The organism is Marinactinospora rubrisoli (genome assembly GCF_042664915.1).
GTDB classification, from domain to species: Bacteria; Actinomycetota; Actinomycetes; order Streptosporangiales; family Streptosporangiaceae; genus Marinitenerispora; species Marinitenerispora rubrisoli.
In genome coordinates this window covers 1-49,059 of sequence record NZ_JBHTBH010000020.1, presented here as the reverse complement: position 1 = coordinate 49,059, position 49,059 = coordinate 1, and the positions used below count along the sequence as shown (strand labels likewise).

The window sequence follows — 49,059 nt, the reverse complement described above, 5'->3', positions numbered from 1 at the left end:
GGGTCGAGCCTCGCTTCGCTCGGTGGCAGGCCGGTGGTCGGCGCGCTTGCGCGGGGCGTGGGACGACAGCACCGGGATGGCACAGCGGCCCCGCTCATGAGGTGAGCGACCTCAAACGACCACCGCAAGCACTCCAACATCCGCCAACACCAAAACGCGCCGTGGTAGTTTTTAGCCGTAATCGTGGAGTGACTTCGGGTCGGGATCCACAACGCCCGCCGATGGCCGGCGGCCGGCCGGGAGCAAGGAACGCCGGGAGCCCCAAGGGCCTCCCGGCGGTAAGAACGGAGCAGAGCCAGCCCCCGCCCGCGCCGCCTGACCGGCATCCCGCGCCACGGCTCCCGACGCTGCGTCAGACATCCCCGGAAGGACACCGGGCAGCCCACCAGCCGGCCGCCCGGACGAGCACAAGGAGAGCGACCCCGTGAACCCGGACCGCGTTGCCCGCTGGGCCGCCCTGATCGGCGACACCGAGCTGGCCGCCCACCCCGACGACCCGGCCGCGCACCGCCGCGCCGTCATCGCGTGGCTGGAGAAGACCGGCCTTTCCCCGGACCTGGTCAACGACCCCAACCTGCCCGACGACCCCGTCACCCGCGCGCAGTGGGCCGCACACCGAGACGTCACGCCGGAACGGGTCAGCCAATGGCAGCGCGACGGCACGATCCCGCCCCCCGCCATCCGGCACGCCCCCGCCCGCGCCGGCGCGGGCCCGCGCGGCAACTTCCACATCCACTCCCTGGCCGTACTGGAGGCCAGCCCCGCCGCCATCCGGCCCGGCCCCACCCCACCCGACCCCGGCGTGTTCTCCCCCGGAGAACGCGTTGGCGTCTCCGAATTCGCCCGCCGCACCGGCCGGGACCGCTCCACCATCGCCCACGCCCTACGCACCCACGCCGACCGCGCGCCGCAACGCGACGACCGCAAGCACTACGACGCCCGCGAGCTGGCCGCGTTCGTCGCGGGCCTGCCGGGCCGCCGCGGACCCGGACGACGCAAGCGCGAGGCCGACGAGTAGTCCCACACCCCCCGAACTTCACCCAGGTCGGGGGTGCCCCCCCACCCAATAATGTGGTAGTATTTATTTGTAAGGAGGGCGCGGACGGACACCGCCCACCCCAACCGAAAGGATCCACGTGATCGAAAATCGCCAGGGCACAATGCTGGCCTTCGCCACCCGGATGGACGAGGCCAGGTGGTGCCTCTCCACCACCGAAATGGCCGCCCAGCTGGCCGGCGCGCTCTTCAAGCGCGCCGACTCTCTCCACATCGACCCCGATGTGCTGGTGATGGAGGCGGAGGGCTACTGGCAGCACATGAGCCAGCAGCGCTCCAATGAGGACAAAGACCGCGACTCCTTCATCCACCTGCGGCCCACCGTGGACGAGGAGCGCTGGCAGGCGCTAGACGACCTGCTGACGAACAAGACCCCCCAAGAGGGGGAGGTCACGTTTCCGTTGGCGGACTTTCTCGCCGACGTCATGTACTACTCCGAACTCGTCACCGGAGACGAACATGAACTCATCGAGGAAGGACGGAGCTTGGCGGGCCTGAGCAAATGACCGGCACCACCACCCCCGACCTCGCCACATACGACGTCGTCGTCGTGAACTCCTCGGCCGGCAAGGACTCGCAGGCGATGCTCGACTACGTCGCCGAACTCGCCCGAGCCGCCGACGTGATGGACCGGGTGACCGTGGTCCACAACGACCTCGGCGAGACCGACAGTGGTCTGTCGGTGGAATGGCCCGGGACCGCGGATCTCGCCCGAAAGCAGGCCGAGCACTACGGGTTCCCGCTGGTCGTCACCCGCCGCGAGAAGGGCGGTTTGTTCCAGCAGCTCCGCGAGGAGCGCAAGCGGTTCCCGTCCAGTGCGGCGCGCTGGTGCACCTCGGACCAGAAGACGTCGCAGGGCATGCGGGCTGTCACCGGACTGTGCGCCGCCTGGAGGGCTGAGCGCGGTCTGCGTCCAGCTGAGGGGCGTCCGGTGGAGGTGCTGTACTGCCTCGGCATCCGAGCCGAGGAGTCGACCGCCCGAAGCCTCAAGCCCGCCCTCGAGCCGGGCGCACCCGGATCGAGCGGGCGGCGTCGGATCACGCGGTGGATGCCGATCCATGCCTGGAGTGAGGAGGACGTCTGGGCGCGGATCCGCGAGTCGGGCGTCCCGTACCACCCGGCCTACGACGCCGGGATGACGCGACTGTCGTGCTCGCTGTGCGTGCTCGCCAGCCGCGACGACCTGGTGCGGGCCTGCCGGCTGCGTCCCGACCTGGCCCGCGAGTACGCGGACTTGGAGGTCGAGATCGGCCACCGGTTCCGTGCCGACATCAGCATCGCCGACCTGGTCAAGCAGACGACCACCGCCTGACCCGCAACCGAAGGTCCGCCCCCAACCGAACTGGGGGCGGACCCCTCAAGGAAACCACAAACAACTTCCGGAGAAACCGTGATCAGCAAGGTCCCACCCGCAGCTGTCGCCGCCGTCCTCCAGACCCTGTGCGACCTGTACCCCGACACCGACCCGCACCGCCACACCGGCGACTACGCAGCCCTCCAGGCCGACGCCGAAACCATCGCGGCCGCCGTGACGGCCGCACTACTCCACACTCACGCCAGCACGAACTAGACCATGAGCCGATCCCGGGACTCGGCACGGCGCTGCTGGACCACCTCGCGTGGTACCCGCAGCCCTGGCTGCGGAAGCGTGTCGGGCCCTGCCGGCCGACCGGCACGAGGCGGTGGCCGCCGTGGTGCGGAACCTGATCGGCAACTGACGATGACGCGGGGACGGCCCGCGCGGCGCGGGGTATGGCTACCGCGAGCGCCGCACGGGCCGTCCCCGGCACTGTAGCGGCCCCCAGCCCCCGTACAGACGCGAACGAGGAACCCTCGATGGAGACCCCCCGGCCGCCGGTCGCGGCGGCGCTGCGCGAAGCGATGGACGCGGCCGGGGTGGGCGTGCGCGAGCTGGCGCGGCGGGTGCACTGCGACCACGCCTACGTCTCGCGGGTCCTGCACGCCCGCCAGCAGCCCAGCGTCGACTTCCTGCGGATGGTCGACGCCGAGCTGGGCACCGATCTCGCCCCTGCTCCCCCGCAGCATGAGGGACGCGGCGACGGGGGCGGGGTGCGCGCCGAGACCGAGCACCTGCACGCCACGATCGCGCACCTGGTGGAGCTGGACGGCCGCTACGGCGGCGGCCCCATCGCTGAGACGGCCGTGCACGTCTGGCGGGCCGCGCAGTCCCGGCTGGACGCCACCGCCGTGGACGGCCCCGACGGCCGCGCCTACCTCGCCGCCGTCGCCGAACTCGCCGAGCTGGCCGGGTGGTTGTTGTTCGACGCCGACCGCGCGGACGAAGCGCGGCGCGCCACGCTGGAGGCGCACATGCTGGCCCGCCACGCCCGCGACACCTCCATGCAGCGGTTCGCCCTGACGAATCTGTCCATGCAGGACTTGGAGGTGGGGCGGGCGGGGGAGTCGCTGCGGATCGCGGATGAGCTGCTGGAGGAGCTGCACCTGCCGCCGCGGGTGGCGCTGCTGGCGCGCATCCGGCGCGGCCGGGCGCTGGCCGGCGCCGGAGACGAGGCGCGGGCGCTGGCCGACCTCGGCCGGGCGCGCGCCGACCTCGGTGACTCCATCACCACCTCGGATCCGGCCTGGACGTGGTGGGTGGACGACAACGAGGTCGCGGGCCACCAGGCGGAGGCGCTGCTGGTGCTCGGCGACGCCGACGGCGCGTTGGAGCGGCTGCAGCAGTGCGTCCGCACGGTGGGCACCCAGCGCGGCGAGGCGTTCTACCGGGTGCAGCTCGTGCGCGCGTTCGCGGGCGCGCGGGCGTGGCGGGAGTGTGAGGAGGCGCTGCTGGAGGTGCCGCCGCTGCTCGCCCAGGTCGCATCGGGGCGCATCCGCCGCCGGCTCCGCGACGCGCTGCGGCAGATCCGCCGGGACCGCGAGGCGCCCGGCTGGGTGCGTGACATCGCCGCCGACGTGGGTGGTGACCTGGGGATTGTCACCGGTCACCACTACCGGTCACCAGGAGCGACGTCGTAGCGTCACCGCATGGCTACCGCACACGCCGAAGTCTCAGACCTGCGGTTTTCGCCGCCGCCGCGCGCGGCCGGCCGTCTGCGCCGCTACGCTCCCGCGCCGCGCCCGGCCGAGACCGGCGCTCCCCGGATCCCCGACTACGCCGCTTGCGACATTACGGTGCACGCCGACGACATCGCGGCCCTGGACGCCGCGCTGGACGGCTACCAGCCCCCGGCCAGCGTCCGCGTCCGTACCCGCGGAGAAGGCGCGGCCGGGTGAGCGCCGGGACCGTCACCGTTGTCGAGGGCCAGGAGCTGGCCGAGCCCGGCGCGCTGGCGGTGACCGCCGTCCGTGAACCGGGCGACCGGCTGGTGGTCGAGGTGCGGTTCGGGGCCGGGGTGGTGGTCCGGCTGCCGCTCGGTGACCGGGAGTCGGTCGACGTCGCCCAGCGGATCGAGGCGGCGGGACAGCGGGCCGTGGACCTGCTCCGCCACCCGGACAAAGCGGCGGCGGTGGCGGCGTGCCGCCGGGCAGCCGACGAGCGCCAGGCCGACGAGGACCCGTCCCCGCCGGCTTGAGTGACTCCCGCCGCGCCATGTGGGGTGGGAGCAGTCCTGGTGATGCCGCTCCCACCCTGGGCTACTCCCCCGCTACCCGGCAGGCCGTGAGCGCCGCGCCGAGCAGCGGGCGGTGCGCCTCGTACAGCTCCCCGACCGGCGCCAGGTCCCGCGCGAGCTGGTCGAGGTCTCGGAGCGGCCACCAGCGGGCGTCGGCGGCGTCATCGCCCGCGGTCGCGGGCACGACGTCGCCCAGCCGGTACAGGGCGGCCGTCGTCGCCACCCACGCGTGATCGGTCGCGCGCCAGTCGTCCACGTAGCGCTGGTCGAGGATCACCGGTGCGACTGCGGTCAGGTCTACCCCGGTCTCCTCGTACAGCTCGCGGACGAGGGCGGCTGGCGCGGTCTCGCCGGGGTCGACCATCCCACCCGGCACCGCCCACTGCTGGACGTCGCGCCGCCGGATGAGCAGCACCCGCCGCGCATCGCCGGTCCCGGCCACCACGATCGGGTCGGCGGCCGCGTTCTCGCCCCATGAGCCGAGGTTGCGGCCGCTCCTACCGGTGCGGCCGGTGGGGTTGAGCGGCCAGCCGTCGGCGTCCAGGGCATAGGGCACCAGCGCGGAGCGCAGGCGCTCCGCCCAGTTCGGGACGTCCTGTGGGGTGGCGTAGGGCTGTGCCCAGCCGTCGGCGACGCTGGCGGGCAGCCCGGCCGGGCGCAGCTCCGGCGGGGTGATGTCCACCGGGGCGTAGCCGGGCCAGGGGATCTCCCACGAGCGCCGCTCGGCGGGGACGGGGGTGCCGGGGTGGTCGACGGGGGCGTAGGTGGTCGTGGTCATGCTGCTGCTCCCTCGGGTGTGGTGCCGGGCCTGTGGGGCCGCGCGGTCCCCCCGACCGCCCGCACACGGCGGGCGGCGGAGGCACCGACCGCGGATCAGGAGGCGTTGACCCGCTCCCGCTCGCGGCGGCGGGCGGCCCGCGAGGCGGCGTTGGCGACGGCCAGGAGCACGGCCGCGACGCCGGCGCCCAGGAGCGCGGCCGGCAGCGGCGCCGCCATGATGAGCGCCGACGGGATCATCCACGCCGTGTGCCACGCCTGGTCCATGTGCGCAGACCCGCCGAACCGGTCGTAGAAGCCGAGCTTCGCGGTCCACCGCTCGGTCGCCAGCACCAAGCCGCGCAGCGTTGCCCGCCGGTCCGCCCAGTAGTGCGAGACCGCGTTCACGCCGAGCCCGAGGGCCGCCGGGATCAGGGCGACGTCGGTCCCCGTCGCCACCGCGACCGCGGCGAGCATGAGTGCCTGGGCGACGGTCAGCGAGGCGACGTGCCGGGCGCAGGCCACACGCCCCTGGTGGGAGCATTCGCCCTTCGTCACGGCCTGGTGGTCGGACTGGAGCCAGTAGTCGCCAACGTGGTGACCGCCCCACAGGGCCAACGTGACGAGGGGGACGAGCGTCGGGTCGGCGTGCATCATGGGGGTAGCCCTTCGTTCTTCGAGGTTCGGGGGGTAGCGGGGGGCCGCCGAGCCGTGGAAAGTGAGGCGGCCCCCCGCGCTTTCTCGTCGGGGTGGTCAGCGGGTCCAGGGCAGCGCGAGGCTGTCACCGGCTTTACGCGGCACGATGTGGACGTGGAGGTGGTCGACGGTCTGTCCAGCGGCCGTGCCGACGTTCACGATCAGGTTGACGTCGTCGCCGGTCTCCCCGATCAGCTCCGCCGCACGGTAGACGGTGGCGGCGGTGACCTCCGGCCGCTCCGCCGCGTCCCGCACGTGGGTGCGCGGGATCACCAGCCAGTGCCCCGGCGTCACCGGGCCGAGCGGGACGATCGCGAGCGCGTCCGGCCACTCCTGGATGACCGTCGCGGGTTCGGCGGGGTCGCCCGCAGCGATCCGGCAAAACACGCACCCGACGGCGCTCACCGGTGCACCACGTCCTTGCCCAGGTCGCGGTGTACCAGCTCCACCTCGATGCCGCGGGCGCGCACCCGCTGCTGCAGCTCCGCACCTACGACCGCGGCGCGGTGTCGGCCTCCCGCGCACCCGACGGCGAGCCGTACCGGGGCGGTGACCGGCCCGGCGAGGTAGGCGGCCGTGGCCGCCTCCAGAGCGTCGACCAGTGCGGCGATGCCGGGGGTGGCCATCACCCGCTCGCGCACCTCGACGTCGTGTGCGGTGAGGTAGCGCATGCGGGGGTCGCGGTGCGGGTCACGGAAGTGGCGGCGGAGGTCGGCGACCAGGTGGGCGTCGGCGGGCGGGGTGTCGTGCAGGTAGCCGAACGTGGTGATCTCGACCTGGACCTGGGCCATGATGAGTTCCTTCCTTCGTGTGCTTCGGGGGTTGGGGCCGGGGGGCCGCCGCGCTTTGGTCGGTGAGGCGGCCCCCCGGCGTGGTGGCTGGCCGGACTACTTGTTGTGGAAGATCTGCTTGCCGCTGCCGAGGTGCACCGCACCGCTGAGGTGCTTGATGTGGGTGGTGGACGAGACCGCGATCACGCGGCCGTCGTCGTCGTAGGTGGTCGTGGTGACGGTCTCAGATCCATCAGCGTTGGTCGTGGTGGTCTTCTCGGTGTGGGCCATGAGGCGCTGCTCCTTCGCGTTCAGGCACGTTGTCCTGGTTGCATGGACGACGCTAGGCGGGGTGAGGCAGCTTGTCAAGGGAAACGCGACAACGTAGGGTTGTCTCATGATGGACAACCTTCTGACCAGCAAGGACATCGCGGGGCTGATCGGGGTGAAACTCGAGACCGTGCACCGCTACCGGGTGCGGGGCGACCTCCCCGAGCCGGACGGCCGCATGGGGAACTCGCCGGTGTGGCGGAAAGAGACCATCGACGCGTGGATCGCGAGCCGGCGCGGCCACGGCTGGCGCAAGGGCCAGACCGCCGGGGAGTAACCCCACGTCGATCCCGCTCCCGGTCGGCCGGGGCGGCCCGAGTCTCAGACAGGGCAGCCCCGGCTATCGGTGAGCACGTCGACGTCGGCGCGGACCGGCACACCTGATACGCCCACTACAGCCCGGAACCTCTATCTTTACGTTGTAAAGACATTCAGTTGCTGGCGTCAGGAGCGGTCGGCAGTCCGCGCTCACGGCGACTCCGAAGCCGGGCATCCTCCAGTGACTGGCGAACCAGCGCCAGGACGTCGGCCCGGTTGGGGGACTCCCCACCACCGCCCGCGGCCGCCGCCTTCGCGGCGGCGAACGCCGCCGCTTCTTCCTCGATCGCGGCCTGCTCCTCGGGGGTGAGCTGGTCGCCGCGGACCTCCTGGCCGTCGGTGTCGGTCCAGGTGTCACTCTCGGCGTCGTAGGCCCACTCCACCAGCGTCCCGTCCTCGATCCAGCGCAGCCGCTCCTCCACCACGCACTCGGCGCACCGGCCCGACCGCGTGCGGTCGCACTCCGGGTGCGTCTCGCACAGCGGCGGCCGAGCCGCCGGCACCGGCAGCAGCCGCCCGCCGAACTCGGGCTGGGCGACTTGGGCGAACCCCTCCGGATCGGCCAAGCGCGTCGCCAGGGCCCACTGCTTGCGGACGTTGTGCAGGCCACGCGAGGTGATCTCGCGGAGCCGCTGAGGCGTGATCCCCCGGTCGAGGGCGGACTGCGCGAGAGCCACCAGACGCCCCCTGTCGCCCTGAGGATCGGCCAGAGGGGCGGCGTGTGCCGTGTCGGCCAGCAGGCCGTCCACGATCATCTCGGCGACCGAGGACGGTGTCTGAGGCGGCACGGGCGGCGCGTCAGCGCCACCGGGCGCAGTGGCCGGCGGGTTCACCGCTGACGTCGAGTCCCATTCGTCCGTTCCGTCCGTCTCGTCAACGTGCGGTGACTCCTCCTGTGGTTGAGCACCTACGGACGGACGGAGATCCGGGTCAACTCGCCTGGGGTCACTAAGAGGAGGGTTAGGTGTTTCTGAAACACCGGGCGTGGTGTTTGAGAAACACCGGGCGTGGTGTTTGAGAAACACCGGGCTCTTCGAAGTGGTGTCCGCGCCATCGCTGGGCGGGGTCTCTGAGACATCGGGGCCGGTGTCTGAGAGACCCGGGTCACCGGCCGCCGCTGCGTCCTGAGCTGCGTGGAGCGATGGCTGCTGCTCCGCCCACTCGGCGTCGGACTGGCGCACGTCCTTGCGGCGCCGCTGGGGGGCGGACTTGCCCTTGTCGGACCGCTTCTTGCGCTCTCCGACCATCTCGGTGATGTCGGGGCGCGACTCTGCGGTGAGCGGGGGCCGACCCTTGTCGGAGCGCATTCGCTGCACGCGCTCCAGGTCCTCGGCCGAGTAAGCCGAGAGCGGGATCAGCAGCTCCAGGACCGCTGGCGGCTTGTCGCGGGAGTAGGAGACCCCGCCCTCATCGAGGATGCGGAATCGCTCATCCCCCTTGATGTTGCGGAGGACGCCGCCTGCCGCCAGGGTGTCGATGGCCTTCACGATCGCGCTCTTACTCACATCGCGAGCGTTGGCTGCGATGGTTTCGTAGCGCTGCCAGCAGTAGCAGCCGTCAGGGTCGACCGCCGTCGCGATCGCCTCAGCGACGACGTGCAGGACCGGGGTGGCCAGCGGCACGTCCCGGACCCACATGTAGGGCGAGAACTGGATGCCGTAGCGGTGGCGCGTACCAGCGCGCGGGGTCACGAGGTCACCTTTCCAGGCGACACGATCCCGGCCCACCGACCAAGCGCACCCATTGGGTACGATGGTCGCAAGCGATGGAGCGGTGGCCAGCCAGTGATCATGTCAGCCGCTTCGTTCGGCCGGGAGCTGCAACTCCCGGCCTTTTTCTTTTGGAGCCATCCTGCCGCATCACCGCGTGTCACCGCGTCATCGGCATGGCCACTTGTAATCGCAGAGCTACGGCGCCCAGTCGATGACCGCCGCGTCATCAGCCCGCTTGTAGCGCGGCCACCGGACAGCACGCGGATCCTGGGCCTCCAGGCGTCGCGTCTCCGTGATCAGGGCGCCGGGGCCGCGGGAAGCGATCAGGTCTAGAAGGTCGGGCCAGGACAGCGCGTCGAACGTGTCGACCAGTCGTGTCGCGCCGTCGGTCAGCAGGGCCACACGCCGCACGGAGGCGATCGGCCACGTGCGCGTGACGGCATGGTCAGCGACGTCGGGGTCAGCTTGGACGACCCAGTAGCCGCCGGCCCGGTTGCGAAGCTGCTGCTGGACGCGGACCAGATCGGCGACGCGTCGGTCTCGCTCCGGGCCGGCCGGGGCGGCCAGTGCGGCCTGACTCTCAGACCGGGCCGCATCGTCCACCCGGCTATCGCTGAGCACGTCCACCATGTTCTCCGTGGTCGCGACGACCACGGAGGAGTCCGCCACGACGAGCGCCTGGAGGTCGCCGCCGCACCGCCGTGCCATCGCGACCGTGGTCGATGGGGTGGCCGGGTGTGACAGGTCGCACGTGTCCTCATGCAGGGCAGCCACCTCACGGATGGCCGCAGCCAGAGCTTGCCGGAGGGTGACCTCCGGCTGTGAGGCATGAGTGAGCAGTCGTGGCCCGAGTTGGCGGACGAACCACGGAGTTCCGTGGCGGCAGGAGGTGCCCTCGGGGGCTGACAGGCCGTCAAGTACGACGACGGCGGTGTCGGTGGCGCCCGCCCAGTCCTCCATCGGCCGTGCCGGGTTTCCGGGAGCGGTGGCCATGGCGATCACGCGGCAGCTCCGCGGCGGTAGAGGGGGGTCACTCGCTCGCTGCTGGTGATCTGGAGAGGGTCGGTGGTGTATGTACAGCGGATCAACGTGGAGAACCGGCGGCGCCCTACTTCTCTGTAGAGGTCCGAGAGGTTGTGGGCCAGCCAGTGCGTGACTCCCGTGGCGCCCACGGCGTGAATACCGGCCAGGTAGACGAACGTGCCGCGCCCGTCCGGGCGCGGCAGTCGACCGAGGTAGGCGTAGTCCGCGCGCTCGCCGGTGTCCATCGGGGAGCGGTACGCGATCCCGGTGACCTGGTCCTGCAAGTACCACCCGGATTCGTCGCGATCGAACTTGATGTGCTGGTCGCTGGCGAGGATCTGCCCGATCATTGGCGACAGCCGAGGCCCGCAGATGACCACCAGGTTGTCGCGGTTGAGGTCGATCAGCCCCGGAGACGCCACGGTTTCGTATGACGCCTCCAGCTTCAGCTCGCGCGCGAGTCCCGAAAGGATGTCGAAAGCGGCCAGATCCTCCGTGGCCACGGCTGGCCCGGCTGGCCCGTGGTCTTTGGCCGCTTCCCGCTTCTCCCCGACCGCGATCGTGATCTTCGACGTGCCGAGGAAAGCCCGCTCCGGCGGCGGAGACGCCTTTATGAGCTTGCCGACCATCTGTCGGCTGATGTCCAGGTGCCGCCCGATCTCGGTCTGTTTCATGCCCAGAGCGATCAGCTCTTCGACACCTTCACGGCGGGCGCGCAGTAGCTCGGTGGTCACCTCTTGGAGATCAGTCACCACCTTGTGGGCGCGTTTCGACCGCTCTAGTGGGTCGCTGATCTCGGCAATCTCCTTAGCGAGGTCAGCGAACCGCTGCGTGAGTTCCATGGGTTCAGAGCCTTCCATTCCTAATGTCAACCCCCGTTGCACTGTACATGTGCAACGGGGGTTGCGAAACCCCCTGGGTCTGTCGTACTGTCGTCTCGCACACCGCAACCGGGGTTGCACTTCGATAGTAGCCACCGGTTGCTGAGTACCCGGTGTGAACTGCGCTTCCACCTTGCCGGTGGGGCGGCGCAGTAGCGCTGCTGGTCCCGCGTGCTTGACAACTCAACAGCGTGAGAACAAAAAGCCGCAGCTCAGCCCCCCTGTCGGGGGGTGAACGGGCGACGTCCCCTGCCAGTGTGGCCGGGGCTGCCGAGGGTGCCACCTCGGCCGGGGTCGCGCCGATGACTGCGCCACGAATACGTGACTCTCCGCGTCCGTGTGACGCCGGTGCGCATCCACCCCTCGGGGTGGTGCGTGGCCGGGGCTGCACGGCCCCCGAGCACCACCTGGTGCCCGGACAGCAGGAGGCCCCGCCCGGGGCGCATCCCGGGCGGGGCCGATCGGGTCCCCAACAGAGAGGAGACGACCCGATGATGAGCATTCTCTCTCGACCGACGGTCGAGGCGACGGAGGGCGTCCGGTTCCTGGACGACCTGGTCAGGGGCACTGACCCGGGCCTGTGGGTGTACGGCCCCCTGCCTGGTGAGGACCTGGAGGCCACCGTGACGCGGCGGGAGATCGCCCGCGGGCTGGCCGAGCTGGTCGCGGCCCGCTGGTCGACGGCCCGGCCGGCGGGCGCCCGGTGATGGAGACGCCCCTAGCGCTGGTGCTCGGAGCCCTGACGGGCTCCGTGCTCACCGCGCTGCTGCTGGGACACCTCACCGCCGCGCTGGCGGTGCTGCTGGTCGTCGGCACCGCCGCCTACGCCTGGTGGGGGCCGTGATGGTCGCCCCGTGGCCGTGGTGCGGCGAGTCCAAGCGGCTGGACCGCATGACCGACGAGGAGAGGGACGCGGCGAGAGATCGGATCCTCGCCGACCGCGAGGCGCGCGAGCAGGCGCGCCGCGAGAAGCACCAGGACGGAGACGAGAAATGACCCCTACTGAGGTGCTCGGTTACGGCGCCATCACCGTGATAACGCTGCTGGCCATCGGGCTGTGGCTGTTGTGCTGGCGGTGGTCGTGATGAGGAGAGACCTGGAGCACCTGGCCCGCGGCCGCGGCCGCACGGCCGCTACCGACCGGCAGGCGACCCGCGCACGGCTGGTCGCCGTCGACGAGGAGAACCGCGCGCTGCGCGCCGCCCTGGTCGCCGTGCAGCGCGAGCGCGACGCGGCTCTGGCCGAGCTGGCGGGCCTGCGTGAGCTGGTGGACTCGCTGCCCCGTGAGGGGTGGCGGGCGTGATGGAGCTGATCGCGGCGGCCCTGCCCGGCAGGGCCGCCGCTCGTGAGGAGCTGCTGGAAATCGAATCGGCCGGCCGCGTGCGGGCCGAGGAAGAGCTGGCCCGGGTGCGCGCGGTGCTGGAGGCCGTGGACCGTGAACGGCGCCGGCAGGCCGCCGAGCTGGATGCGGTCCGCGACGTCCTGGCCGAGGCCCGGGAGGAGAACCGCCGCCAGGCCGCGGGACGCGCCCGGGCCGAGGCCGAGCGCGACGCGCTGGCAGCCCGGCTGGACGCGGTGGTGACGGCGTGGACCGGCACCGCCCAAGAAGTGGCCGACCAGGCCAGGCGCGCCCACGGCGCGTCGTGGGCGTGTGTCGCCCTGCTGTACCGGCTCCACACGCTCGGCTGGGCACTGGCCCGCGCCGAGGCCGACCCCGCCACGGACAAGGACGAGCGCCGCCGCTACGCGGCGCTGCGCGCCGAGATCAGCGCGCGCATGAGCACCGCCCTGGCCAACCACCCCACCAGCGAGGAGCTGCTGGCGCCGCTGACCCGGCTGGCCGAACTGGACCCCGCCGACGACATCGCCACAACGAGAGAGGACAAGCAGTGAAGACCCTCAGGAAGAAGGAGGAGGCACCTCCGGCGGCGCCCGACGACGACCGTCAGGCCCGGGCCGACAGCGCCCTGGACGACTCCGCCCCGCCGGAGGCCCCCGAGGCGCCGGCGCAGCCGGAGCCCCGCACGGAGCGGTGGTGGTCCTGGTTGACCCCCTTCCGGCTCACGATCGGCGCGGCGGCAGTGCCCTCTGCGGTGGCACTGCCGTGGGCAGCCACAGCAGTGGCGGACACCGTTCCCGCCCACCCCGCGGTCGCGGTGACCGTCGGGGTTGTGTTCGACGTGATGCTGATCGGCACGGTCGTGCTGGCGTGGCTGGCTCCTGCGGTGCGCCGCGAGGCGCAGATCCTGGGCTGGGCGGTGGCCGCGCTGGCCTCCGCCGCGATCGCCCTTCACACCGGCGCCTCGACGGCGCTGCTGTTCGCTACGACGCCGCTGCTGTCCAAGGGGCTGTGGCACCTGGTGGTCCGCATGCGCGCCGCCGACGAGCAGGCCGAGCAGGAAGCGGCCGAGCGAGCGGAGAAGTCCCGCCGGGAGCAGGCCGCGCAGGACGCCGACGCGGCCAAGGCGGCGGCTGAGGAAGCGAAGCAGGCCGCGCAGGAGAAGGCGGCGGCCGCCCAGGCGGAGGCCGACGCCGACAACTCCGCCCTCACCGTCGAGCAGCGCCGCGAGATCGCCGATGTGTGGCGTGACGCGGCGTTCGCGCAGGCCATGGCCGAGGCCAAGGCGACGAAGGAGGAGGCACAGATTCTGGCCGCCAACCGGGTGGCGATGGCCAAGGACAGTGCGGAGGCGGAGCGGCTGCGGCTGCGCTACGAGCTGGCCGCCAAGGTCGGTGGGCGCCTGCCGATCCAGATGCTCGCGCAGATGATGCCGGGGCTGGCCGAGGTGACCGAGGTGCCCACCCGCAAGGACAGCGCCGCGGCCGCGCAGATCGAGGCCGGCAAGAAGACGCCGGACCCGGTGAGGGAGCGGGACCGGCGGATCGCGGCGACGGCCCAGCGCGGCCTCGACGCGATCGAGGACTGGCTGGACAGGCCCGACGACGAGGACGGCGACGGCGGAGGAGAGGGGGGTGACACCCCCCCTGTCACCCCCCCTGTCACCCCGTCCGGCCAGGCGATCCGCCCCGACACCGGGGAGGGTGACACGCTGCCCGCCGCCCCGGGTGACAGCGAGGGTGACACCCCGCCGGACTCCGAGGAGATCGGCCGCCTCAACGAGGCAAAGGTGCTCGCCGCGATCCAGAAGTACGGCCCCGCAGTCAGCACGAACCAGCTCGCCAGGCTGGTCGGGCTGTCGCGGACGACCGTGACCAAGCACCGCAGCGCGCTGGCCGAGGCCGGACATCTGGTGTACGCGCCCAAGCAGAACGCCTAACCACCAGGGGCGCCCGCTATAGCGGGCGCCCCGCCCCCACCGTCCGGTGGGTGACCAGACCGCCCCGCACACCCGGCGGGGCGGCCCGTTCACCACTCCGGACCCGCCCGCCCGAGGCGAGCGCCCCTCGGGGATCGGCCGAGCGCCGGTGACGCGCGGCACCCATGCCCGCGAGCCGGACGCCGGCCCCCCGAGACCGACGCCCAGGCGAGAAGGTCCACCCGATCCGATTCGAGGAGGCGCTATGTCCGCTCGCCCGGACCTGAACGGGTCCGGCACCATCCCCACCTACCGCTACGGCTGGGCTCCACCGACCCTGGCCACGCGCCGCCAGCTCCGCGCGCTCGGGTTGAGGCCCGGCGGGCAGGACCCGGTCGCGCAGCTCCTGTGGCGGCGCGGCCGCCGCCGAGCCGACCTGTACGAGATCGCCAAGGCCGCGAAGGTGCGGCCGATGACGCCCCGCCGGTGGCGCGCGGTCGCCCGCGCGCTGCTGGCCCGCCACACCTGCCGCACCTGCGGCGAGGTGTTCGAGCACTGCCTGCCGCGATCGACGGGCTGGACGTGCCCGCCGTGCGCGGAGCGCATCCCGGCCGACCCCGAGTGGGAGGTGGCTGCGTGATCCGGCACATCCCCGCCGTGCGGCGCACCGTTGAAGAGACCGCGCAGGGCGAGGCGTGGGTGCACCGGGCCGTCTGCCCGTGCGGGCACGCCGGCCCCGGCCGGTGGACCCAGCGGGAGGCCGAGGCTGACGCCCGTGCCCACCGCGACGAGGCCCGCGCGACCCCGACCGACGCCGGGCTGGTCCAGCCCGCTCTGTTCTGACTGACCTGTACGGGGGCGGCCCGCATCCGCCAAGAGGTGGCCGCCCCCGCTCCCCGAGAGGAGATCCCAGCATGCACCACCCCGACCCGACGCCGCTGCCGCCCGGCCGGCACCGGCGCGACCAGGCCCAGCGCGCGCTGGCCCGCACCATCCCCCCGGCCACCGCCCCGCGCGCGGCCGCCTGACCAGCAAGGACGCAACTCAAGATGTTTGGTTTCTTCGCGATCTGCAGCTTCGGTGCGGCGTACTGGCTGGACAAGAAGCTCAAGATGAAGTTCTGGGGCGGCATGATCCCCTTGGTGGTGGGTCTCGCCGGGTCCATGCTGCTCTACCGGTCCGCGCTGTCCCAGACCATGGTCGGCTGGGCAAATTCGGTGGTCGAGCCGATGGCCAACCAGTTCGGCTCCATGATCGGTGAGCCGCTGCCGATGGCCGCGGTCTACGGCGTGCTGTGCATCGGCGGCGCCGCAGTCACCGTCATGGACCTGCTCAAGGATCACCGTTACAACCCGCTGGCCATCACGGCCCTCATCGTGACTCCGGTCGCGGCGCACGGGTCGGCCGGAGGGTTCCTGCCAGCCGTGATCGACGCCGTGCACATGTTCGGCGCGGGCATTGTCGCCACCTTCGTCGGTGGCGCGATCGGCGGCGGATGAGCACCCGGAGGGGGGCCGCCCCGTGGCGGCCCCCCTCCCGTTCCCACGTGATCGTGATGGAGAGGAGCAGCGATGGCACGTCAGACCAAGAGGCGGCACTTGAGCGTGGTGCCCGCCCCCGGCGCCGAGGACGCGCCGCACACCCCCACCGGCATGACGGAGCCGAAGCGCGCCCAGGCGCCGCTGGAGCCCACCGCCGTCTACGCCAGCGAGGCCGCCACGACCCGCACGGCCGCAGGCGCCGCTGAGCGAGCCCGCCACGTGCTGGCCACCGGCCACACCTACGCCGTGCTGGCGTGGCTGCACTACTGGAACGTGGCCATGGGCTACGTCATGGACCCCGACCTACGCACTGAGATGGTCGACCAGGCCGAGCGCGACCTGGACCACAAGCGCGTCGCCGCCGCGAAGCGCGCGCGCCGCGCCCTGAGCCCGGAGGACAAAAGGGCTGCTCAGCGGGAGATCCAGCGGCTGGAGCGCCGCTGCGTCTCCGAACTCGAAGTCGACGCCCGCACACTCGGCGCCCGGTCCGGGCGGCTGCTGCGCAAGCTCGCGCTGCCGGCCGCCGTCGTCGTCGGCCCGGTGCTCATGGCCGCCAACGGGATGTGGATCGGGGTGCTGATCTGGCCGGCGGCGTGGGGATGGCTGGCCGTGCAGGGCCGCGCCCACGCCATCGCCGAGGGCACCACGACCGCCACCGAACTGCCCCCCACGGCCGTGGCCGACGCGCCCCGCCCGCCCGCCGTGACCGGCGCCCCCGCGAACCCCGCCACGGCGGCCGGGGCCGCGCAGGCCACCCGGGTGCTCGGGGCGACGCCGGAGGAGAACGTGATCCTGGAGCGGCTGGCGGACTGGACGGCCCAGGCCAAGAGCCGCGGGCTGGCCGGGCTCACCCCGGGTGCGCCCACCCTGGACGAGGCCGGGCTGTGCGTGGTGCTCACCCTGGACGGCAAATGGGACCCGGGCCGGGTCCGGGGCGCGGTCGGGCAGATCCGCGCCGCTTTGGCCGTCCCGGCCGAGGCGGGCGTGCAGATCACCCCCGGCGCCCGGGGGGACGAGGCCGTGCTGCGGATCCGCACCCGCACTCCCGCCCTGGACACCTCCTGGTACGAGGGCCGCGAGGGTATCGGGATCGTGCCAGAGACCGGCCGCATCGCGGAGGTGTCCCCCTACGGCCACCGCCTGGTGGCCGGCACAACCGGGGCCGGGAAGTCCACGGCGATGCGGCCGTGGATGGCCCGCGTCGCCATGAACCCCCTGGCGGCGTTGGTGTTCATCGACCCCAAAGGCCAGGAGTGTCCGCTGTGGGAGCACTGCGCCCGCACCGTCAAAGGGGTGGGCGCGGCCGGTCAGCAGCGGGTCTACCTGGCCATCTCCGAGGTGGCGCTGGAGCTGGAGTGGCGCCAGGAGCACGCCGGCGGCACCGACTGGACGCCCACCGAGGAGCACCCCGAGCTGGTGCTCGTCGTGGACGAGGGCGCCTCGATCGTCCGCATGTCCAAGACCAAGTCGTACAAGGACGTGCTGGACAAGCTGGAGTACATCGCCGCTCAGGGGCGCGCGGGCCGGATATGGCTGCACTGGGCCACCCAGTACCCGACCAAGAGCGAGGGGATCCCCGCGCTGGTCACGGAGAACATCACCACCCGTCTGTCCCTGCGCACCGAATCGCCCACGGCGGACCGGGTGGTTTTCGGGGAGAACGCCACCGCCACCGGGTGGACCCCCTCAGAGCTGGAGATCCCCGGCTGGGCGATGATCCGCACCGGCCCCAAGGACGCCCCCCCGGACCACACCCGGCTGTGGCACATGACCGACGAGCAGGTGCGGGCACTGCCCGCGCGGGCAGCCTGGCACCACGCAGGCGCGCCCTCTGAGGCGGGCGAGGACCTGGACGACGGGGAGATGCCCGAGGTGCTGGCCGCCGCCCTGGAGCTGTCGGAGGGACAGCCCGGGGTGCGCGGGCACGACATCGCCGGCCACCTCGGCTGGGACCTGATCGACGTCCAAACCGAGCTGCTGGCGCTCGAAGTCCGCGCGGGCCGCTACTCCGACGACGGGCGTCAGGTCCGCGGCTACCCGAGGGAAGACCTCGAAGCCGCCGCTGCCAACTACGGAATGTGACTAGGCGGGGTGTCTAGTGGGGGCGTCTACCAGCGCCGACCCTAGACACCCCGCTAGACACCCGGGAACCCCCGCCGATCTTGGGATTCCGGCGAATAGACACCCTAGACACCCTCGCGAGCCCCACCCCCAACAGGGGGAGTTTTCCCAGCTCGCGGAGGTGACTGCGGTGGGGGCGTCTAGACAGACACCCCCACCGTTGCGAACACGAAGCGTAATTAGCGAATGGAGAAACCATGCTGTTGCCCCGCGTCACCGAGCAGGCCGTCACCGAACTTCTGAACAAGCACTTCGGTACCCGCCCGGACCTGGTGGAGGCGATCACCGCGGACCCCGCCTTCGGGGACTTGGTCGACTGGCTGAACCGCGAGTACGACAGCGATCTGGTGGACATCTCTGATGCCCTGTGGGGCGTCGCCACCGAAATGGACGCTGGCCTGGCCGACTGGGTGGCGACCCGCGCCGACCAGCCCGCGGTCTGGCTGATCTCCCGCACCCGATCCTGACCGGCCGGCGCCTCTGCCGCCCCACACCCCGGCGTGCGGGGCGGTGGGGGGACCGCCCGGTCCACACCGACCCCAGAAGGGACCCACATGACGGAACTGCCGCTAGACGCCCCATCCATCGACCCCGAGACCGGCTACCCCCGCCGGATCGACCAGGAGTCCACCGCCGACTGGGTCTATGAGGAGGGGCGACTGCCCAGTGCGTCGGCCGCATCCTCCAGGTCGCCGGATACGTGATCGGCGACGACGTCGGCGACCACCCCGAGGGCGCGATCATCGCCGGGATCGGCCGCCGCCTCACCACTCCGGAGAAGTTCGAGGAGGTCGCCTGGATGAGCGCGGAGAAGCTGCACGCCGCGCAGATGCAGTGGCGCGCCGAGTGGGCGCGCGGATTCCAATCCTGGTTGCGGTACTCGGCGCCGGCTGACCGTCGCGACCCGACAGCGGTCGTGGACGGCCGCTGGCCGCTCATCCCCCCGGCCGACGACCCCGCGCCAACCTCCATGTGAGACCCGCCGCCCCGGTTCAGCGGGGCGGCAGCGAAACCCCGGCCCGCCGACCGGCGGCCCGGAGACACGACGAGCCCCGACCGATGCTGTCCAGGCTGGCGGTCGGGGCTCTTCCCAGAAAAGGGCGAGCCCATGCTACGCATGCTGACCGCTATCCGTCGCGCCGTGCAGGCCCAGGAGAGGTGTACGTACTGCACTAGCCCGGCCCTGACCTACGTCCCTGGCGTGGGCGGCATCCCCACGCCAGTGTGTGGCTACCACGCCACCAACCGCCCGTAGCCGCGACCTTGCCCCTGCCCCCGGCCGAAGCCGGGGGCTTCTTTCGTTTAGGAGCCCGGCGACCGCTTTGGGGAGTACCGAGCCTCTAGTGCTACTGAAACAAGTTCGCTTCGAGACGAAGCTCCGAACTTCTCCACTAGTTCGTCAAGCACAGCGATCTCTCGCTGTGTTGCTTGGAAGCTCCAGAGCTTCCGTGTCTGGCCGCGAGTAGCTCGCGGATGCCGCCTCCGAGCAGGGAACAGCGAGTCCTTCGGACGTCGGGGACCGCTCCGCCTCTGAACGAGAAGTTTCTCCAACTGGCCACGTCGATGGACGTGGTCGATCGCATCGAGAGCGATGTCGACGTTGAGCTTTCCCTTCTTACGCCGCATCTGGGTGATGGCCCGAGCGGTCTCGGGGAGGAGGTAGATGCCGACGGAGAACGCGTCATCCTCCGCGGCTCCTTCACTCACCTCCCAGTCGTCATCGAAGCCGTCTTCGAAAGACGGCACAGGGTCGGGATCGTGGAGCGGAGCAGTCGGCTGCACTACTCCAGGACTTGGCTCTGAGGGCTCGGCGCGTTTAGGGAGCTTGTGAAAGCCTTCCTTGGCTTCTTGGGCACCTGAGGTGCCGAACATGTTCGAGAGATCTTCGGCCATTTACTACCTCGCTGTCTCTTCGGCGGCGGTGATGATGTCGATCATCTCCACGCACACGTTGCTGTAGTCAGAGGAGACATTGGTCGCCGTCGACGGAACCCGTTTGATGTCTTTTCCATCTGCCCTGTCCTTGAGCGCCTTCCACCATGCGGGCTGCTCTGCGGCTAGGGCCTCCAGTTCATGTGCCAGCTTTCCGTCATTTCGGGCTTCTTGAGCGAGCGCCTCTGAATAACCAATGAAGGCCCGAAACGCCGGGGAGTTACCCCCGAACGCTCGTTCGATCTTCCGGTACGCTTTGGCGTGGATTGCCTTGGCGCCCCGGCCTGTGGCGAAGAGCACCGCGCCCATCAGGCGGAGGTGTGGGTTGACCTGGCGTGCCTCGACAAACCGTTGCGCGACACGTTCCATGCCGCCGATGCTGGCGGCATCGGTCCTGGTAGGAATCATCAGCCACCTGGATGTCGCGAGCGCCAGGTCCAGCATGGTCAAGTTCTCGGGTGGGGTGTCGATAAAAATCAGATCGAACTCCCCTGCGATAGGCAATAGTGCATTCCTCAAGGCGAGGTTGGCTTTCGCGCCTTGAGTTGACTTGTTGCTGATGATATTGAATGGCAGATTTGCCAAGTGATTGCCGCCCGGAATAATGTACAGATTTTCCCGGCCGGGAACCTTCCTTGGTGCCAGGGCGTCTCCGAACATCACCGCCTTGGCGAGGTTGGCTCCCTGGTCGTTGATGTCGCTGTCTTTGCACCCAAGGTCATAAACCGCGTTTCCCTGATTGTTCAGGTCAACTATAAGGACCTTGAAGCCATTGAATGAGAATTGGGCTGCGCAGTTGGTCGTGCACGAGGTCTTGCCGACGCCCCCCTTGTCGTTGGCCCAACATATGATTCGGGCTACCCCTTGATGCGTTCGATCCGTCTCCGGAGCGGCAGTCATCACAGCGCTTCCGCCTTCCTGCCCGCGTACGAGCGTGGTTGCCTGCGCGGCATCCTGCCACACCTCGGCCCTACGATCGACGTCCACATGCTCTCCTTCCCGGAACATCGACGGGGTTGCAAATCTGCGTCTCCACCTGCCCCCGCCAACGTTCGATCGGTCCATCATGTGGTCCTTCCTTCGGTCCCTCTAATGCTTTAGAACGTGTTCTACTTCTTCGCCGAGGTGGAAGGAGGTCCCTGCTCCGGTCTCTGGAAGAAGGTTTTCGTCGCCTTGACGACACCTATTTGGCTCTGAGGTGCATCCTGGTGGGCGCACCCCCCGTTCGCTTCCCCTTACTCTCGCCAACGGCCGTCCGCGCCTCAGCGGCCACCTGAGAGCTTCGATCCTCTGATGCCCTTGTGGGTTTGATGCTCAGGTGGGATCGCTCGCCGACGCGCCACGTGCCGCAAGGCCGCTTGACTTACGCTGACGGCTGCGGTGAGGGCGAGTCGGCAACCCCTCGGCGAAGTCGTGAACACGGTCGGCCAGCGTCACTCAACTCGCCATATCATCCCGTATGGCGAGTTGAAAACCGGCACATCTCGGCGGGCGTCGGGGATCGCTGGCATCATCACGACGATCACCAACGAGCGGAGGTCCCCCGGTGCCTGCTCCCCGGCCACGTCTGCTGCCCGCCGAACCGCCGCTCCTGCCCCCCGACTCGTCGGCGCGGGACGCGCCCGGAAAAGCGAAGTCGGTGTGGGGCGGGATGTGGTGGCGACTCGGAACCGCACTGCTGGGGCTGGGCGTGCTGGCGCTCCTGGTGCTGATCGACGCGGTGGTGCCGGAGCAGAATGCACTGCGGCCCGACGGGGTGGGGCTGTGCCTGGTGGTCGTCGGCGCCGGAATGGTACTCCTGGTCGAGCACCTCCGGGAGATCTCGCGTCGCCTGAGCGACCACGCGCGGGGAGAGCCGCTGCGGCTGCGGCCGTAGTCAGCCGCCCCGGGGCCGCCACCGTCCAACAGTCGATGCTTCCGTCCCTTGTGGTCATGGCGGGTTTTCGATGTCAAGGCCGTGGGGGACGTCCCAGCCCGGGGGTGGTGGCTAGGATCGGGGCCATGCCGACCCCCGCCCGCCGTCCACGTGTTGCTGGCGGTGCGCGGTGAGCGCTGGCGAGATCGTCCCGGCCGCTGCCGGGGCGCCGGTGTGGCAGCCGGGCGTGGACCTGGCGGCGCTGGAGACCGCCGAGGCGATGCGCGCAGCCGCGGACGCGATCATCGCAGCCTCCACCCGCCCCAATACCGCCGCCGCGTTCGCCCAGGACTGGCGGCACTGGACGCGGTTCTGCGTCCTGACCGGCGCGGACCCGCTGGAGGTGTCCGCCGACGCGTTGGTCGTTTTCGCCGGGTGGCTCGCGCGTGAACCCGGCGACGGCCGCTATGCCGCGCCCGCCACGATCGAGCGGCGGATCACCGGCGTGCTGCACCACTGGCGTCACGCGGGCCGGACCGTCCCGGCCCGTACCAGCGTGCGGGCCCGTCAGGAGGTACGCCGCTACGCCCAGCGGCTCGCCGAGCAAGGGATCCCGGTCGGCCGCGGCCAGGCCCCGTTCCTGACGGTCGCGCAGCTGCGCGCGATCTGCTCGGCGTGCCCGCCGGGCGCGACGGGGGCCCGCGACCGCGCCCTGGTGCTCATCGGTTTCGGGATCGCCGCCCGCCGTAGCGAGCTGGCCGGCCTGGACGCCGATGACATCGCACTCGCCCGGGACGAGGCCGGCGAACTCCTTGGCCTGCGGGTGAGAGTGCGCACGTCGAAGACCGGGCAGGGGCGGCAGGTCGCGATCGCGCGCGGGTCCTCGGCGCTGACCTGTCCGGCCCGGGCGTGGCAGGACTGGCAGCGCATCGGCCAGGTCGACGCTGGGCCCGCGTTCCGCCGCGTCACCCGCCACGACGCCGTTCAGCGCGCCGGGTTGTCCCCGGCGTCGGCGGGGGAGGTCGTGCGCCGGGCCGGGGAACGGGCCGGGGTGCCGGAGCTGTCCGGGCACAGCCTGCGCGCGGGCTTGGCCACCGCCGCGCGGCTGGCCGGCCATGACATCGTCGCGATCGCGCGCATCGGCGGGTGGAGTCCGGGCTCCAAGGAGCTGATGCGCTACTTGCGCATCGCTGATGAGTGGTCCCACGCCGACAACGCCACCATCGGCATCGGCCTCTAGCAGCCCGAGTCAGAAGGGCGAGTCGGTGGCGTCCGCCGTCCTGGGGTAAGCCGCACCCGGTGCGGGCGCGGCCAACGCCGGCGCGGCCGGTGGTTCAGGGCAGACCGGCCGCTCCGGCGTCCGGACCAGGTGTTCACGAGGGGCGGTGCAGGACGGGCAGGTCGGCGTGCGGGTGCTCCTCGTGCCTCGACGCCGGCTGCGCTCCACGCACGGCCCAGCTCTTTCGCCCTCTACGCTGGTCCGTCGGCGCGGTCCTGCCAGATCTCGTGCTCCTTCAGCGCTGTCTCGCGTGTGGCGCCGAAGGCTTTGCTCAGGTCGGCCATCAGGTGCATCAGCACCAGGTGGTCGTCCTCGGTGAGCAGGTGCTTGCCCCACTCCGGAAGGGTTTCGCGCATCGCCTCACGCAGGGCGGCACGGTCGCCGTGATGCGCGTTGCCGAGCTCGGCGACCTTCTCGGCGAGCAGGTGGCAGTCCTCGGCGGTGCGCAGGGCGAATATCCAGATGAGTTTCCAGGCCATTGCGGCCTGGCGGGCCGCGGCCGGCCGCTCGTCTTCGGGCAGGGCCAGCCACTCCTGCTCGGTCGGCACGGCCGCTCCCATCTGGGGGAGGTCGAGTTCGAGGTAGTCCGCCATGGGTTCGTGGCGCGTTCGCCGCTCCGCGTTCTGGCGGGCGTCGGTGACGGCCTGCGGGGAGACGCCGAGCTCCTCGGCGACCGCCCGGTAGGAGCCGAGGATCCGCTGGCCTTCCTCGATGGCCGCGGCCCGCCGGTTCGCGCTCGACGCGCGCTGGCGGATCTGACGCTCTTCCTCACGGCGGATCGTCCTGATCCAGTCGGTCATGGTGCGCCCTTTCTCGGTCGTGGTCGACGAACCATATTCAAGCCTAGGCTTGAAATTCTGTCAAGCCTAGGCTTGAATGGGTGGTGTCGGGCGGACAGCCCGCCCCGCCACGGCGGGGCGACCCCCTCTGAAAGGACAGCATGATGGATCACGTACTGCGCGTGCACGGATACGACGGCGGGGTGCCCACCCGCCTGCTCGTCACCGCCCTCGGGCGCCTGATCCCGTGGGCACTGGAGCGCACGCCGCCGGGCAACGAGGCGTATCTGCGCATCACCGCGCGCTGCGGCGAGATCCACGGCGGACGGGGATGCGGATGTTCCCGGCCCGCGCACGCCGGCGCCTGGTACGACGTCGACTACGTCCACGACGACGCGCGTGACGGGGAGATCCTGACCCACCGCATCGCGCACGCGGTGGCGCTGCCCGCGCCACCGGTGATCCCGGTGGAGGAGCGGCTCGCGGCCGCACCCGAACCCTGCCTGCGGGGGTGGACCGCCGGGCAGATCGCCGTCATGGGCGGCGAGGAGGCGGCCCTGGACGTCGTCGGGAGCCGGCAGGCGGCGGCGATCCGCGACGCGCGCACGGCCGACATCTACGACTGGGACGCCGCCGCGGCCGGCTATCTCCAGCGCCTGGCCGCTCTCCCCCACCGGCGCCTCGACCCCGGCCAGCGGGTCGCCGCCGCCCGGGCGCGGCTGCTGCGGGCCGAGCGGGAACTCACCGCCGCGCGGGTCTCCCTCGACAAGCGGCGCGCCAACGCCGCGCGGGCGAACGGCCACTGAAGGACCCGTCAGAGGGCCCGGGAAGGCGGGCGCACGCCTCCCGGGCCGGGCGATCGAAAGAGCCGTCGATCAAGGAAAGGATATGAGCATCGTGGCTCCTATAGTCACCACCGAGGTCAAGGTGTCCCCATGCCGGCCCCTGCGAGGTCGCAGGGCGCGCGCCGCGGGGCAGGGGACGGATATGGCGGGCGTGACCGGTGAGCCGGTGGTCGTGGAGGTCATCGCCTCCAACGGGCGGGAGATCGCGCTGGGCGGGGCGCCGGTGCCCTCGTGGGGCATCGACGACGGCGCGGGAGCCTTCTGGTGCTCGGTTGAGTACCGGGACGGTGACGGCATCGAGGATGCCGTGGCCCGCTTCCAGGCCGCCGGGCTGCTGCCGCCCGGGCGCGCGGAAGTGCTTGGCACCCAGGACATTGAGGAGTTCTGGATCCACGAGGACCACCCCTGCTACACGGTCCGCATCATCCCGGCGGGCGCGCGCCAGCGGTGAAGGCGCCGTCCCGACGCGGTCGGGCACGCGGCCCTGAACGCGGTCGCGGGCCCGCCGTGAGGTGACGGACGGCGCAACGCCCCTCGCCTCCGTAGCGACGCGGGGGGCGTTGCGTTTCCCCCACGTGCGCGGGGCTGCCTGGCCGCGACCTCCCTGGCTGTTCACACTGGTGGCGGGGCGTTCGGGTATACCGGGATCATGGACGACGAGCCGGGCGAGGACGAGGTGTGGGCGCGAGCGCTGTGGGCCGCGCTGCCGCGTGAGGACCGCGTGGAGATCGTCGCCGACACGCTCACCGCCGACCCGGTGTGGGGGCGGTGGGTGCGCATCATGGTGGGCGAGTAGCCGGCCGGCCCCCTCCCGGCCGGGAGGAGGAGGCATGGCGAGTTGGCCGCTGGGGCTGCCGCTGCCGAGTGATCCGTCGTGGCGGCGCCGCGCCGCGGCGTGGGTGAGCCACCTTCTCCCGGGAACGGTCCTGACCGCGTGCCCGGCGCTGACCGAGCACCCGCGCGCGGCCGGCCGGGTGGCGTGGGTGTACTGGCGCGCGGTGCAGACGGCGCGCGGCCGGGACGAGCGCGGGCCGCTGTCGATGTCCGCGGCCATCCCGGCCGATCTCCTGGCCGGCCTGCTGCCGGAGGACGACGTCGCGCTCGTCCGGGCCCTGCAGGTGCCCGTGGACACGGCCACGTCGGCGCGGGCGATCGAGCGGCGGCTGGAGGATCTCGCGGCGGTGGGGCCGCACCTGCCGACACACTTCCTGAGCGGCTGACCCCGCATCCTCGGCGGATACGGGGCGCTCGACTCTGCCCGCGCGCGAGGCCGCCGCTACAGTTCCTGGTGCGGACCCGCCCACCACACTTGGGCGGGTCCGCACCCGGGTGTTCACAGCCGCTATTGCAGGTCGCGCAGATCATCGAGCAGTTGGCGGCGCTGCTCGGTGAGCGGGTGGGCGGTGGCGATGTAGCCGCCCCAGTTGCTGAGCGCCCAGTCGTCACCGTCGGCGCTGTTGTGCACCACCGTCCACACCAGCGCGTTCGCCTCGTCCACGTGGACGCGGGTCTCGGGGCGGGCGGCGCCGCGGGGCAGCCACACCTGCGCCAGCCCGACCAGGGCCGTGTCCTCCAGCTGCTCGGCCGGCGGGTGTACGGCGTCGGCGGGGCGGGCGCCGGGCAGCAGCGCGAGCAGCTCACGGGCGCGTGCGGCCACGGCGGTGGCCGCCCAGCGGCGCGCCTCCAGCTCCAGGACCCGTTCGGCCTCGGCCGGGGACGCGACCCGCCACAGCGTGGTCACCGTCTCGCCGTCGCGGCCGTGCCCATCCAGGTGGCGGCGCCTGAGCGCGGCGATCACGACGCCGATCACCGAGACGCGGCCCTCGGGCAGCTCGCGCCAGCCCGGCCCCTCGCCGGGCCCGTGCTCCAGCGTCACCCGGGCGATGGTGCCGGCCGGGTAGTCATAGGAGACCGGGGCGTCGCCGAGGGTGCGCTCGTGCACCACCCAGGTCGGCGCGCCGTCGGGGTTGAGGGGGTTGTCCGGGCACCGGTCGGGGTGGATGAGGTGGCGGTCGCCGCGCGGGCCTTTCAGCGCGCCGCGGCCGGGACCGATGATCTGCCAGCACAGTTCGCACGGCCCGGCCCACCGGTTGGTCTGGGGGTCGGGCCGCGGGGCGGGCACGGCCGGGCAGGCGCCGTCGTGGGCGGGTCGCCACCTCTGGGGCGTCTCCAGGATCTCTCCCTGGCTGAACGCGACCGCGCGGGCGAGCAGGTCGTCCTCGGTGGGGCCGGTGGGGAGGAGGATGCCCTGCCCTGCCTCGATCCAGCCGGTGCAGTGCAGGCAGTGCCCGGCGTAGCGGTTGACGGGCGGCGGGCACACCTCGTGCTCGGCCCGGTAGCCGCGCTCGTCGCGGGAGATGAGCCCCGTGCCCGCTGCGACGGTGGTGCCGCACCGGTAGCAGCGCCGCGTGTACTTGTTGCGGCGCGGCTTCGGATTGACGGGCGTGTACTCGCGCAGGGGGTAGGGGGCGGGGTTGCGTTTGCGGCTCCGCGCCTTGGACAGGTGGGTGTGCAGCCCCTTGATGATCTGCGGCCCGATCCGGCCGGACTTGTTACGCCAGGTCTTGACGAGGTCGAGGCCGCCCTCAACGTGCGGGTCGACCCGCCACAGGGTGGCGGTCAGCGCGCGGTCGTCCTCGCCTTGGCGGCGTTCGACGGTGAGCAGCAGCAGGCCGGGGCGCAGGTCGTAGAGGCCGCCGCGGTCCAGCCACGGCCCCTCGACGGCGTGGCCGCCGCGGCCGTGCAGGTCGATGGCGCCAAGCGCCTTCGCCCAGCACTTGCGTCCCGGGATCTGGGCGGGGATGGCCACCCGCGCGGTCGCGGGCGTCGTGGTGGTCCTCATCGGCCGTCTCCTTGGGGGTCGTCGGGGCCGGTGAACGGGTCGTCCAGGCCGGCCGGGGAGTCGGGCACCTGCACCCCTGTGGCCTCGGGGTCGTAGCTGACCTCCCACGCCTCGGAGAACTCCTCGTCGGCGAACAATTCGGCCAGCCCCTGGGTTTGCCGCAGGCGCAGGACCTCGTCGGCGTCCATGCCGAGGTGCTCGCCGATCCAGGCGTCGGTCTTGCCGCGTCGGGCCAGGTCGAGCACGATCTCGCTCATGCCGTCAACGGTGTGCACGCCACGGGCGCGGTTGTGGCGGATGGTGGCGGCCATCCGGTCGGAGCGCTCGCTGCGCTCGGGCTGGATGAGCGCGACCGGCAGTCGGCCCCGCACCCGCTTGGCGACCTTCTTGGACTCCTTGCCGACGCGGTGGCGGTGGAACCCGTCGACGACCTCGATGTGGCCGTCCGCGATCGGCCAGCCGACGATCGGCTGGGTGTAGCCGTCGTCGGTGATCGACTTCTCCAGCAGCTTCATTTCGGGCGGCGCGACGATGTTGGGGTTGTAGTCGTTGGCCTGCACCTTCTCGGCGCGTACCCACTGCACGCAGTCGACCGGCTCGCCGCGCATCGGCGAGTGCTCGGACAGCCGGGCGCGCAGGGCGTTGATGACGTCGATGCGGGCGTCGTCGTCCAGGTCGGCCAGCCGGGCGAACACCTCCTCGGCGGCGGCCAGGATGTCCTGGCAGAGCAGGTCCAGCTGCTGTTCCTCGCTCACTTCTCGACCTCCTTCTGCTGGGCGGGACGGGTCATGCGGGCGAACTCCTTGGTCTGGCTGGTGATCGTGAAGCCGACCGCGAGGTAGGGGCCGGCGTGGGCGTGGCGGGCGATCGCGTGGAGCTCGGCCGGTCCGCACCGGGCCACCGCCGCCGCGGCCAGCGCCTCGCCCGTGCCCTGCGGGGCGTCCGGGGTGATGTAGAGGCTCTCCACCAGCCAGCGTCGTCCGCGCGCCGCCACCGCGACGAACCCCACCGTCCGGCGGCGGTGGCGTGCGACGATCCAGGTTTTGGCGTCGTCGTCCCACACGTTGCCGCCGAGGTAGGCGTGCACCTCGCGCCGTGCCAGGAACGGGCCGAGGGTCGGGTAGAACGTGTGGTCGGTGTTGGTCAGCTCGACCAGGGTCACGCTCATCGGGCCTCCCCGAAGTAGTTCCACTCGGCGCGGCGCCGCCGCTGCAGCGCTTTGTACTGGGCTTGGGCGTAGCGGTTCTGCGGGGAGAAGCTCATGCCCTTGCACCAGTAGTCGTTGGAGAGCAGCACCTTGCAGATCCGCGTCCAGGACGGGACCCGCTTGTCGCTGGCTGGTCCTTCGTCCGGGATGGAGCCGCCCGGGTAGCCGCGCGTCTCGTACCAGTGCAGGAACCCGCTGATCTTGTCGCGGTAATGCTCGGCGGTCTCCGCCGGCATAGAGGCGAGCAGCCGGTGCGCGAACTCCTCCCACGTGAGGCCGTCCGGCTTGGCGATCTTGATGCGGCCCAGTACGTTGCCGGACTCGCGCGCATAGATCGCGCCGAAGTTCGCGCCGTTGACCCGCGCCACCACCCGCGACCAGGTGTGCGGTTCGATGACGTGGTACAGCCACAGCCCTTTGCGCTGGTCGTCGCCGTAGGGCTGGCAGATCCGCGCCTGGTGGATCGTTAGCCCGGCCTGGTGCATCCGGTCGTACAGCTGGTTGTACGGCGTCTTGGTCTTGCCGTAGAACCTCCAGATGTCCTCGGTCTTCCAGTCATAGAGGGGGTAGGCGTTGTAGACCGTCGTGTCGGCGATCCAGGTGGTCCACGCCCAGTCCTCGTGGCGGCGCTTGCGCTGCGAGGCGATGGTGCGCCACCGGTTGAGCGACTCCTGGGTGCGGATGCCGACCAGGCACGCGGTGAGCTTGCCGTCGCTGTACCAGTCGCCGAATTCGGGAGTGAACTCCTCGAACTCCATGCCGCGGCGGAAGAAGGGGAAGTACCCCTCATCGGTGATGACGCCGCCGCGCGCCGGGGTCGCTCCTTGCCACTGCGGCCGCGGCCGCACCCAGTCCTGTTCGCGGCCGGGCTCCCAGCACATCCACTGCGGCTCGAACTGGCTGACCGCGTTGCGCAGGTTGAGCGGCAGCGCCACCCAGTACGGGTCGGCCACGTCGGCGTGCCGGTCCAGCATCTGCTGGATGTAGCCGACCGTGTAGGCGTACTGGGCCTCCAAATCGACGAACAGGACGCCGATGCGCCGGCCGCGGCGGCGCGCCTCCTGGGCGGCCAGCTCCAGCAGCACCCCGGAGTCCTTGCCACCGGAGAAGGAGACGTACACCCTGGCGAAGTCGTCGAAGACGCGGCTGATACGCGTCTTCGCGGCGGTCAGGACGTCGACGCCGAGTCCACGCCGAGCCGGTCGCGGATCCACCTCTCCACCTCCTCCTGCTCCACCTCGATCACGTCGCCGTCGGCGTCGACGGTGACGAAGCACCGCTCCTCATCACCCCAGGAGTAAAAGAGCCGCACCTGGTAGTAGCGGCCGTGCTCCAGCGTCCACCAGCACTTCACGCCGCGGGTGCCACGCGAGTTGGCGCCGGTGTAGTCCACACGCGCCTTGAGGAACTCGCGTTGCAGCCCATACCGGGCGCTCAGGCCGGTGATCTCGGCGACCCACGGCCGCCGCACGCTGTCGCTCATCCCGCCGATCGCCTCGGCGGACCATAGAGCCTTGATCACGACGCCTCCCCATCGATCGTCACGCCCTGTGCCGGGGTGGTATCAGACGGCGCCGACGATTCCGGTGCCGCCGTGAGACGGCCGCCGGGCACGAGGTAGCGCCCCGGCGGGATCGGCCGGGCGTGCTCATCGGTGAGCGCCGCGCCGTCCCAGGACAGCTCGCGGGCGGGCACCACGGGCAGGCCGGTGGCCACGTCACGGGCGTGCGCGGCCGAGACGAGCAGCGCCGCGTCCCGGCCGTGCCGGGTGATGGTCTGCGGCCCCACCTGCTCGGCGGCCCGGCGCAGCGCGGCCCAGCTCTCGCGGCCCTGGCGGATCCCGACCCGGCCGGCCGGCCTCAGCCCGGCGCGGCGCGCGGCCTCCACGCCGACGAGCGCGCCGTCGAGGACTCCCTGCACCGTGATGGCGACCGTCACGCGCCGGGTCTGGACCTCATCGACGAGGTCGCCGAGCCGGGCCCGCGCCTCCTCCGACGGAACTGATCTCGTCACATCCCCACCTCCTAGTGTGTACGGCTCTGTAATCATCAAGATTACAGGGCCGTACACATCGAGGCAAGGCAGTCCGGCCCCGCACCCCCCCGGACAGCACGGCGGCCCCGACCCTGACGCAGGTCGGAGCCGCCGGTGCACGCCGCCGCGTCCGGCTACGTCTCGCGGAGAATCTGCTCCGCCCACTCCGGATACGTCGTCGGCGCCGTCGGGTCCATCATCAGGTCCATCACGCCACGGCCCGCGCTGACCGCAACGTCGCGCAGGGCCGCGTGCAGGCGGCCGGCCACGAGCCGGCCCGCCCACGCGGGCACGTCCCGCCCGCCCAGCTCCGCGGCGAGTTCGGCGTCGCCGGCCTCGACCTCGCGCGGCACCGGCTCGCGCAGCAGCGCGATCTTGGCTCGCCGGTCGTACTCGCCTTCCACCACCTCCACCCACGGCCGCGGCACCGCGATCGGGCCGAGCACCGCAGCGGCGTGGCAGTAGGCCATCACCTCGTCGTCGATCCGGTGCGCCGAGGTGATCAGCGGGAGACCGGCGGTCTCCTCGGCCGTGTCAGCGGCCACCGCCAGCACCGGCGTGGCGTAGCCCAGCCCGCTCAGCCGCGCCGGAATGGTGAACACCTCGGTGTGGATCACGAACACTCCCCGGCCCCGGGGCCGACCTGCAGGCCCACGCCCAGACGCCGCAGCTCCGCGAGCGCGGTGAACCACAGCTCGCTGCGCAGCCGCCACCCGGGCAGCTCCCGGTCCTCGTCCTCCTCATCAGAGCCGCTGAGCAGCGCGGGATCCACCCGCGCCGGCGGCTCGGGCAGGGCCTCCAGCAGCGGCCCGAGCAGGCTGGGCGTGCGATCGCACGCCCGGTGGAGGGCCGCGAGGCGCTCCGCCCGCACCTCGGCCTGCTCCGGCTCGGCGATCCACGCCACCACGGCCCGCACCACCGGCGTCAGCCCCACCGGATCCGGGCGTCTCCCGCCGACATCGAGCAGCGCGCGCACCACCGCCGGACGCGGCTCCCCACGCTCGCCGACCAGCACCTCGACACGGTCCTTCATCATCACAGCTCCTCCTCTTCGTCCTGCGGCGGCGCCACGTACAGCAGGCCGCCTCCCTTGACCTGGTAGGTGCCCGGGGCCACCGGCCGGCCGCCCACCGTCATGGTGCGGCCGTCCCAGCACACGTCGCCCTCCACCACCGGCAGCCCGTGCTCCACCGCGTGGGCGTGCGCAGCGGAGACCAGCACCGCGACCAGTTCCCCGTTGCGCACGATCGCCTGCGGCCCGAGCCGCGCCGCCTCGCGGCGCACGCGCACCCACTGCTGGCGCGCCTGCGACACCTTCCACACCCCGGCCAGCTGCAGGCCGGTCTCGATGAGCGTTTTCAGCGGCACCAGCGCACCGGCCGGTGCGCCGTCCACCGTCACCTCCACGATCACGCCCTCGTCGTGGACCCGCGCGGCCAGCACGCCGAGCCGGGCCCGCGCCTCCTCACTGGGCACGCTCACACTCTTCTTCGTCACACACCCATAGTACGGCGCCGTACGGTATGCTGATGCAAGAAAGGTTGGGTTTCTTCCCAGAGATGGTGATGAACCGTGGTACGGGGCCGTACAGGTTTAGATTGATGTCAACGCCAAGGGGAGCTCGGATGAACCGCCAGCATCTCGCCGCCCAGGTCCCCGCCACCCTCGTCGACTACGACCTCGACGCCCCGGCAGCACGAACCCAACCCGGCCGTGGCCGGCTGCGTGGTACCGCCGCGTGGTCGCTCGCGCCGCTCAGGAGGTGCCCGGCCTGGTCATCGTGGCGCCGGAGTAGCTCCAAGACCGAACTAAGGAGAACCGTGAAGATCGTCAACATGACCTCCCACCGGCTCAGCATGTACGGACCCGGCGAGGACGGCGAGGAAGTCGTCGTCGCCACGTATGAACCCAGCGGGATGGTGGCCCGCGTGGCCCACACCGACAGCGAGGAGATCGTCCACACCGACCACGGGCCCGCGCGGTTGCTGACCCAGCGCTTCGGCGACGTCTATGTCGCGGTCGACGGCGAGCGGCGCGAGATGCCCGACCCGGAGCCGGGCACCCTCCTCGTCGTGTCGGGGATGGTGGCGTCACGGCTGCCGGACAGGGACGACGTGGTGACGCCGTCAGAACTAGTCCGCGACGAAGCTGAGCGTGTGATCGGCTGCCGCGCGTGGGGGCGGCGGGCCCACGTCGACTCGCGTGGAGACGAAGGAGAGAAGATCGAGGTGCGGGTACCCGCAAACCTGATTGCGGCCCTGGAGCGCTACGGCGAGGGGCGCGGGATCACGGACCGCGCCGAGGCGCTCCGGCGCCTCATGGCCGAACAGCTCAAGGCTGACGAGGTCAACCGCACGAACGGGCTGCTGCAGGCCCTCATCGACGATCTGCACATGGAGCTCGGCGTGTGCGAGCAGAAGCTGCGCGAGGCGCTCAGTAAGTAGACGCCGCCAAGGCCCCGAGCCGCTGCGGCGTCCCCGCCCAGGCGTAGTGGGCGGGGACGCCGTCCCCATGCTAGCTGGGTGACCTACCAGCGCTACCGGGCCCGCAAGGACAAACCTGCCCGAGCTTCGGCGGCGGATCCTACGCGAGTCCCGCCCATGAGCGCTGGGCGGGACCGGCGCCGCCCATCGTAGCTTCCCGCAAAGCCGCCGATCCTCTAATCGGCCGCCCACGAACAAGGCGTCCCCCTCTGCCGAGTGGCAGAGGGGGACGTTGCGGCACCCACGGCGGCGAGTGCGGCGTGGCCGGTGAGACCCGGCCGCCTACGTGGTCAGGCCCGCCCACGCCAGGGTGGCGGCGCGCGGCGTGCGCATCGTCCCGGCCGGCCGGTCTGGTCTCACGGACGCCGACCTCGCCGCACGCGCGGCCGCACGACCCCAGCAGGGGTGGCCGCCTGCGGTCACCCCACCCTCAAGCGGCCGGTCCGGCTTCGCGGGCCGCCCTACGATCACAACAACCCCCGACCTGTGAGGAGCCGCATGACCCCCGAGACCGAGCCGCGCTACCCGGCACCCGAGGACTACGACCTCTACCGCGCTGTCGCTCACTGGCTGCCCCCGGACTCGGCCGAGGAGCGAAGCCGGTGGCGGGCGGACCGCTCCCTCACCCGGCCGGAGATCGCCGCCTGCCTCGCCCACTACACCGAGCTGGCGCGCCAGGTCCAGGCCGACGTCGCGGAAATGCGCCTTGACATGGACACCGAGGCAAACCCCTACGTTGCACCGACCAGCGATCCGGCGTTCGCGCAGGCCGTGCGTGACGCCGAGTACTACGAACGCGTGGCCGCCACGCTGCGGTGGTGGCTGGACCACACCGGCCGCGACACCGGCGACATGCACAACGTGGTCATCGAGGTGGACCTGTCAGGGGCCGGCAGCGATGACGAGCTGCACGATCTGCGGCCCCGCGTGGCCGAGGCGCTGGAGCATGCCTGCGGTGGTGGGCGCCTGGAGTCGGCCACCGTCGTGTGGGACGTCCGGGGCCGCGGGGTGATCGTGGACGCCTGGACCCACGCCCCGGACCGCGGCCACGCCGAAAACACGGTCCTGGGGGCGGTACGCGAAGCGGTAGAGGCCGCATGCCGGCAGGGCGGGCCATTCCGCCTGGGCACCGCCGCCGTGGTGCCACCGGTCGCTGCCGAGTGACCCCCGTGGCGCCGCCCCTGTCGCGCGGCCGGGCCCGACGGGAAGGACGGCCTGGTCCCAGCGGCGCAATCCCGCACGACCCGGACGCGACCTTGAAAGAATTCCTGTGACCACCGTGAACCACGCCTTGGCGTCGGCAGAAGACCTTGCGCGGCTCAAGCGGCACTTCGACAGCGCGACGTCTCCGGCTCCGCCGACGCCTGCGTCACGATCACCCCGCCCGTCCAGAAGAACGCCCGGCAATGCGCTCTACGAGTACGCATACATGGGGAAGGCTGGCCCCGACCTGTTCGGCGACTTGGCGGATATGGCAGAGCCGGAGAACTGGGATCGGGACTCACCGGGCGACAAGGGGATCCTGCGCAACTACATCTGCTGGACGTTCGAGCGCGCACGCCAGCAGGGCAAGATCTCAGCGAGCGTCGATGCCTCCCACTCCGCCTTCAATACAGGACTGGCAACAGCGCGACAGGAGGTGATCTACGGGCTCTTCCGCCGCAACTCCCGGACCGGCCATCCGTGGGACTTCGTGGACTGGTGCGTGGAGGGCAAGCACGACTTCATGGATCACTTCCCACCCTCCCTTCGTCCCGACTTCGTGACCTACACCGACAACCCGGCGGACTACGTCTACGATTGGCGCCGGGAACTCATCGTCAGCGTGGATCACATCCTCGACGGTCATCGCCTCGCCAGATTTCCGGCACCCCTCCAGCGAAACCCCCACCTTGCATGCATGGCACTGAAGGGTGCCATCGACACAGTGCTGGAGCGAGTCCGCCGCAACCACAGGACGGCAGTGCCGGTCTGGTACCCGGCACTGGACACGGTTCAGCTCCTGCTCCCGCTGTCGCTGGTCGACGCCGGCGTGGTCGATCTCGCGCTGGTGGTCTCCCCGCAAGGGGAGTTCTATCGCGGCCACACGGTTTTCACTCCCGCCATGGCCTACAACAACGCCCGGCTGGTGGGTCGCCCCGACAGCGAGTGGCTGCGACCCGCTGTCTGCGAAGAAGCTCCGTCGTGACGCCGTCAACGCGAGGGTAGGTGGCGGCCGAGCGTGTCGAGTTCGGTGAGCCGGGTGGCCAGCCGGCGCCGGTGCGCGGCGGCCGCCGCCGCGGCCTCGCGGGCCTCGGCGGGAGAGAGGCCGTCGAGGCGCAGCTCGGCCTCCAGCCGCTGCTGGGCGTGGGCCAGCCCGGCGTGACGCGCGGCCAGCATCCGCCGCCCCAGCCGCCCGGCCGCCCGTGGCGGCACGTCCTCCGGCAGCGCGGCGGCCAGCCACCACGGCACCGCGTGCTCGGCCAGCCAATGCCGCGCCCGGCTCGGGAATCCCGGGTCGGCGGCGGGCGGGACGCCCAGCGGCCAGGCGGCCGGCTGCGCGCGCCAGGCCCCCACCTACGCGCCCGCGGCGTCGTCGCGGCGGGGGCCGGCCAGCACGCCGGTCACCGGGACATCGCCGGGCACGAGGCCGCGGTACACCTGCCAGGCATCGCCGCCCAGCTGGCGGGCCAGCAGCTCCAGGAGCCTCACGGTCTGGTCGGCCTCGGGCGGCCCGACCGCGATGAGCTGCCGGTCGGGCGCGGCGCCGATCTGGAACGGCGGGGGCGCGCCGATGAGGAAGTTGAGGACGACGCCGAGCGCGGTGATCTCGCCGCGGAAGTCCTCGCCCTCGCCCTGGGGGCCGTGCACGACGGTCAGGTGCCGCCACCCGCGCGCGGTCTGCTCGGCCTCCAGGACCGGGTCACCGTTCATCAGCGCCTCGGCGTCGCTGATCACCGCGCGGGTGTAGTCGTCCTGAGGGGGCTCGGTGAGCAGGATGGTCGGCCCGTACTCGCGGACGACGTGCCCGCCGGTGCCGGCGCCGCAGTCCTCGAACCAGGGCACGAGGTCGCGGTAGATGCGGTTCAGGCCGCGCCCGGCCAGGTGCTCCTCGTACAGGCCGGCCGTCACCGGATCGGCGGGGGTGAGGTCGGCGAGCGGGAGCATCCGCAGCTCCCCGCCGATCTGCATCGGGGTGATGGTGCCCCAGGCGCGGCGGGCGGTGGCCAGCGCTTCCAGGAGCGCGTGCGGGCCCGAGGCGGCGCGCGCCCGGGTGTAGGCGTCGCCGTCCAGACGCGTCCACGCCGCGTCCAGTTCGACCGCCCAGGACAGGCCATCGGCCAGCCGGCCCGCCGCCACCATGACGTCGCCGCGCTGCAGCGCGGTCTCGGTCTCGGCTTCGGCCGCGCGCCAGGCCCGGTAAGCCACTAGGAAGCGGCCGTAGGCGCTGTTCCAGGTCGGGGCGGACTCCTCCCCGTGTCCGTCTCCCATAGCCCCCACTCCCCTCCAAAAGACCACATAAAGGACAAGCTGGGGCATCCTCTCACGTGTTGGGGGTCTGACCAGGGCCGATGCGTGTCCGGATGTGGCCACCCCGCCAACGCGCGCGGGCGGAGGCGTCACCGCGCTGGGGCACGATGAGGCCCCTGCACGAGGTGGAACTCCTCGGCGTGCCGCTGGATACGCCTCCGACCACCGCGGCGCCTGGACCTACCGCGGCCGCGTCGCGCCGCTGCACCCGCGCGGGGCGTGGATCCACGCCGAGCTGCTGGGCGGCCGCCCATGCCCGCCCCAGTGCCGGTGAAATCCGCGCCCCGGCCGCCGGCCGGACGACCGGGGGCACCGTAGCCTGAGGGGGCGGGAGAGGAGCCGCCCCATGCCGAACGAGGATCCAGCCACCACGGGCCAGCGCATAGCCCGGGCGCGCAAGCTGCGGGGGGTGACCCAGCTCGGGCTCGCCGCGCGCTGCCGCTACAGCCGCTCCCAGATCGCCAAGGTCGAAAGCGGCGCCCGGATCGCCACCCCCGGCTTCGTCGCGCAGGTCGCCGCGGCTCTGGGCGTGACGACCGCGGAGCTGTACGGCCAGCCTTATGCGGGCCAGGAGGCCGTGCACGCCCACGTCACGGCGATCCGCGAGGTGCTGGCCTACGTCGACGTGCCCCCCGAACTCGACGCCGCGCCCCGGCCGCTGGAGGAACTGGCCCGCGAGTCGGCCGTGGTGGCGCGCCACCTGCAACAGGCCCAGCACACCAAGGCCGGCGCCCTGCTGCCCGCGCTGCTGGAAGAGCTGGCCGTGCACGTGGCCGAGGCCGGCGAGCCCCGCGCGTGGCAGGTGCTGCACCGCGCCCAGGTGCTGACGCTGCGCCTGACCCGCAAGCTCGGCCATGCCGATCTCGCCGACTACATCGCCGAGCGGGCCCGCGTATCGGCCGCGGCCGCCGCCGACCCGCACCTGGAGGCGATGCTCACCCAGCGCCGCACGCTGATGATGATGGACCGCGCGCAGTGGCGTCCCGCGCTGGCCTCACTGGAGCACGCTCTGCGCCGCGTGGACGAGCACCGGCCCGACGCCGCCGAGGTGCTCGGCGCGATCCGGCTCCGCCAGGCCGTCATCGCCGCGCGCGCCGGGCGCGCCACCGACGCCTGGGACCACTTCGCCCAAGCCCAGGAGATCGACGTCCGCGCCGGTGAGCGCGCCGCCGCCGGGCAGCGCGTCCTGCGCGACGCCCACGGCACCACCTTCACCTCGGGCAACATCGGCGTGCACGGCGCCGCCGTCGCCGTCGAGCTCCGCGACTACGACGAGGTCGTCAAACGCGAGCCGGCGCCGCAGCTGCTGGCCGACCTCATCCCGGAGCGGCGCGCACACCACTCGATCGACATGGCACGGGCGCTGGTGGAGGCACGCCTGCCCGCCGACGCCCTGCGCCACATCACCACTGCCGAGAGCCTCGCCCCGGAGATGGTGCGCTACCACCCCACCGCCCGCACCGTCGTGGAACACCTGGTCGACATGCACAACGCGCTCCCCGCGCCGCTGCGCCGGCTCCAGCGGCGGATGCGCGTCATCTGAATGTTCCAAAAAGAGGGAACAAACCTCGGGCCGATCGGCGCGACGATCGACGTATGGCGATCACATGGACAGAAGACCCCTGCCCTGCACCGTCGCGCCGGGCCGCCCGTCTGGGGAGCGGCTTTGGGCCCTACATCGGGGACCAGGAGGCGCAGCCGGGCAGCGGGCGCGGGCCCCGCGGGCACCAGAAGGACGACGCGCGCGCCGAGGTGAGCGGCACGCGCCCGCTGCTGCCGCAGCGCAAGCGCGGACACCGCTACTGGCAGCCGGTACCGGCCGGCCGGGAATAGCCACCCTCCCGGACCGGGCGCCATGACGCCCGGTCCCGTGGCCGCGCCCCGCTCGTCCATCTGGCGGGGACGCGGCCGCCCCCGCCCGCGCCCCCTGGGGAGAGGGGTGCCCCGGTCCCGGCTGGCCGGGGACCCCCGGGGGGTGCGGGCACGCCGCTGCCGACCCGGCCGAGAGCGGGAGCCGGGCCGGCAGCGGCCATCATCGCAACGGAGGATCCCGGTGCCCTACCGCCTGCTGCCCGCCGCGGCGGCCGCCCGCATCGCCGAAACCCCGGCCGCCGACCTCGTCGCGGCGCACCACCGCTTTGAGCTGAGCGGGGTGTGCGCGCGCGGCCGGTGGTGGTGGAGACCGGAGGAGATCCTGGAGCTGCGCCACCCGCACGCGCTGCTCACCCGCGCTGAGACGGCCGCGGTGTGCGGGGTGCGGGGCGAGACCGTGCGCCGGTGGGCCCGGGCCGGGCTCATCGAAGCCGACCAGATCGGGCGGCAGCACCGCTATCCCGCGGGCGCGGTCGTGGACCTGCTGCGCGGCGCCCGCGCCGCCGCGGCGGCCTCACCTGCGGCCGGGCGGCGCGTGCGCGCCCGCACCGCCCCCGACGGCCGCCGGCTGCTGCGCCCCTCCTCCGCCGCCGCGCTGGCCCTCATCGACGCGCGCGGCCTGAACGCGCTGGTCCTGCTCGGCGACCTCGACGGCGCCCTGCTGGAGGGTCAGCCGTGGATCACCGCCGCATCCGCGCTGAGTGTGCGCCCGGCCGACGCGCCCATCAGCGTGTGCGTGGCCGCGGACCTGCTCGGCGTGCCGGAGGCCGCCGTGCACCAGATGATCCTGGACGGCCGGCTCACGCCCGGGATCTGCGCGGCGGGGCGCCGTCGGCTGCTACCCGGCCAGCTGCGCGCCGCGCTCGACCGCACGCCCGCGACCGGACGGACACCGGCCGCCTGACCCCCGGCCGACCCGGAGAACAGGGAGCCGCCAGGGGCGCGGACCCGTCCCCGGCGGCCCCACCGCTGAGCCGGGTCACCGCCGCGCCGGAGGTGCGGGCGCCGCGGTGAAGCCGCGCAGCAGCTCCAGAGCCGCGGCCGCGTCACCGAGTGCGCGGTGTCCGCCGCCCAGCGGCATCCAGCCGCTCACCCGCGTGTAGACGGACCGGTCCTCCATCAGGCACCGCCACGCCGTGCTGGTGGCCAGCCGTCCGGGGTCGATGCCGTAGCGGGCGCAGTCGGCGCGGATGCGGCCGCGGTCGAAGTCGGCGTTGTAGGCCAGGATCGTGCGGCCGCCGATGGCCGCGGCCACGCGCGGCCACACCCGGTCCCAGGCCGGTGCGCCATCCAGCATGGCCGTGGTGATGCCGTGCACCCGCTGGGCGCCCGGCTCCATCTCCACCTCTCCGGGGTGCACGAGGGTGTCCAGCAGCGCCTCGCCGGTGGCGGCGTCGATGATCGCGATCTCCACGATCGCGCCCTCCAGCCCCGTCGTCTCGGTATCCAGCACCACCGCCACGCCGGGTTCCACGGCCGCGCGGGCGTGGCGGATGACGTCGCCGACCTCGGTGGACAGGTCGATGTGGCCGGTGTGGGCGCCAGCGGGATGCTCGGCCAGAGCCTGCTTGACCTCCTCCAGAGTCGGGCCGCCATCGGCGCGCTGCTCCCAGTCGATCTCCCAGAGCTGGCGGCCGGACCAGTAGCGCGGCCACACCTCCACGCCGAAGCGCTCGCCGATCTCGGCGGCGAAGGCGCGCACGAGCGCCGCGCGCGAGGGCGGCAGACCCGCGACGATCTCGCGCAGCGGGGACGGCGCGCCCGGCCGCACCGCGCGCAGCGCCTCCCAGTCGATGCCCAGGCTCGCGTCCTCCCGCAGCTCGGCGAGGTCGCCGGTGCGATACAGCGGGATCTCGACCTCGCTGCGCCGCCCGACCGGCTTGACGAGGTGGTCGGCCGGGGCGATGAGCCCACCGGCCACCAGGTAGTCGAGGTCCTTGCGCCGGATCTCCAGGTGCGCGGCGGCCTGGTCCGGGCCGAGAAGCCGGTCGGCCTCCACCCGCGCGCACAGCTCCTCGTCCTGGGCCAGGGCCTCGATGTCGGCGCCGCCCCACCGGCGCCCGGCGCTGACCAGGCCACGTTCGGCGGCGACGGCCATCAGCTCGCGGTAGTGCCATCCGAGCCGGTCCAGGGCCTGCTCGGTGGTCATGCTGGTCTCCAGCCACGCCTGACGGGCCTGGACCACCTCGGCGACGATCTCGCCCGGGATCGCGGCCGCCTGCTCCACCGCGTAGAGCGGGTGGCCCTTGTACTCGTCGACGGGGGCGAGCAGGCCGCGCTCGGCCAGCGTCTCCACATCGCCGGCCGTCACCTCCAGGCCGGTGCGCTGCGCGATCGCCTCGGCGGTGCGGGTGGCGCCCACCGGAAGCGCCGCCCGCACCGCCTCCAGCTGCTCGCGGATCTGCTCGGCGCGGGCCTTGGCCTCAGCCACGACCTGCGGCGACCACTTCTTGCCGTCGACGTCGGCGGCCGGCACCAGTCCGGACGCCACGGCGAAGTCCCAGGGCAGCCCGGTCTCGCGGGCGGCCTGGATCGGCCCGAACGGTTTGGGGGCTTTGGCGCCCATACGATTCTCCTGTCGCGGAATGACTGTTCTGTGGCGGTTCGGTGGGCGCCAGGTCCTGGCAGAGCGGGCACCCACCGTCGGAAACGGGGTGCCGCCCGGGCTGTGCGGCCCGGGCGGCACCCCTCACGCTCACGCGCCGATCGGGCCGATCGGGATGACGACGCACGTGGCGTTGTCGTCAACGCGGTGTTCGGGATCCCGCGCCGCGTCAGCGGCGCGCGCGTCCTCCACCAGGGCCCGGGCGACCGCCTCCGCGCCATACTTCTCACAGGTCAGGACGGTCCCCCACATGTCCTCGTGCGTCAGCGCATCGTGCACGCCATCGCACGTGAGGATGATCGCGTCACAGTCCCCGGGCAGCATCACCCATCCGGCGCGATCCTGCGACGGGCGCGGATCGGTCTCCGGGGTCTCCGGCGCGGTGTGACAGCCGATGGAGGTCGTGATCACGTGGTCGTACTCGGCGGGGTCGCCGAGCTGCTCGCCGGCGGCCGTCCCGTCGGCCAGCCGGGCACGGATCGCGGCGCCCTCGGTGTGGTCGGCGGTGTGCAGGGTGAGCGTGTGATCGGCGCGGCGCCAGGTGTAGACGCGCACGTCTCCGGTCCAGGCGGCCTGGCGCTGCTCCACCGCGACGACGGCGCCGACGCAGTCAGGGCCGTCGTCGTCCTCGCCTTCGGCGGCGCGCACGACCTCAGCCGCGGCCGCCAGCCCGGCCAGCGCCCCCCGCGCGGCCGCGGCCTCGGCGGCGCGCCGCGCGGCGCGCTGGGTCACCTCCTCCACGGCCGGGTGGCCGCCGAAGCCGTCCATCAGCGCCGCGCCACGATGGCCGTAGGTCATGAGGGCGCCCACGCGGCGGTCCAGGCCCGCAACGGCGACGGCCGCTGCGTCCTGCTGGCGGGGCCGGGGCCCCTGGTCACTCCACACGCCCGGCCTGGGATGCCGCACCGGGTGCAGCACGCGGTCCATCGGGTCGATGAGGCTCATCTTCTCTTCCTCTCTTCGGCTACCAACGCTGCACACCGATGCGGAACCGTTGTCCCCCGACGCGTACCAGGGCGGTCGCCTCCGCGCCGACCCCGTCCAGCTCGACCGGGTCGTCGGGGTCGAGCACGCCCTCCCGGGTCAGCAGCTCCGCGATCTGCATCACCAGCTGGTCGGTGGGCTCGGTGGGGGAGTGAGCGGCACTGTAGGTCCAGGTCACGGATCTTCCTCTCGGTGTGGGTCCAGCATCACCGCGGGGTGTGACGCTCTATCTATGCCTCGTCCTCCGTCGGGCGCGGTAGGACCAGCTCGGGCACTCGGGCGGGGTCGGCGCCGACTCGCAGCACCAGCCGCGCCCTGGAGCTGGCCGTGGACCATGTCCTCGGCCACCTCCAGGGCGACCACGTCCTCGGGGGTCGAGGAGGATTACTACAGGATTTGGCGGTAGGGCCGTGACCCGGACTGCTCACCGGGAGTGCGCTGGCGGTGAGGTTTCCCGGACACACGGCAAGCTGCCTGGCAGCATGGGTCGCACCGAGCCTTGAGGAGCATCCTGTGAAGCGCCCGAAGATCCGCTTGACCTGCTGCCTGTGCGGCCGAACGCTGCCTCAGCGGGCGGACGTCTACGTCCTGGACGCGGAGTGGCAGCGCCGCCACCCCGACATGGTCGGCATCCTGGCCTGCCGCTGCGCCATCACGCAGCGCTGGTTCTGGCGGTGCGACGGCGGAGGCCCGCGCTACGTCGCCGGGCATCTTCCGGCCGCCTCCGACGGCCCGCGGTGCATCGACTCCTGGAGCCACATCAGCGTCTGGGGAACTCCCGTGTACGCCGTGACCTCCTACCCCTTCGCCGCGCTACAGCAGGGGGCCGAGGAGTACCTGCGTCACACCGCGCACCGGCGCGGGGTCAACGCCGAGGTGGCACGCGAACTCCAGGAGGCACTGGCGGAGTGGGATGCGCGGGGCTCTCTCATAAACGGTCGTTTGTGAGAGTTCTGCGAGAGCCCTGCGGGGCGCCCTGTTCTCGCAGGCGGGTGTTCGCAAAAGCCCTCTCGAAACCCTCACGTTGTGCGAGGGTGTTCTGAGAGGCTTGCGGTATGGATCTGACACCCGAGCAGGTGTCAGTTTCCGTAGTCGATTGCACGGATGACCGGAGTCCTCTGCACACGCGTCGCCCTACGCGCCGTCCTGGAGGTAGCGGTGCAGGGAGGTCTTGGGGATGCCGGTCTTGGTGCTGATCTCCCCGAGGCTGGCGCCCTGGCCTTTGAGCAGGCGCGCGTAGTCGACCTTGTCGGCGGGGTGGGCCATGGGGCGCCCGATGCGGCGGCCGGCGGTTTCGGCCACGGCGCGGGCGTGGGCGGCACGCTCGGCGGTGAAGGTGCGTTCCATCTCGGCGAACAGGGCCAGCAGCAGGAAGGCGATGCGGCCCATGCCCTCATCGGCGGTGTTGATCGGCAGCGGGTCGGCCAGCGAGCGCACGCCGATGTTCTTCTCGTTGAGGTCGTGGACGAGGTTGAGGACCTCGCGCAGGTTGCGGCCGAGCCGGTCGAGGGTGTGCACAACGATGCGGTCGCCGGGGCGGGCGTAGGCGAGCAGGGCGGCCAGCCCCTCGCGCTCGACGGTGGCACCGCTCTTCTTGTCCACGTAGATGCGCTCGTCGGCAATGCCCTCCGCGGACAGGGCGTCGAGCTGGCGCTCCAGGTGCTGCTTGGTGGTGGAGACCCGGGCGTAACCGAGAGCGAGGCCGGTCGAGGGGTGATGGTCGGTTCCCATGGCCGCAACCGTACCGGAAGTCGGCGCCGTACGAGCCTTGCGGAACGCTATTTGTGGAACGAATTCCGGAACGACCGGCGGGGTGATCCGCCCAGGATCGGGATCCCCACCGGGACTCCCGGCGCCCTGTTCCACTTCCAAGGATGTGGAACAGCTCAGGTGAGGTCGTCGTGGCCGAGTTCGCGGGCGCTGGGCAGGAACTCGGCGGGGACACCGGCGCCGAAGAGGTAGGCGCGTTCTTCCTCGAACCGGTTGAGGGTGCGGCAGCCGAGGGTGAGGAAATGGAGGAGCCGGCGGGCGGTGCCGCGGTCGCGGCGTGCCAGGTTCAGTACGGCTTCCATCTGGGCGATGGTGTCCTACCAGACGGTGCGGTGGGGAGAGGGGCGGTCGCCGTCGTAGACGTGGCGGTGCGGCGGTGGCCGCAGGGCGGAGGCGAGTCGGCCGCGGGCGGCGATCTTGCCCTCGGCGGCCAGGTGCAGCGCGGTGCCGGCGGCGCGCAGCATCTCGTCCTGCACCTCCGGCTTCAGTTGCTCGTAGGGCTGCCAGATGTTCAGTCCGGCGCGTTCCTCACGGCCGGTCGCCTCCCAGATCCGTTCCAGCACGGCCCGGCCGTGGGCGTTGCGGGCAGACGTCGCGAGGCTGACTTCGTCCAGCAGGCCACGCAGCAGCCGGAACCACACCCCGGCGTGCACGCTGCGGCCCGGGAGGGCGACCCGGCCGGTGGTGAGCCCTTCGTGGGTGTAGCGGTCCACGGTGGCCAGTGGCTCCTCCAGCGGCACCGGGCCGGGCCCCGGCCGCCCCAGGGTGATCGAGATCGCGACCTTGGAGGCGTCCTCCAGTCGGCAGTCGTGCTCGGCGCAGCCGGTCATCAGCGGCAGCCGCCACACCAGGGCACGGCCGCACGCCGGATCTTTGGCGCAGAGAGGGCAGGCCCGGCTCCGCGGCCAGCGCGCGAGCCATGGCCCCGCCCAGCGCTGCCCCCGCGCATCAACGCGATTGTCGCCGGCCTCGCCGGGGGCCAGGAGCACCGAGTTGTCCCGGACGTAGGTGTCGAACACCGGCTGCATCCCCTGCACCGGCAGGGGAAGCATGTCGAACAGCCACGGCTGCCATCCGGCCAGCGTCATCGACCGCAGCCGGGCCACGTCCACGCCGGTGCGCCCGGCCAGCGCGACGAGCATCGCTTGGGGCGGGTCGTAGTCGAGGTCGGCCGGGACCCACAGGTCGGCCAGGCCCAGGTTGCGGGTCAGCAGGTCTTGCACCGGCAGCTCGTACAGGCCGGCGAGCCGCTCCAGCCATGAGGACAGCGACTCCAGCGGGCCGGGACGCGGGTGCAGCGGCCATCGCCGGACCGTGCTCATCCCAGTTCGCGCTCGAACATCCGGCGCCGCTCACCGGGCCCGGCGTAGGACGCCAGCAGCAGGGTGCGCTGGTTGATGGCCTCCTCGCCGGAGTCGATCGCGGCCACCGCGGCGTCGGTGAGCAGGTGGGCCAGCTCTCCGATCGTGCCCTCGCTGCGGGTGAGCAGGTAGCCGGCCATCTCGGCGGAGGCGATCGGCGAGGGCCTGCGCAGCGGGAACGAGGCGGCGAAGCTGGCCAGCAGCGAGCAGGCGTCGGCGTCGGCCTCCCACGGCGGCAGGGGGAAGGGGACGAACCGGTTCTCTAGCTGGGCATCGGCGCGGATCGCCAGGTAGGCGTCGCGGGTACCGACGCCCACCAGCGGGATGCGCAGCTCGTTACCCAGGTAGCGCAGCAGGTTCAGGAACTCCCGGCGGGTGCCGTTGCGCCCGCTGAGCACGTTGTGCAGCTCGTCGATGACCAGTACCCGCACGCCGGCCGCGCGCAGCAGCCGCAGCACCAGGTGCTCCAGCTCGGCCACCCGGTACCGCGAGCGCAGCGGCGCGCCGAGCGTGGCCAGCAGCGCGGTGTAGAACCGGCCCACCGACGGCTCTGAGGGCATCTGCACCACCAGCACCGGGGTTTCCTCGCGATCCGGGTGCGCCACCGCGGGGTGACAGCGGCGGAACTTCTCCACGATCATCGACTTGCCGTTGTTGGTCGGCCCGATCAGCAGCAGGTTGGGCATCCGCTGCTTGGCCGGCCAGCTCAGCAGCGTCTCCAGCCGCTCCAGGGCCGCAGCCGCGCGGGGGTAGCCGATCCAGCGATCGGAGCGTACGTAGGCGAGCCGCTGGTCATCCGGGAGCCGCGCGATCTCTCGGGCGGCCGGATGCAGGTGCGCCAACTCCCCCGGGCCGGCGGCGTTCACCACTGCTCGATCTCCTCGAACGGCCGGGCCACGACCGTCTCGCCCTGGTCCCCGGGCGGTGCTGGCGCCGCGGGCGGCCGCACCTGAATCTCAGGGCGGCGCTGGCGGTCACGCCGGGCCTTGCGGGTGGTGGCCGTGGCGGTGTCGGTGATCTCGCGCATCCGCGCCACCATGGCGAACAGCGCGTTCTCATCGACCTCGGCACGGCCCAGCTCGCGCATCCGCGCCACGGCGGCCTTGTGCTCCCATGCGCTGATCGGCGGCCGCGACAGCGTCCGGTAGGGAACCTCGACGTAGGCGGCACCGCCGGGGTCCAGGGCCCAGATCCGGCTGATGTCGCGGGGGTCGCGGCGCAGCACGAACCGGCCCAGGTGCTCTCGGCGGGCGATCCAGGGCTTCAGCGCGTCGCTGTAGTACTGGACGTGGCCGATCACGAACCCCGACCGCGACAAGGTCCGGCGGATCACCGGCAGGAAGTCCACCAGGAACGCCGTCTGGCTGGTGACCGTCACCGGCCAACCTGAGGAAGCGGCCGTCTCCTCCCAGGCCCCGGCCGGGGTGCGGCCGAGTCCCTCATGCACCTGGCCGTGGTAGGACGCCACAGCCAGCACCAGCCACCGCTGCAACTCGGCCATGGTCAGCACCGCCTGGCCGTCGCTGTCGTAGGCGCCGCGCTCGGCGGTGTTGGAGAAGGTGGTGCCCGGCAGTTCGTGCACCTCCCGCATCATCGTGCCGATCACCCGCTCCACGATCCCGCCGAAGTGCGGCTGTCCCGGTGGCCGGTAGCCCAGCCCGATGCCGTGCTGGTCGCATCCGCGGCGCAGGGCCTCGCTCTTGAACTCCGCGGCGTTGTCCACGTACAGCGCCAACGGCTTGCCGCTCATCGGCCACGCCGCGTCCACCCCGAGCTGCTCCAGCCAGGCCCGCTTGCCGGTGACCGTGTGCGCCAGGCACAGCCCCACCGAGGTCGCTGAAGGCGCCTCCAGCGTCACCACCAGGCCCACCACGCAGCGGCTGGCCACGTCGATCGCCACCGTCACATACGGTCGGCCGATCGGGAGCCGGTGGCGCTCATCGACCACGATCACGTCCACCGGGGTGTGGTCGATCTGGACCTGCTCCAGCAGCCCGGTGACCGCGGGCGCAACGCCGCCGGCCGGGTGCAGCGGGCGGGCGGCCCAGCTTCCCTGCCGCGCGGTGGTGACCGTGACCGGGTCAAGGCGGGCGATCCGGCGCGCTACCGTTCCCCTGGAGGGGGCCCGCAGGCCCCGGGCCCGGCACTGCCGCGTGATCTCACGGTGCACCGCAGCCACCGAGCGGCGCTGGCGCGTCAGGTACCGGCTGCGCAGCACCTGGCGGACGATGGCCTCGACCTGTTCTGGTAGTCGGCCGCTCCCGCGGCCGCCGCTGGAGTGGCCCGGCAGCAGGTCCGAGACCAGGCCCGCACCCCCGCGCCACCGCTTGATCAGCAGATACACATGCCGCGGGGACATGCCCAGCTCGGCGGCGGCGTGCTCCGCGGCCGAGCGGCCCACCATGTCCTGTCCGGCGAGCGGCCCGATCACCTCGGCCCGCCGCACGGCGGTCTCCCATTCGCGGGGCGACGCGGTCAGCACGCCGCACTCGGTCACCGGCTCTTCCGACATCCGCGACTCCTGCCGCTGTGCGCACGACTGCGGTCAAATCGACGGTAGTGCGCACGACTTCGGATGTCCGGGAAACCCGAAGTTCTCCGCACTCGACAGGGAATCCCCAGGTCACTGCTGAACACGACTTCGAACATTCACACCGCACCCCGGTGACCTGCGCGAAGAGCGCTTAGCGCACGATCCTGCTCCGATGTTCCTCAGACCCCGGGCCCCACACCGCTGTGAACAGCCAAGATGGGGTATGCAGAAACTTCCCAGCGTCGGTGAGCGCTACGACCCTGCTCGCTCCCGGTACCCCGAAACAGCGTCATGGCGGCTCTCGGTACAGCACGGGGCCGAGCTCATGGTGTCGGTGCCCGCCCCGGACCAGCGGATGATCGACGCGGTGCACGGCCGCGCCGGCGCGGCCCGCTTCGCGTTGATCACCCAGCCCGACGTCCTCGTGCTCGCCACACGCTTCGGAGAGCAAACCGGCTGGATAGAGGGCGCGTGGCAGGCCATCCGCCAGGATCCGGGCTACCCGCCGGGGCTGAGCGGGGGCGACGGCCACCTGGTGGTGCGCATCCACCTCGTGGATGCGCTGACCGGGCTGGTCGCCGCGCAGTCGCTGGTCACCTGGCCGCCGGCGTTCGCCGCCGCGGTGCGGACCGCCATCGGCGAACAACTCGCCGGGACCCAAGACGACACCGCGGCCTCGCACCAGCTCGACGCCCTCCGCCGGCGCTACCCCACCGTCGCCAAACTCGTCCGCGAGACGGCAACGACCACCTGCACCGGCGGCGCCGCGACCTGACCGCGCCCCGCCTGCCAGGTGGCCAGGGCTTCAGCGGACCACGGTACCTGCCGCACGGCAACGGCCGACTGTGCCCACTGCACAACCCGGCCGGCCGCTGCGGCGGACATGCAGCGCGCCGGAGACGCTCGACCTCTACGCCACGATCACCGACGGTCTGGCGACGAGCACCAAGACGACGTCGACCAGTGGACCGTTCGCCAGGGTCCGGTGGGTGGGTGGTTGGGGTTAGGGCGGTGCCTCCGGCGGGGGCCTCGGCAGCCGGGATGGCCGGGGATGGTCTGGGGGGTGGCGGGTGGTCTGTGGCGGGCGTGGGGGCTGTGCCATCCCGCCGCTGTC

General features: G+C 72.1%; 65 protein-coding genes. 35 read left to right on the top strand and 30 right to left on the bottom strand.

Annotated features, from left to right (window positions below):
• Positions 1–424 precede the first annotated feature (424 nt).
• From ACFQRF_RS27065 to ACFQRF_RS27035, 7 genes are all read left to right on the top strand, one after another.
• Positions 425–1,018, top strand: coding sequence for a hypothetical protein (locus tag ACFQRF_RS27065; RefSeq protein WP_379874235.1), 594 nt, complete (start codon positions 425–427; stop codon positions 1,016–1,018).
• A 118-nt stretch (positions 1,019–1,136) separates the two neighbouring features.
• The gene (locus ACFQRF_RS27060; protein ID WP_379874234.1) at positions 1,137–1,562 is read left to right on the top strand and encodes a hypothetical protein; all 426 of its coding nucleotides are present in this window, start codon (positions 1,137–1,139) and stop codon (positions 1,560–1,562) included.
• Positions 1,559–2,368 (top strand): phosphoadenosine phosphosulfate reductase family protein, encoded by an 810-nt coding sequence (locus tag ACFQRF_RS27055; protein WP_379874232.1) that lies wholly within the window; start codon positions 1,559–1,561, stop codon positions 2,366–2,368. The genes ACFQRF_RS27060 and ACFQRF_RS27055 overlap by 4 nt, the downstream gene beginning before the upstream one ends.
• A gap of 78 nt (positions 2,369–2,446) precedes the next feature.
• Positions 2,447–2,626 carry a hypothetical protein gene (locus tag ACFQRF_RS27050; protein WP_379874231.1) on the top strand — a complete coding sequence of 60 codons (180 nt, stop codon included), beginning with the start codon at positions 2,447–2,449 and terminating at the stop codon, positions 2,624–2,626.
• Between the two features lie 266 nt (positions 2,627–2,892).
• A complete protein-coding gene (locus ACFQRF_RS27045) occupies positions 2,893–4,053 on the top strand; it encodes a helix-turn-helix domain-containing protein (protein WP_379874229.1) in 1,161 nt (386 codons plus the stop codon).
• 9 nt (positions 4,054–4,062) lie between these two features.
• Positions 4,063–4,311, top strand: coding sequence for a hypothetical protein (locus ACFQRF_RS27040; RefSeq protein WP_379874228.1), 249 nt, complete (start codon positions 4,063–4,065; stop codon positions 4,309–4,311).
• The gene (locus ACFQRF_RS27035; protein WP_379874226.1) at positions 4,308–4,610 is read left to right on the top strand and encodes a hypothetical protein; all 303 of its coding nucleotides are present in this window, start codon (positions 4,308–4,310) and stop codon (positions 4,608–4,610) included. Before ACFQRF_RS27040 ends, ACFQRF_RS27035 begins: the two co-directional genes overlap by 4 nt.
• 61 nt (positions 4,611–4,671) lie before the next feature.
• Here the strand turns inward: ACFQRF_RS27035 and ACFQRF_RS27030 are convergent, their stop codons facing one another.
• The 5 genes from ACFQRF_RS27030 to ACFQRF_RS27010 all read right to left on the bottom strand — a co-directional run bounded on the left by ACFQRF_RS27030 (position 4,672) and on the right by ACFQRF_RS27010 (position 7,162).
• Entirely contained in the window at positions 4,672–5,427 is a 756-nt protein-coding gene (locus ACFQRF_RS27030; protein WP_379874225.1) for an NUDIX domain-containing protein, read from the bottom strand.
• 95 nt (positions 5,428–5,522) lie between these two features.
• On the bottom strand, positions 5,523–6,062 hold the full coding sequence (locus ACFQRF_RS27025) for a hypothetical protein (protein ID WP_379874223.1): 540 nt from the start codon (positions 6,060–6,062) through the stop codon (positions 5,523–5,525).
• A gap of 96 nt (positions 6,063–6,158) precedes the next feature.
• Positions 6,159–6,506 (bottom strand): HIT family protein, encoded by a 348-nt coding sequence (locus ACFQRF_RS27020; protein ID WP_379874222.1) that lies wholly within the window; start codon positions 6,504–6,506, stop codon positions 6,159–6,161.
• Entirely contained in the window at positions 6,503–6,892 is a 390-nt protein-coding gene (locus ACFQRF_RS27015) for a RapZ C-terminal domain-containing protein (RefSeq protein WP_379874220.1), read from the bottom strand. The genes ACFQRF_RS27020 and ACFQRF_RS27015 overlap by 4 nt, the downstream gene beginning before the upstream one ends.
• Before the next feature lie 96 nt (positions 6,893–6,988).
• Positions 6,989–7,162, bottom strand: coding sequence for a hypothetical protein (locus tag ACFQRF_RS27010; RefSeq protein WP_379874219.1), 174 nt, complete (start codon positions 7,160–7,162; stop codon positions 6,989–6,991).
• A 106-nt stretch (positions 7,163–7,268) separates the two neighbouring features.
• On the opposite strand from ACFQRF_RS27010, the gene ACFQRF_RS27005 reads away from it, so the two are divergent.
• Positions 7,269–7,478: a helix-turn-helix transcriptional regulator gene (locus ACFQRF_RS27005; RefSeq protein WP_379874217.1), complete on the top strand. Its 210-nt coding sequence runs from the start codon at positions 7,269–7,271 to the stop codon at positions 7,476–7,478.
• 154 nt (positions 7,479–7,632) lie between these two features.
• On the opposite strand, the gene ACFQRF_RS27000 is transcribed toward ACFQRF_RS27005, so the two are convergent.
• From ACFQRF_RS27000 to ACFQRF_RS26990, 3 genes are all read right to left on the bottom strand, one after another.
• Complete coding sequence (locus tag ACFQRF_RS27000; protein ID WP_379874216.1) at positions 7,633–9,210, bottom strand: hypothetical protein; 1,578 nt, start codon at positions 9,208–9,210, stop codon at positions 7,633–7,635.
• A 216-nt stretch (positions 9,211–9,426) separates the two neighbouring features.
• Entirely contained in the window at positions 9,427–10,224 is a 798-nt protein-coding gene (locus ACFQRF_RS26995; protein ID WP_379874238.1) for a protein phosphatase 2C domain-containing protein, read from the bottom strand.
• Between the two features lie 5 nt (positions 10,225–10,229).
• Positions 10,230–11,096, bottom strand: a complete 867-nt coding sequence (locus ACFQRF_RS26990; RefSeq protein WP_379874214.1) for a hypothetical protein — start codon at positions 11,094–11,096, stop codon at positions 10,230–10,232.
• Positions 11,097–11,626: 530 nt separating this feature from the next.
• Between ACFQRF_RS26990 and ACFQRF_RS26985 the strand changes: the two genes are divergently transcribed.
• The 13 genes from ACFQRF_RS26985 to ACFQRF_RS26925 all read left to right on the top strand — a co-directional run bounded on the left by ACFQRF_RS26985 (position 11,627) and on the right by ACFQRF_RS26925 (position 19,030).
• Complete coding sequence (locus ACFQRF_RS26985; protein ID WP_379874213.1) at positions 11,627–11,842, top strand: hypothetical protein; 216 nt, start codon at positions 11,627–11,629, stop codon at positions 11,840–11,842.
• Positions 11,842–11,979, top strand: a complete 138-nt coding sequence (locus ACFQRF_RS26980; RefSeq protein WP_379874211.1) for a hypothetical protein — start codon at positions 11,842–11,844, stop codon at positions 11,977–11,979. Before ACFQRF_RS26985 ends, ACFQRF_RS26980 begins: the two co-directional genes overlap by 1 nt.
• On the top strand, positions 11,976–12,131 hold the full coding sequence (locus ACFQRF_RS26975) for a hypothetical protein (protein WP_379874210.1): 156 nt from the start codon (positions 11,976–11,978) through the stop codon (positions 12,129–12,131). Before ACFQRF_RS26980 ends, ACFQRF_RS26975 begins: the two co-directional genes overlap by 4 nt.
• 88 nt (positions 12,132–12,219) lie before the next feature.
• The gene (locus ACFQRF_RS26970) at positions 12,220–12,438 is read left to right on the top strand and encodes a hypothetical protein (RefSeq protein WP_379874208.1); all 219 of its coding nucleotides are present in this window, start codon (positions 12,220–12,222) and stop codon (positions 12,436–12,438) included.
• Positions 12,435–13,028 (top strand): hypothetical protein, encoded by a 594-nt coding sequence (locus ACFQRF_RS26965; protein WP_379874207.1) that lies wholly within the window; start codon positions 12,435–12,437, stop codon positions 13,026–13,028. The genes ACFQRF_RS26970 and ACFQRF_RS26965 overlap by 4 nt, the downstream gene beginning before the upstream one ends.
• Positions 13,025–14,413: a winged helix-turn-helix domain-containing protein gene (locus tag ACFQRF_RS26960; RefSeq protein ID WP_379874205.1), complete on the top strand. Its 1,389-nt coding sequence runs from the start codon at positions 13,025–13,027 to the stop codon at positions 14,411–14,413. The genes ACFQRF_RS26965 and ACFQRF_RS26960 overlap by 4 nt, the downstream gene beginning before the upstream one ends.
• A gap of 244 nt (positions 14,414–14,657) precedes the next feature.
• Positions 14,658–15,032, top strand: coding sequence for an RRQRL motif-containing zinc-binding protein (locus tag ACFQRF_RS26955; protein WP_379874204.1), 375 nt, complete (start codon positions 14,658–14,660; stop codon positions 15,030–15,032).
• On the top strand, positions 15,029–15,235 hold the full coding sequence (locus tag ACFQRF_RS26950) for a hypothetical protein (RefSeq protein ID WP_379874202.1): 207 nt from the start codon (positions 15,029–15,031) through the stop codon (positions 15,233–15,235). Before ACFQRF_RS26955 ends, ACFQRF_RS26950 begins: the two co-directional genes overlap by 4 nt.
• A gap of 206 nt (positions 15,236–15,441) precedes the next feature.
• The gene (locus tag ACFQRF_RS26945) at positions 15,442–15,891 is read left to right on the top strand and encodes a hypothetical protein (RefSeq protein WP_379874201.1); all 450 of its coding nucleotides are present in this window, start codon (positions 15,442–15,444) and stop codon (positions 15,889–15,891) included.
• Between the two features lie 72 nt (positions 15,892–15,963).
• Positions 15,964–18,015 (top strand): FtsK/SpoIIIE domain-containing protein, encoded by a 2,052-nt coding sequence (locus ACFQRF_RS26940; protein WP_379874200.1) that lies wholly within the window; start codon positions 15,964–15,966, stop codon positions 18,013–18,015.
• Positions 18,016–18,251: 236 nt separating this feature from the next.
• Positions 18,252–18,521: a hypothetical protein gene (locus ACFQRF_RS26935; protein WP_379874198.1), complete on the top strand. Its 270-nt coding sequence runs from the start codon at positions 18,252–18,254 to the stop codon at positions 18,519–18,521.
• An 87-nt stretch (positions 18,522–18,608) separates the two neighbouring features.
• Entirely contained in the window at positions 18,609–18,758 is a 150-nt protein-coding gene (locus ACFQRF_RS26930; RefSeq protein WP_379874197.1) for a hypothetical protein, read from the top strand.
• Positions 18,755–19,030 carry a 3'-5' exonuclease family protein gene (locus ACFQRF_RS26925; RefSeq protein WP_379874195.1) on the top strand — a complete coding sequence of 92 codons (276 nt, stop codon included), beginning with the start codon at positions 18,755–18,757 and terminating at the stop codon, positions 19,028–19,030. Before ACFQRF_RS26930 ends, ACFQRF_RS26925 begins: the two co-directional genes overlap by 4 nt.
• A gap of 326 nt (positions 19,031–19,356) precedes the next feature.
• On the opposite strand, the gene ACFQRF_RS26920 is transcribed toward ACFQRF_RS26925, so the two are convergent.
• Together ACFQRF_RS26920 and ACFQRF_RS26915 are read right to left on the bottom strand one after the other, a co-directional pair.
• Positions 19,357–19,947 carry a hypothetical protein gene (locus ACFQRF_RS26920; protein WP_379874194.1) on the bottom strand — a complete coding sequence of 197 codons (591 nt, stop codon included), beginning with the start codon at positions 19,945–19,947 and terminating at the stop codon, positions 19,357–19,359.
• Between the two features lie 3 nt (positions 19,948–19,950).
• Positions 19,951–20,973: a ParA family protein gene (locus ACFQRF_RS26915; RefSeq protein WP_379874192.1), complete on the bottom strand. Its 1,023-nt coding sequence runs from the start codon at positions 20,971–20,973 to the stop codon at positions 19,951–19,953.
• 559 nt (positions 20,974–21,532) lie between these two features.
• Here ACFQRF_RS26915 and ACFQRF_RS26910 point away from each other — a divergent pair.
• Together ACFQRF_RS26910 and ACFQRF_RS26905 are read left to right on the top strand one after the other, a co-directional pair.
• Complete coding sequence (locus ACFQRF_RS26910; RefSeq protein WP_379874191.1) at positions 21,533–21,862, top strand: hypothetical protein; 330 nt, start codon at positions 21,533–21,535, stop codon at positions 21,860–21,862.
• Positions 21,863–22,031: 169 nt separating this feature from the next.
• Positions 22,032–23,081, top strand: a complete 1,050-nt coding sequence (locus ACFQRF_RS26905) for a tyrosine-type recombinase/integrase (protein ID WP_379874189.1) — start codon at positions 22,032–22,034, stop codon at positions 23,079–23,081.
• A 230-nt stretch (positions 23,082–23,311) separates the two neighbouring features.
• Here the strand turns inward: ACFQRF_RS26905 and ACFQRF_RS26900 are convergent, their stop codons facing one another.
• Positions 23,312–23,920, bottom strand: a complete 609-nt coding sequence (locus tag ACFQRF_RS26900) for a hypothetical protein (protein ID WP_379874188.1) — start codon at positions 23,918–23,920, stop codon at positions 23,312–23,314.
• A gap of 140 nt (positions 23,921–24,060) precedes the next feature.
• Here ACFQRF_RS26900 and ACFQRF_RS26895 point away from each other — a divergent pair, with 140 nt between their 5' ends.
• The 4 genes from ACFQRF_RS26895 (at position 24,061) to ACFQRF_RS26880 (ending at position 25,964) form a co-directional block, all read left to right on the top strand.
• Positions 24,061–24,705, top strand: a complete 645-nt coding sequence (locus ACFQRF_RS26895; RefSeq protein WP_379874186.1) for a hypothetical protein — start codon at positions 24,061–24,063, stop codon at positions 24,703–24,705.
• Between the two features lie 190 nt (positions 24,706–24,895).
• The gene (locus ACFQRF_RS26890; RefSeq protein WP_379874185.1) at positions 24,896–25,195 is read left to right on the top strand and encodes a hypothetical protein; all 300 of its coding nucleotides are present in this window, start codon (positions 24,896–24,898) and stop codon (positions 25,193–25,195) included.
• A gap of 198 nt (positions 25,196–25,393) precedes the next feature.
• Positions 25,394–25,540, top strand: coding sequence for a hypothetical protein (locus tag ACFQRF_RS26885; protein ID WP_379874183.1), 147 nt, complete (start codon positions 25,394–25,396; stop codon positions 25,538–25,540).
• A 34-nt stretch (positions 25,541–25,574) separates the two neighbouring features.
• On the top strand, positions 25,575–25,964 hold the full coding sequence (locus ACFQRF_RS26880) for a hypothetical protein (protein ID WP_379874182.1): 390 nt from the start codon (positions 25,575–25,577) through the stop codon (positions 25,962–25,964).
• 122 nt (positions 25,965–26,086) lie between these two features.
• On the opposite strand, the gene ACFQRF_RS26875 is transcribed toward ACFQRF_RS26880, so the two are convergent.
• From ACFQRF_RS26875 to ACFQRF_RS26835, 9 genes are all read right to left on the bottom strand, one after another.
• Positions 26,087–27,586: a hypothetical protein gene (locus tag ACFQRF_RS26875; RefSeq protein ID WP_379874180.1), complete on the bottom strand. Its 1,500-nt coding sequence runs from the start codon at positions 27,584–27,586 to the stop codon at positions 26,087–26,089.
• Positions 27,583–28,341 (bottom strand): IbrB-like domain-containing protein, encoded by a 759-nt coding sequence (locus ACFQRF_RS26870; protein ID WP_379874179.1) that lies wholly within the window; start codon positions 28,339–28,341, stop codon positions 27,583–27,585. Before ACFQRF_RS26870 ends, ACFQRF_RS26875 begins: the two co-directional genes overlap by 4 nt.
• Positions 28,338–28,754, bottom strand: coding sequence for a hypothetical protein (locus ACFQRF_RS26865; RefSeq protein WP_379874177.1), 417 nt, complete (start codon positions 28,752–28,754; stop codon positions 28,338–28,340). The genes ACFQRF_RS26870 and ACFQRF_RS26865 overlap by 4 nt, the downstream gene beginning before the upstream one ends.
• A complete protein-coding gene (locus ACFQRF_RS26860) occupies positions 28,751–30,007 on the bottom strand; it encodes a phosphoadenosine phosphosulfate reductase (RefSeq protein ID WP_379874175.1) in 1,257 nt (418 codons plus the stop codon). The genes ACFQRF_RS26865 and ACFQRF_RS26860 overlap by 4 nt, the downstream gene beginning before the upstream one ends.
• Positions 29,962–30,315: a hypothetical protein gene (locus ACFQRF_RS26855; RefSeq protein WP_379874174.1), complete on the bottom strand. Its 354-nt coding sequence runs from the start codon at positions 30,313–30,315 to the stop codon at positions 29,962–29,964. Before ACFQRF_RS26855 ends, ACFQRF_RS26860 begins: the two co-directional genes overlap by 46 nt.
• A complete protein-coding gene (locus tag ACFQRF_RS26850; protein WP_379874172.1) occupies positions 30,312–30,806 on the bottom strand; it encodes a type II toxin-antitoxin system prevent-host-death family antitoxin in 495 nt (164 codons plus the stop codon). The genes ACFQRF_RS26855 and ACFQRF_RS26850 overlap by 4 nt, the downstream gene beginning before the upstream one ends.
• A 155-nt stretch (positions 30,807–30,961) precedes the next feature.
• A complete protein-coding gene (locus ACFQRF_RS26845) occupies positions 30,962–31,444 on the bottom strand; it encodes a hypothetical protein (RefSeq protein ID WP_379874171.1) in 483 nt (160 codons plus the stop codon).
• Positions 31,441–31,863: a hypothetical protein gene (locus ACFQRF_RS26840; RefSeq protein ID WP_379874169.1), complete on the bottom strand. Its 423-nt coding sequence runs from the start codon at positions 31,861–31,863 to the stop codon at positions 31,441–31,443. Before ACFQRF_RS26840 ends, ACFQRF_RS26845 begins: the two co-directional genes overlap by 4 nt.
• Positions 31,863–32,324: a type II toxin-antitoxin system prevent-host-death family antitoxin gene (locus tag ACFQRF_RS26835; RefSeq protein WP_379874168.1), complete on the bottom strand. Its 462-nt coding sequence runs from the start codon at positions 32,322–32,324 to the stop codon at positions 31,863–31,865. Before ACFQRF_RS26835 ends, ACFQRF_RS26840 begins: the two co-directional genes overlap by 1 nt.
• A 323-nt stretch (positions 32,325–32,647) precedes the next feature.
• On the opposite strand from ACFQRF_RS26835, the gene ACFQRF_RS26830 reads away from it, so the two are divergent.
• The 3 genes from ACFQRF_RS26830 (at position 32,648) to ACFQRF_RS26820 (ending at position 35,498) form a co-directional block, all read left to right on the top strand.
• Positions 32,648–33,271, top strand: coding sequence for a hypothetical protein (locus tag ACFQRF_RS26830; RefSeq protein WP_379874166.1), 624 nt, complete (start codon positions 32,648–32,650; stop codon positions 33,269–33,271).
• Positions 33,272–33,808: 537 nt separating this feature from the next.
• On the top strand, positions 33,809–34,474 hold the full coding sequence (locus ACFQRF_RS26825; RefSeq protein ID WP_379874165.1) for a hypothetical protein: 666 nt from the start codon (positions 33,809–33,811) through the stop codon (positions 34,472–34,474).
• Positions 34,475–34,580: 106 nt separating this feature from the next.
• Positions 34,581–35,498 (top strand): DUF3825 domain-containing protein, encoded by a 918-nt coding sequence (locus tag ACFQRF_RS26820; RefSeq protein WP_379874163.1) that lies wholly within the window; start codon positions 34,581–34,583, stop codon positions 35,496–35,498.
• 5 nt (positions 35,499–35,503) lie between these two features.
• Here ACFQRF_RS26820 and ACFQRF_RS26815 read toward each other — a convergent pair whose 3' ends face one another.
• Together ACFQRF_RS26815 and ACFQRF_RS26810 are read right to left on the bottom strand one after the other, a co-directional pair.
• Entirely contained in the window at positions 35,504–35,866 is a 363-nt protein-coding gene (locus ACFQRF_RS26815) for a hypothetical protein (protein WP_379874162.1), read from the bottom strand.
• Complete coding sequence (locus ACFQRF_RS26810) at positions 35,867–36,781, bottom strand: hypothetical protein (protein ID WP_379874160.1); 915 nt, start codon at positions 36,779–36,781, stop codon at positions 35,867–35,869.
• 385 nt (positions 36,782–37,166) lie between these two features.
• Between ACFQRF_RS26810 and ACFQRF_RS26805 the strand changes: the two genes are divergently transcribed.
• The 3 genes from ACFQRF_RS26805 (at position 37,167) to ACFQRF_RS26795 (ending at position 39,596) form a co-directional block, all read left to right on the top strand.
• On the top strand, positions 37,167–38,363 hold the full coding sequence (locus tag ACFQRF_RS26805; protein WP_379874159.1) for a helix-turn-helix domain-containing protein: 1,197 nt from the start codon (positions 37,167–37,169) through the stop codon (positions 38,361–38,363).
• Between the two features lie 53 nt (positions 38,364–38,416).
• Positions 38,417–38,653 (top strand): hypothetical protein, encoded by a 237-nt coding sequence (locus tag ACFQRF_RS26800; RefSeq protein ID WP_379874157.1) that lies wholly within the window; start codon positions 38,417–38,419, stop codon positions 38,651–38,653.
• A gap of 220 nt (positions 38,654–38,873) precedes the next feature.
• Positions 38,874–39,596, top strand: coding sequence for a helix-turn-helix domain-containing protein (locus ACFQRF_RS26795; RefSeq protein WP_379874156.1), 723 nt, complete (start codon positions 38,874–38,876; stop codon positions 39,594–39,596).
• A 75-nt stretch (positions 39,597–39,671) separates the two neighbouring features.
• On the opposite strand, the gene ACFQRF_RS26790 is transcribed toward ACFQRF_RS26795, so the two are convergent.
• The 3 genes from ACFQRF_RS26790 to ACFQRF_RS26780 form a co-directional block, all read right to left on the bottom strand.
• Positions 39,672–41,258: a 3'-5' exonuclease gene (locus ACFQRF_RS26790; protein WP_379874154.1), complete on the bottom strand. Its 1,587-nt coding sequence runs from the start codon at positions 41,256–41,258 to the stop codon at positions 39,672–39,674.
• 129 nt (positions 41,259–41,387) lie between these two features.
• A complete protein-coding gene (locus tag ACFQRF_RS26785) occupies positions 41,388–42,242 on the bottom strand; it encodes a hypothetical protein (protein ID WP_379874153.1) in 855 nt (284 codons plus the stop codon).
• Between the two features lie 19 nt (positions 42,243–42,261).
• On the bottom strand, positions 42,262–42,459 hold the full coding sequence (locus tag ACFQRF_RS26780; RefSeq protein ID WP_379874151.1) for a hypothetical protein: 198 nt from the start codon (positions 42,457–42,459) through the stop codon (positions 42,262–42,264).
• A 335-nt stretch (positions 42,460–42,794) separates the two neighbouring features.
• On the opposite strand from ACFQRF_RS26780, the gene ACFQRF_RS26775 reads away from it, so the two are divergent.
• Positions 42,795–43,229, top strand: a complete 435-nt coding sequence (locus tag ACFQRF_RS26775) for a hypothetical protein (RefSeq protein WP_379874150.1) — start codon at positions 42,795–42,797, stop codon at positions 43,227–43,229.
• Between the two features lie 186 nt (positions 43,230–43,415).
• Here ACFQRF_RS26775 and ACFQRF_RS26770 read toward each other — a convergent pair whose 3' ends face one another.
• From ACFQRF_RS26770 to ACFQRF_RS26750, 5 genes are all read right to left on the bottom strand, one after another.
• On the bottom strand, positions 43,416–44,012 hold the full coding sequence (locus ACFQRF_RS26770) for a recombinase family protein (RefSeq protein ID WP_379874148.1): 597 nt from the start codon (positions 44,010–44,012) through the stop codon (positions 43,416–43,418).
• 155 nt (positions 44,013–44,167) lie between these two features.
• Positions 44,168–44,353 carry a hypothetical protein gene (locus tag ACFQRF_RS26765; RefSeq protein WP_379874147.1) on the bottom strand — a complete coding sequence of 62 codons (186 nt, stop codon included), beginning with the start codon at positions 44,351–44,353 and terminating at the stop codon, positions 44,168–44,170.
• A 15-nt stretch (positions 44,354–44,368) separates the two neighbouring features.
• The gene (locus ACFQRF_RS26760) at positions 44,369–45,373 is read right to left on the bottom strand and encodes a TniQ family protein (protein ID WP_379874145.1); all 1,005 of its coding nucleotides are present in this window, start codon (positions 45,371–45,373) and stop codon (positions 44,369–44,371) included.
• The gene (locus ACFQRF_RS26755; RefSeq protein WP_465262343.1) at positions 45,370–46,281 is read right to left on the bottom strand and encodes a TniB family NTP-binding protein; all 912 of its coding nucleotides are present in this window, start codon (positions 46,279–46,281) and stop codon (positions 45,370–45,372) included. Before ACFQRF_RS26755 ends, ACFQRF_RS26760 begins: the two co-directional genes overlap by 4 nt.
• On the bottom strand, positions 46,275–47,924 hold the full coding sequence (locus ACFQRF_RS26750) for a Mu transposase C-terminal domain-containing protein (protein WP_379874144.1): 1,650 nt from the start codon (positions 47,922–47,924) through the stop codon (positions 46,275–46,277). Before ACFQRF_RS26750 ends, ACFQRF_RS26755 begins: the two co-directional genes overlap by 7 nt.
• 244 nt (positions 47,925–48,168) lie before the next feature.
• Here ACFQRF_RS26750 and ACFQRF_RS26745 point away from each other — a divergent pair, with 244 nt between their 5' ends.
• On the top strand, positions 48,169–48,720 hold the full coding sequence (locus ACFQRF_RS26745) for a hypothetical protein (RefSeq protein WP_379874142.1): 552 nt from the start codon (positions 48,169–48,171) through the stop codon (positions 48,718–48,720).
• Positions 48,721–49,059 lie beyond the last annotated feature (339 nt).

Excerpts from the sequence above, each read along its gene's own strand:
- ACFQRF_RS26825 (WP_379874165.1), top strand. The coding sequence starts at position 33,809 with ATGACCCCCGAGACCGAGCCGCGCTACCCGGCACCCGAGGACTACGAC.
- ACFQRF_RS26985 (WP_379874213.1), top strand. The coding sequence starts at position 11,627 with ATGATGAGCATTCTCTCTCGACCGACGGTCGAGGCGACGGAGGGCGTC.
- ACFQRF_RS26785 (WP_379874153.1), bottom strand. The coding sequence starts at position 42,242 with ATGAGCCTCATCGACCCGATGGACCGCGTGCTGCACCCGGTGCGGCAT.
- ACFQRF_RS26980 (WP_379874211.1), top strand. The coding sequence starts at position 11,842 with ATGGAGACGCCCCTAGCGCTGGTGCTCGGAGCCCTGACGGGCTCCGTG.
- ACFQRF_RS26970 (WP_379874208.1), top strand. The coding sequence starts at position 12,220 with ATGAGGAGAGACCTGGAGCACCTGGCCCGCGGCCGCGGCCGCACGGCC.
- ACFQRF_RS26990 (WP_379874214.1), bottom strand. The coding sequence starts at position 11,096 with ATGGAACTCACGCAGCGGTTCGCTGACCTCGCTAAGGAGATTGCCGAG.
- ACFQRF_RS26810 (WP_379874160.1), bottom strand. The coding sequence starts at position 36,781 with ATGGGAGACGGACACGGGGAGGAGTCCGCCCCGACCTGGAACAGCGCC.
- ACFQRF_RS26895 (WP_379874186.1), top strand. The coding sequence starts at position 24,061 with ATGATGGATCACGTACTGCGCGTGCACGGATACGACGGCGGGGTGCCC.
- ACFQRF_RS26800 (WP_379874157.1), top strand. The coding sequence starts at position 38,417 with ATGGCGATCACATGGACAGAAGACCCCTGCCCTGCACCGTCGCGCCGG.
- ACFQRF_RS26880 (WP_379874182.1), top strand. The coding sequence starts at position 25,575 with ATGGCGAGTTGGCCGCTGGGGCTGCCGCTGCCGAGTGATCCGTCGTGG.
- ACFQRF_RS27025 (WP_379874223.1), bottom strand. The coding sequence starts at position 6,062 with ATGATGCACGCCGACCCGACGCTCGTCCCCCTCGTCACGTTGGCCCTG.
- ACFQRF_RS26900 (WP_379874188.1), bottom strand. The coding sequence starts at position 23,920 with ATGACCGACTGGATCAGGACGATCCGCCGTGAGGAAGAGCGTCAGATC.
- ACFQRF_RS26770 (WP_379874148.1), bottom strand. The coding sequence starts at position 44,012 with ATGGGAACCGACCATCACCCCTCGACCGGCCTCGCTCTCGGTTACGCC.
- ACFQRF_RS26805 (WP_379874159.1), top strand. The coding sequence starts at position 37,167 with ATGCCGAACGAGGATCCAGCCACCACGGGCCAGCGCATAGCCCGGGCG.
- ACFQRF_RS26790 (WP_379874154.1), bottom strand. The coding sequence starts at position 41,258 with ATGGGCGCCAAAGCCCCCAAACCGTTCGGGCCGATCCAGGCCGCCCGC.
- ACFQRF_RS26920 (WP_379874194.1), bottom strand. The coding sequence starts at position 19,947 with ATGGCCGAAGATCTCTCGAACATGTTCGGCACCTCAGGTGCCCAAGAA.
- ACFQRF_RS26840 (WP_379874169.1), bottom strand. The coding sequence starts at position 31,863 with ATGATGAAGGACCGTGTCGAGGTGCTGGTCGGCGAGCGTGGGGAGCCG.
- ACFQRF_RS26745 (WP_379874142.1), top strand. The coding sequence starts at position 48,169 with ATGCAGAAACTTCCCAGCGTCGGTGAGCGCTACGACCCTGCTCGCTCC.
- ACFQRF_RS27010 (WP_379874219.1), bottom strand. The coding sequence starts at position 7,162 with ATGGCCCACACCGAGAAGACCACCACGACCAACGCTGATGGATCTGAG.
- ACFQRF_RS27045 (WP_379874229.1), top strand. The coding sequence starts at position 2,893 with ATGGAGACCCCCCGGCCGCCGGTCGCGGCGGCGCTGCGCGAAGCGATG.
- ACFQRF_RS26955 (WP_379874204.1), top strand. The coding sequence starts at position 14,658 with ATGTCCGCTCGCCCGGACCTGAACGGGTCCGGCACCATCCCCACCTAC.
- ACFQRF_RS26765 (WP_379874147.1), bottom strand. The coding sequence starts at position 44,353 with ATGGAAGCCGTACTGAACCTGGCACGCCGCGACCGCGGCACCGCCCGC.
- ACFQRF_RS26750 (WP_379874144.1), bottom strand. The coding sequence starts at position 47,924 with ATGTCGGAAGAGCCGGTGACCGAGTGCGGCGTGCTGACCGCGTCGCCC.
- ACFQRF_RS26885 (WP_379874183.1), top strand. The coding sequence starts at position 25,394 with ATGGACGACGAGCCGGGCGAGGACGAGGTGTGGGCGCGAGCGCTGTGG.
- ACFQRF_RS27030 (WP_379874225.1), bottom strand. The coding sequence starts at position 5,427 with ATGACCACGACCACCTACGCCCCCGTCGACCACCCCGGCACCCCCGTC.
- ACFQRF_RS26940 (WP_379874200.1), top strand. The coding sequence starts at position 15,964 with ATGGCACGTCAGACCAAGAGGCGGCACTTGAGCGTGGTGCCCGCCCCC.
- ACFQRF_RS27040 (WP_379874228.1), top strand. The coding sequence starts at position 4,063 with ATGGCTACCGCACACGCCGAAGTCTCAGACCTGCGGTTTTCGCCGCCG.
- ACFQRF_RS26935 (WP_379874198.1), top strand. The coding sequence starts at position 18,252 with ATGCTGTTGCCCCGCGTCACCGAGCAGGCCGTCACCGAACTTCTGAAC.
- ACFQRF_RS27055 (WP_379874232.1), top strand. The coding sequence starts at position 1,559 with ATGACCGGCACCACCACCCCCGACCTCGCCACATACGACGTCGTCGTC.
- ACFQRF_RS26875 (WP_379874180.1), bottom strand. The coding sequence starts at position 27,586 with ATGAGGACCACCACGACGCCCGCGACCGCGCGGGTGGCCATCCCCGCC.
- ACFQRF_RS26865 (WP_379874177.1), bottom strand. The coding sequence starts at position 28,754 with ATGAGCGTGACCCTGGTCGAGCTGACCAACACCGACCACACGTTCTAC.
- ACFQRF_RS27005 (WP_379874217.1), top strand. The coding sequence starts at position 7,269 with ATGATGGACAACCTTCTGACCAGCAAGGACATCGCGGGGCTGATCGGG.
- ACFQRF_RS26930 (WP_379874197.1), top strand. The coding sequence starts at position 18,609 with ATGACGGAACTGCCGCTAGACGCCCCATCCATCGACCCCGAGACCGGC.
- ACFQRF_RS26945 (WP_379874201.1), top strand. The coding sequence starts at position 15,442 with ATGTTTGGTTTCTTCGCGATCTGCAGCTTCGGTGCGGCGTACTGGCTG.
- ACFQRF_RS26760 (WP_379874145.1), bottom strand. The coding sequence starts at position 45,373 with ATGAGCACGGTCCGGCGATGGCCGCTGCACCCGCGTCCCGGCCCGCTG.
- ACFQRF_RS27015 (WP_379874220.1), bottom strand. The coding sequence starts at position 6,892 with ATGGCCCAGGTCCAGGTCGAGATCACCACGTTCGGCTACCTGCACGAC.
- ACFQRF_RS26995 (WP_379874238.1), bottom strand. The coding sequence starts at position 10,224 with ATGGCCACCGCTCCCGGAAACCCGGCACGGCCGATGGAGGACTGGGCG.